This is a genomic window from Burkholderia sp. Bp9090 (assembly GCF_003857985.1).
GTDB lineage: Bacteria > Pseudomonadota > Gammaproteobacteria > Burkholderiales > Burkholderiaceae > Burkholderia.
Genome location: NZ_QTPV01000007.1, coordinates 169,777 through 217,679 on the forward strand (window position 1 = coordinate 169,777; position 47,903 = coordinate 217,679).

At 67.1% G+C, this 47,903-nt stretch carries 35 protein-coding genes and 1 pseudogene (1 of these 36 running past the window's edge); 4 read left to right on the top strand and 32 right to left on the bottom strand.

Translation table 11 applies throughout. The features are described 5' to 3' along the window. Positions 1 to 583 carry the end of a cyclic peptide export ABC transporter gene (locus DIE16_RS09805; RefSeq protein ID WP_124892208.1) on the top strand. The gene continues 1,163 nt to the left of window position 1, outside the view, so only the last 583 of its 1,746 coding nucleotides appear in the window; its start codon lies beyond the left edge, outside the window; the stop codon is at positions 581 to 583. A 221-nt stretch (positions 584 to 804) separates the two neighbouring features. Here the strand turns inward: DIE16_RS09805 and DIE16_RS09810 are convergent, their stop codons facing one another. The 14 genes from DIE16_RS09810 to DIE16_RS09875 form a co-directional block, all read right to left on the bottom strand. Continuing rightward, positions 805 to 1,836 (bottom strand): ABC transporter substrate-binding protein, encoded by a 1,032-nt coding sequence (locus DIE16_RS09810; protein WP_124892209.1) that lies wholly within the window; start codon positions 1,834 to 1,836, stop codon positions 805 to 807. Continuing rightward, positions 1,836 to 2,636: a siderophore-iron reductase FhuF gene (gene fhuF / locus DIE16_RS09815; protein ID WP_124485523.1), complete on the bottom strand. Its 801-nt coding sequence runs from the start codon at positions 2,634 to 2,636 to the stop codon at positions 1,836 to 1,838. The genes DIE16_RS09810 and fhuF overlap by 1 nt, the downstream gene beginning before the upstream one ends. Then, entirely contained in the window at positions 2,633 to 4,735 is a 2,103-nt protein-coding gene (gene fhuB / locus DIE16_RS09820; protein ID WP_124892210.1) for a Fe(3+)-hydroxamate ABC transporter permease FhuB, read from the bottom strand. Before fhuB ends, fhuF begins: the two co-directional genes overlap by 4 nt. Then, a complete protein-coding gene (locus DIE16_RS09825) occupies positions 4,732 to 5,583 on the bottom strand; it encodes an ABC transporter ATP-binding protein (RefSeq protein ID WP_124892211.1) in 852 nt (283 codons plus the stop codon). Before DIE16_RS09825 ends, fhuB begins: the two co-directional genes overlap by 4 nt. Next, on the bottom strand, positions 5,573 to 6,592 hold the full coding sequence (locus tag DIE16_RS09830) for a TauD/TfdA family dioxygenase (protein ID WP_124892212.1): 1,020 nt from the start codon (positions 6,590 to 6,592) through the stop codon (positions 5,573 to 5,575). Before DIE16_RS09830 ends, DIE16_RS09825 begins: the two co-directional genes overlap by 11 nt. A gap of 44 nt (positions 6,593 to 6,636) precedes the next feature. Then, a complete protein-coding gene (locus DIE16_RS09835) occupies positions 6,637 to 6,879 on the bottom strand; it encodes an MbtH family NRPS accessory protein (protein WP_044843583.1) in 243 nt (80 codons plus the stop codon). A gap of 117 nt (positions 6,880 to 6,996) precedes the next feature. Beyond that, entirely contained in the window at positions 6,997 to 7,665 is a 669-nt protein-coding gene (locus DIE16_RS09840; RefSeq protein ID WP_044843584.1) for an RNA polymerase factor sigma-70, read from the bottom strand. Between the two features lie 321 nt (positions 7,666 to 7,986). Further along, positions 7,987 to 9,009, bottom strand: a complete 1,023-nt coding sequence (locus tag DIE16_RS09845; RefSeq protein WP_124892228.1) for a fimbrial protein — start codon at positions 9,007 to 9,009, stop codon at positions 7,987 to 7,989. After that, positions 9,006 to 9,752 carry a molecular chaperone gene (locus DIE16_RS09850; RefSeq protein WP_124485527.1) on the bottom strand — a complete coding sequence of 249 codons (747 nt, stop codon included), beginning with the start codon at positions 9,750 to 9,752 and terminating at the stop codon, positions 9,006 to 9,008. The genes DIE16_RS09845 and DIE16_RS09850 overlap by 4 nt, the downstream gene beginning before the upstream one ends. A 16-nt stretch (positions 9,753 to 9,768) precedes the next feature. Further along, complete coding sequence (locus DIE16_RS09855) at positions 9,769 to 12,222, bottom strand: fimbria/pilus outer membrane usher protein (protein ID WP_124892229.1); 2,454 nt, start codon at positions 12,220 to 12,222, stop codon at positions 9,769 to 9,771. Positions 12,223 to 12,340: 118 nt separating this feature from the next. Next, positions 12,341 to 12,853 carry a fimbrial protein gene (locus tag DIE16_RS09860; protein WP_044843588.1) on the bottom strand — a complete coding sequence of 171 codons (513 nt, stop codon included), beginning with the start codon at positions 12,851 to 12,853 and terminating at the stop codon, positions 12,341 to 12,343. Between the two features lie 864 nt (positions 12,854 to 13,717). Continuing rightward, a complete protein-coding gene (locus tag DIE16_RS09865; RefSeq protein WP_124892213.1) occupies positions 13,718 to 15,181 on the bottom strand; it encodes an efflux transporter outer membrane subunit in 1,464 nt (487 codons plus the stop codon). Continuing rightward, positions 15,178 to 18,315, bottom strand: a complete 3,138-nt coding sequence (locus DIE16_RS09870; RefSeq protein ID WP_124892214.1) for a multidrug efflux RND transporter permease subunit — start codon at positions 18,313 to 18,315, stop codon at positions 15,178 to 15,180. The genes DIE16_RS09865 and DIE16_RS09870 overlap by 4 nt, the downstream gene beginning before the upstream one ends. A gap of 19 nt (positions 18,316 to 18,334) precedes the next feature. Then, complete coding sequence (locus tag DIE16_RS09875) at positions 18,335 to 19,537, bottom strand: MexX/AxyX family multidrug efflux RND transporter periplasmic adaptor subunit (RefSeq protein WP_124570464.1); 1,203 nt, start codon at positions 19,535 to 19,537, stop codon at positions 18,335 to 18,337. A 151-nt stretch (positions 19,538 to 19,688) separates the two neighbouring features. On the opposite strand from DIE16_RS09875, the gene DIE16_RS09880 reads away from it, so the two are divergent. Then, positions 19,689 to 20,336 (top strand): TetR family transcriptional regulator, encoded by a 648-nt coding sequence (locus DIE16_RS09880; RefSeq protein ID WP_124485531.1) that lies wholly within the window; start codon positions 19,689 to 19,691, stop codon positions 20,334 to 20,336. A gap of 330 nt (positions 20,337 to 20,666) precedes the next feature. Continuing rightward, positions 20,667 to 21,944 (top strand): M23 family metallopeptidase, encoded by a 1,278-nt coding sequence (locus DIE16_RS09885; RefSeq protein ID WP_124892215.1) that lies wholly within the window; start codon positions 20,667 to 20,669, stop codon positions 21,942 to 21,944. Between the two features lie 165 nt (positions 21,945 to 22,109). Here the strand turns inward: DIE16_RS09885 and DIE16_RS09890 are convergent, their stop codons facing one another. The 9 genes from DIE16_RS09890 to DIE16_RS09930 all read right to left on the bottom strand — a co-directional run bounded on the left by DIE16_RS09890 (position 22,110) and on the right by DIE16_RS09930 (position 34,004). Then, the gene (locus tag DIE16_RS09890) at positions 22,110 to 22,835 is read right to left on the bottom strand and encodes an amino acid ABC transporter permease (RefSeq protein WP_044843594.1); all 726 of its coding nucleotides are present in this window, start codon (positions 22,833 to 22,835) and stop codon (positions 22,110 to 22,112) included. A 2-nt stretch (positions 22,836 to 22,837) separates the two neighbouring features. Continuing rightward, complete coding sequence (locus DIE16_RS09895; RefSeq protein ID WP_124522206.1) at positions 22,838 to 23,560, bottom strand: amino acid ABC transporter permease; 723 nt, start codon at positions 23,558 to 23,560, stop codon at positions 22,838 to 22,840. Positions 23,561 to 23,663: 103 nt separating this feature from the next. Next, the gene (locus DIE16_RS09900) at positions 23,664 to 24,479 is read right to left on the bottom strand and encodes an ABC transporter substrate-binding protein (protein WP_124892216.1); all 816 of its coding nucleotides are present in this window, start codon (positions 24,477 to 24,479) and stop codon (positions 23,664 to 23,666) included. 207 nt (positions 24,480 to 24,686) lie between these two features. Next, positions 24,687 to 25,868 carry a fimbrial protein gene (locus DIE16_RS09905; RefSeq protein ID WP_124892217.1) on the bottom strand — a complete coding sequence of 394 codons (1,182 nt, stop codon included), beginning with the start codon at positions 25,866 to 25,868 and terminating at the stop codon, positions 24,687 to 24,689. Positions 25,869 to 25,935: 67 nt separating this feature from the next. Further along, complete coding sequence (locus DIE16_RS09910; protein WP_124892218.1) at positions 25,936 to 28,932, bottom strand: GLUG motif-containing protein; 2,997 nt, start codon at positions 28,930 to 28,932, stop codon at positions 25,936 to 25,938. Beyond that, positions 28,929 to 29,810, bottom strand: coding sequence for a molecular chaperone (locus DIE16_RS09915; RefSeq protein WP_124892219.1), 882 nt, complete (start codon positions 29,808 to 29,810; stop codon positions 28,929 to 28,931). Before DIE16_RS09915 ends, DIE16_RS09910 begins: the two co-directional genes overlap by 4 nt. Before the next feature lie 4 nt (positions 29,811 to 29,814). After that, positions 29,815 to 32,427 (bottom strand): fimbria/pilus outer membrane usher protein, encoded by a 2,613-nt coding sequence (locus tag DIE16_RS09920; RefSeq protein ID WP_124892220.1) that lies wholly within the window; start codon positions 32,425 to 32,427, stop codon positions 29,815 to 29,817. Between the two features lie 209 nt (positions 32,428 to 32,636). Next, a complete protein-coding gene (locus DIE16_RS09925) occupies positions 32,637 to 33,416 on the bottom strand; it encodes a molecular chaperone (protein ID WP_260434369.1) in 780 nt (259 codons plus the stop codon). 3 nt (positions 33,417 to 33,419) lie between these two features. Further along, complete coding sequence (locus DIE16_RS09930; RefSeq protein WP_124570458.1) at positions 33,420 to 34,004, bottom strand: fimbrial protein; 585 nt, start codon at positions 34,002 to 34,004, stop codon at positions 33,420 to 33,422. A gap of 106 nt (positions 34,005 to 34,110) precedes the next feature. Here DIE16_RS09930 and DIE16_RS09935 point away from each other — a divergent pair, with 106 nt between their 5' ends. Next, entirely contained in the window at positions 34,111 to 34,422 is a 312-nt protein-coding gene (locus DIE16_RS09935) for a hypothetical protein (RefSeq protein ID WP_124892221.1), read from the top strand. A gap of 1,045 nt (positions 34,423 to 35,467) precedes the next feature. Here the strand turns inward: DIE16_RS09935 and DIE16_RS09940 are convergent. The 9 genes and pseudogenes from DIE16_RS09940 to DIE16_RS09985 all read right to left on the bottom strand — a co-directional run. After that, the gene (locus DIE16_RS09940; RefSeq protein WP_124485536.1) at positions 35,468 to 36,772 is read right to left on the bottom strand and encodes an MFS family transporter; all 1,305 of its coding nucleotides are present in this window, start codon (positions 36,770 to 36,772) and stop codon (positions 35,468 to 35,470) included. Between the two features lie 235 nt (positions 36,773 to 37,007). After that, complete coding sequence (locus DIE16_RS09945) at positions 37,008 to 38,687, bottom strand: SpoVR family protein (RefSeq protein ID WP_044843597.1); 1,680 nt, start codon at positions 38,685 to 38,687, stop codon at positions 37,008 to 37,010. After that, positions 38,684 to 39,952, bottom strand: a complete 1,269-nt coding sequence (locus DIE16_RS09950) for a YeaH/YhbH family protein (protein WP_044843598.1) — start codon at positions 39,950 to 39,952, stop codon at positions 38,684 to 38,686. Before DIE16_RS09950 ends, DIE16_RS09945 begins: the two co-directional genes overlap by 4 nt. A 125-nt stretch (positions 39,953 to 40,077) precedes the next feature. Next, positions 40,078 to 42,000, bottom strand: coding sequence for a PrkA family serine protein kinase (locus DIE16_RS09955; RefSeq protein WP_044843599.1), 1,923 nt, complete (start codon positions 41,998 to 42,000; stop codon positions 40,078 to 40,080). Positions 42,001 to 42,543: 543 nt separating this feature from the next. Beyond that, positions 42,544 to 44,301 carry a methyl-accepting chemotaxis protein gene (locus DIE16_RS09965; protein WP_124892222.1) on the bottom strand — a complete coding sequence of 586 codons (1,758 nt, stop codon included), beginning with the start codon at positions 44,299 to 44,301 and terminating at the stop codon, positions 42,544 to 42,546. A 279-nt stretch (positions 44,302 to 44,580) separates the two neighbouring features. Further along, positions 44,581 to 45,510 carry a ribokinase gene (gene rbsK / locus DIE16_RS09970; protein WP_124892223.1) on the bottom strand — a complete coding sequence of 310 codons (930 nt, stop codon included), beginning with the start codon at positions 45,508 to 45,510 and terminating at the stop codon, positions 44,581 to 44,583. Then, positions 45,507 to 46,538 carry a LacI family DNA-binding transcriptional regulator gene (locus tag DIE16_RS09975; protein WP_044843601.1) on the bottom strand — a complete coding sequence of 344 codons (1,032 nt, stop codon included), beginning with the start codon at positions 46,536 to 46,538 and terminating at the stop codon, positions 45,507 to 45,509. The genes rbsK and DIE16_RS09975 overlap by 4 nt, the downstream gene beginning before the upstream one ends. Before the next feature lie 35 nt (positions 46,539 to 46,573). Next, positions 46,574 to 47,593 (bottom strand): ABC transporter permease, encoded by a 1,020-nt coding sequence (locus DIE16_RS09980; RefSeq protein ID WP_044843602.1) that lies wholly within the window; start codon positions 47,591 to 47,593, stop codon positions 46,574 to 46,576. Beyond that, positions 47,590 to 47,903, bottom strand: a pseudogene (locus DIE16_RS09985) (sugar ABC transporter ATP-binding protein); the annotation flags it as partial. The pseudogene DIE16_RS09985 and the gene DIE16_RS09980, both read right to left, overlap by 4 nt.

Genomic DNA, 47,903 nt, shown 5'->3' on the forward strand with positions numbered 1-47,903 from the left:
CAGCGGCAAGACGACGCTCGCGAAGGTGCTGACGGGGCTCTACGAGCCGGAGGAAGGCACGATCGAGGTCGACGGCCGCCCGATCGGCTGGCGCGAGCGCGCCGCGTACCGGCAGCGTTTCAGCGCGGTGTTCAACGACTTCCACCTGTTCGATGCGCTGCTCGGCATCGTCGATCCCGACGATCCGGCGCGGGCGCAGGCCGATGCGCGCGCGAACGCGCTGGTCGCGAAGCTCGCGCTCGATCACAAGGTGAAGGTCGTCGACGGCGCGTTCTCGAACCGCGCGCTGTCGACCGGGCAGCGCAAGCGGCTCGCGCTCGTCGTCGCGTACCTGGAGGACCGGCCGTTCTACCTGTTCGACGAATGGGCGGCCGACCAGGATCCGTCGTTCAAGGCGGTGTTCTACGAACAGTTGCTGCCCGAGCTGCGCGCGCGCGGCAAGGCCGTGATCGTGATCACGCACGACGACCGCTATTTCGGTCTCGCCGATCGCCTGCTGAAGCTCGACAACGGGCAGATCGTCAGCGATACGACGCCCGCGCGGTCACGCGCACGCGATGGTGCGGATGTGCTGAGCGCGTAAGCATCGTCAAGCACCTGCCGCCTGCGCGCAGCGAATGCGGCACGCAGGCGGTTTCAGGTTGGAAGGATGGTGGGCACCGGAAGCACCGGAAATATATCGTTCGGTATGCGTAGTTGTTTGCGACGTCGACGGAATGCAGCGGAACAGGCATTCGCGCAACACGCGCGAGACAATGCAATTCGCGACCACGCCACCCCACCCGCGCACGACCCGCCGCGCGTTCAGCGCACGGCCGGCAGCGTCAGCATCGTATCGGTCATCACGTCGGCCAGCTTCAGCGCCGACATCGGCCCGCCGAACCCCCAGATGTTCCGCTCGACGAGCGCGATCCTGCGCTCGCGCAGCGCGGGCACGAAACGCCACACCGGCGAATCGAGTTTCGACGACAGCGGCACGTCCATCCCCGTCGCGGTGACGAACAGCACGGCGAGATCGCGTTGCCGGAGCAGATCGGCGGACGTCACGTAGAGCGTGCCTTCCCGCGTCGGCTTCTTCGGCCACGGGTCGAGCCCGAGCGCGCGCGCGAGGCCGGCCGACGTGCTGTTGCCCGTATAGGCCCAGTAGCGGTCGGGCAGCCCGAGATCCTGCAGCAGTGCGATGCGTTCGCCGCCGCGGCCCGCGGCCGCGAGCCGCGCCGCATTGCGCGCGATCCCTGCGTCGAGTTGCGCTTCGACCGCCTGTGCGCGCGCATCACGCCCGGTCACGCGACCGATCGTCCGGAAGATCTGCCGCATCCAGTCGAGCTGCGTGACGGGCACGCCGTCTTCCGACACGTTCGGGCTGAACTGGAACAGGATCGTCGGCGCGATCCGGTCGAGCGCGGCGAAGATCGGCGCATGCCGGAAGCCGACGCCGATGATCAGGTCGGGCTTCACCGCGGCGATCGCCTCGAGCCCCGGCTCCTGCCGCGAACCGATGTCGGTCACGTGCTTGAGCCGGTCGCTCTGGTAGCCGAGCCAGCCCGGATAAAACGCGGTATCGGCCATGCCGACCGGCACGAGGTCGAGCGCGATCACGCTTTCCGCGAACATGAAGTCGAGCGCGACCACGCGCTGCGGCCGCACCGGCATCGTCGCGCTCGCCTGCGACACGACGGGGTTGGCGGCGAGCGAGCGGCCCGGTTGCGACGGCATGCCGCCCTGCCCGCCGCGCGCGCCGTCCGCGATCGCGACGGCCGGCGCACCGCAGCACGCGGCGCCGAGCGCGGCCAGTGCCGCGAGCGCATGGCGGCGGCCGGCATGCGGTACCGGCATCACCGGATCGCATCCTGCCCGGCCAGCGCCGCGTCGTCCATCGTCAATAGCAGCGGGCAGCTTCCACACAGTTGCGTTTCTCCTGGAATTTCATAGCGCAGGCAACACACGCGGCGCGCGCGAAACGGCGTCGGCAGCAGCGGCGAGCGCGGCACGGCGTCGCGCACCGGCATGCGCAGCGGATTCGGCTCGCCGGCGACGCACGACGCGCCGAACAGCCAGTCGGCATCGCGAACGGGATCGGCCGCGCACGGCAGCGCGCGGTACGTGTCGAGCAGATAGTCGAGCAGGTTGCCCGCGTTGCTCCACAGCACGCGCGGCGTGACGCGGCCCATCGCCGCGAGCAGGTCGATCACCGCGCCGAGATGCGCGACGAGCCCCGCATAGCGCGGCGCAGGTTCGTCGCACGGTGCGCCGAGCGCGTCAGGCGAGACATACAGCGCGGCCGGCATCCCGTCGTCGAGCGCGACGAAGGTGCGCTCCGGCGCCATGTCGAGCGGCCGGCCGAGCGTCAGCGCGGCGACCACGCCGGCGGGCGCCGCGCGGCCGAAGTAGTACTTGCTCCATTGCGACACCAGCGCGCGCGCATGCAGCGCCGGATCGCCGCCGTAGTGGCGGACCATCGCGTCGAGCACCGCACCGCGATGCTCGGGCAGCGCGCTGACCGGCACGACGATCCGGCCCGGCGCGTGCGTGTCGTCGGGCATCCCGAGCCACACGGCGTCGAGATGCGCGGCGAACGGTTCGGGCGCGAACGCGGAGAATCGCGTGGCGCGTGCGCCGTCGAGCGCCGGCGTCATCGCCCCGCGCGCCGGGCGCGGCGCCCCTCGAGGATCAGCAACCCGAGCAGGTAAGGCGCGCCGATCAGCGCGGTCAGCACGCCGGCCGGCACTTCGCGCGGCGCGACGACCGTGCGGGCGGCCAGATCAGCGAGGCCGAGAATCAGCGCGCCGCATGCGGCCGCGAGCCACAGCCGCGTGCGATGCCGGCGCGCGCCGAGCATCGTCGCGACGTGCGGCGCCATCAGCCCAATGAAGCCGACCGGGCCGACCGCCGCGACGGCCGCGCAGGCGGCGAGCGTCGCGATCGTCAGCGCGAGCGGCCGCAGCGCGGCGACCGGCAGGCCGAGCGCGGCCGCCTGGTCGTCGCCGAGCGCGAGCATGTCGAGCGGCCGCGCGAGCCACGCGAATACCGGCAGCGCCAGCACGCACCACGGCAGCAGCATCGACACCTCGCCCCAGCTGCGGCCGTAGGTGCCGCCGACGAGCCAGACGACGAAGCGCGCGGGCTGCACGCTTTGCTGCGTGATCAGCCATTGCGCGAGCGTGGTCCACAGCGCGCCGATCACGATGCCGGTCAGCGCGACCGCGAGCGGTGCGTAACGATGCCGGTGATTCAGCACGAGCGTGATCGCGAGCGACGCCGCACCGCCGCTCAACGCGGCCGCCGCGAGCGTCACGTGCCCCATCAGCGGCCACGTCGAGAACGCGAACAGCGTGACGAGCCCCGCGCCCTGCGTGACGCCGAGCACTTCGGGGCCGGCGAGCGGGTTGCGCACGACGCTCTGCATCGCGACCCCGCTCACCGCCAGCAGCGCACCCGCCAGGAGCGCACACAGCAGCCGCGGCATGCGCAGGTCGATCAGCATCCGCGCGACGGGATCGTGACCCGACAGCGCGGCGGACCAGCGTGCCGGCGACAGCCATTCGGGGCCGGCCGACACGCCGACGAACACGACGAGCGCGCCGGCCACGACGAACAGCGCGGTGCGCAGCGGCCAGCCGAGCCCTTCGAGCCAGCCGACCATGCGCGTCGCCCCGGCGCCGGCCGCGCGTTCGGCGTGTGCGTGCAGCACGCCCGACCACGCGGCGCCGCGCCGGATCATCGCGAGCATCAGCGGCGTGCCGACGAGCGCGATCGCGACGCCGGTCGACAGCGTCGCGTCGAGGCCCGACGCGAGCACCGCACTGTCGGTGACGAGCACGAGCGCACCGCCCGCGAGCGCCGACAGCGGCACCAGCACGCCGAGCCGAGCCGCACGTGCGCCGCGCACCTGGCGCAGCAGGTTCGGCGCGACCAGCCCGACATACGACAGCGGGCCCGCGATGCTGACGGCCACGCTGGTGAACGCGACGGCGACGATCGTCGCCGCGAGCCGTGTCGCGTCGACACGCACGCCGGCCGCGGCCGCCGCCTCGTCACCGAGCGCGAGCGGATTCAGCGGCCGGATCACGAACGGCAGTGCCAGCAGCGGCACGACGAGCCAGCGTGCGGCGAGCGCGAGCCCGGTCGCGCCCGGCTGATAGAGACTGCCGTTGGTCCACAGCGCGGCGCCCGCGATGTTCTGCTCGAAAAACGCGAGCACGAGCGTCGACAGCGCCGCGAACAGCAGCATGCAGACGCTGCCCGCGAGCACGAGCCGCAGCGGCGTCGCGCGCCAGCCGCCGGCCGCGACGATCGCGCACGCGGCGGCGACCAGCCCGCAGACGAACAGCAGCGGCACCGATGCGACCCCGGCGAGCGCCGGCACCAGCATCGCCGCGAGCAGGCCGAGCTGGGCGCCGCCCGTCACGCCGAGCAGGTCGGGGGACGCGAGCGGGTTGCGCGTGAGCGACTGGAACAGCGCGCCCGCGATCCCGAGGCAGCCGCCCGCGACGAGCGCGGCCGCGACGCGCGGCAGGTTGAGATCGAACAGGAACACGCCCGCGAGCGCGGCCGCGTCGCTGCCCGGCACGGCGTTCCACCACACGCGCAGGTCGGGTGCGACGCGCAGCACCGCCAGCACCGCGATCAGCGCGACGAGGCCGAGCGCAAGCGCGCCGGCGCGGCGGCCGGCTGCCGCACCGTGGGCGCCCTGCCCGCTCGCGGCGAGCCGTTTGCGCATCGCGAACGTCGTCATACGGCGATATCCCGCTGGACTGTGCGATCGAACGCGTCCGTCGCGCCGGATGCCGGCGGTCCGTAGGCCGGCACGCACATCGGCGCGCCCGTCTGCGGATGCGCGAGCTTCAGCATGTCGACGCCGAACGCCGCGCGCAGCTGCGCAGGCTCCAGCATCGCGTCGGGCGAGCCCTGCGCGACGAGGCGGCCGGCACGCATCAGCACGATCTCGTCGCTGTACGCCGCTGCCTGGTTCAGGTCGTGCAGGACCCACACGATCGTCAGCCCGCGCGCGCGGTTCAGCGCACGCAGCGCGTCGAGGATGTCGAGCTGGTGATGGATGTCGAGATAGGTCGTCGGCTCGTCGAGCAGCACGATCGGCGCCTGCTGCGCGAGCGCCATCGCGATCCACGCGCGCTGCCGCTCGCCGCCCGACAGCGCGCCGACGTCGCGCCCGGCGTCGCCGGCGAGACCGCTCGTGTCGAGCGCCTCGTCGATCGCCGCATGATCGGCGCGCGACAGCCCGCGCAGGAAGCCGCCGTACGCGTAGCGCCCGTACGCGACGAGCTCGCGCACCGTCAGGCCCGACGGAATCTGGTTGAACTGCGCGAGCATCGTGAGCTCGCGCGCGAGCGCGCGACGGCGAAACGACGCGAGCGGCTTGCCGTTCACGTCGACCTGGCCCGCACGCGCGGGCTGCAGGCCCGCGAGCGTGCGCAGCAGCGTGCTCTTGCCGCAGCCGTTCGGGCCGCACAGCGCCGTGACGCGGCCGGCCGCGATCGACAGGTCCAGCCCGTCGATCACGACATGGTCGCGATAACCCACCGTCAGCCCGCGCGCGGCCAGCGCGGCGGTACTACGCGTCATCGGTCCTCCGTTCGGTCGCGCGCGGGACCGTGTAACTCTGCGCCATCGCGACGACCACCTTGCGCGGCCCCTCGAACGGGTCCCGTGCGTGCGCGGTCAGCATGTTGTCGAGCATCAGCACGTCGCCCGTCCGCCACGGGAACACGATGCGCTGGCGGTCGAGCACGCCGCGGATCTCGGCGAGCGCGTCGGCCTCGAGCGGCTCGCCGTCGCCGTAATACACGTTGCGCGGCACGTTCTCGAGCCCGACCGCGTCGACGAGCGCTTCCTGCATGTCGTCGTCGAGCGCGGACAGGTGAAACAGGTTCGCCTGGTTGAACCACACACGGTCGCCCGTGCGCGGATGGCGCGCGACGGCCTGGCAGCGTTCGCGCGTGCGCAGCAGCAATTCGCCGTCGTCGTCGGTACGCCATGCGCATTCGATCCCGCGTGCCGCGCACATCCGCTCGACCTCGGCCGGCTCCTCGGTGCCGAACGATTGCTGCCACGGCAGGTCGAGCCCCTGGCCGAAATTGCGCACGTACAGCAGCTCGCGCTGCTCGAAGCGCGCGATGAGCGCCGGATCGAGCGCACGATAGACGGCGCGGCTGTCCGCGATCGGCGTCGCCCCGCCCGTCGGCGCCGCGAGCGCGCAATGGAACCAGATCCGCAGCGGCCACTCGCGCGTGTACGACTGCTCGTTGTGCAGCGGAATCGCGCGGTGCGGCGGGTATTCGGTCGACGTGTAGACAGCGCCCTCGACCTGGCTGCGCGGCGTCGACGCGTATTCATAGCCGATCAGCGGATCGCCGAACGATGCCGCGAACCGCTGGAACGCATCGATCGACGGCACGTGAAAGCCCGTGAACAGCACACCGCCCGCCCGTTCGAGCGTGTCGGCCGCGATCGCATGCGCGACCGGCGCGATCTCGTCGATCGAAATGCCGTCGGCGCTGCGCGGCGACACGACGGTGGGCAGCCCCGGCTCGATACGCAGGTCGTCGAGCGTCGGCAACGAAAGCAGGGTCATGCAACGTCCTCTTCAGGTGACGCGCCGGATCGCGGCGCGGCGGGTCACGACGTGCGCGTCGCGCGTTCGCCGTCCATCGCGCGGCGCAGGCTCGCGGGGCGCATGTCGGTCCAGACGGTCTCGATGTGCGCGAGGCAGTCGGCTTTCGGGCCGCGCACGCCGACCTCGCGCCAGCCGGCCGGCACGGGCCGGAACGTCGGCCAGATCGAATACTGTTCTTCGTCGTTGATGACGACCGTGTAGACGAGGTCGTCGGTATCGGCGGAAGGCGTCGTGGCTTGCGTCATGATCGAAAAAACGGGAAGCGGTTGAAGGATGCGAAGCGGCAAGTGACCGGACCGTCGGATCGTTGGACCGTTGAATCGGCCGCTCCTGTCTTGAAGACGATTGGCCGGCGCGTTTTTTTACCGTCGCCGCGCGCGGCCGCCGAGAAACACCGGGCACGCGACGCCGCGATGGCATGCGTCGAGGCATTCCGCGCAGTGCCGCTCCGCGTCGCGCACCATGAAATGCACGAGGGTTTGCGACACGTTCAGCGCGCGCGCCGCGGTCTGCAGCGTCTCCTCGCGCAGCCGCACCATCTCGAACGCCGCGCGGCTGCGCGCCGGCAGGTCGTCGAGCGCGGCCCATACGCGACGCAGCGTGTCGCGCGTCAGCAGCGCGGCCTCGGGCGTCGGTTCCGGCGACGGCACGTCGAAGCCGTCGTCCTCTTCCGTGTGATAGACGTTCTCGAGGCTTTGCCGGCGGCACGCGTCGATCGACGCGTTGCGCACCATCCGCGTCACGTACGCGACCGGCTGGCGCACGGCGTCCTGGTTCGGGAATTCGACGAGCTTCACGAACACGTCGTGCACGACGTCCTCGGCCCGGCTCGCACAACCGACGAAGCCGCGCGCGACGTTGACGAGCATCGCGCGATGGGCGATCAGCACGTCGAGCAGCGCGCCCTGCGCACGCGGCTGCGCGCCGCGATGCGCCCGCGGTGCGGGACGTGACGGGAGGTCCGGACAACTGCCGAGGAACGGGTTCGCCGCTGCGGCTGCCGGCCGTTCGAGCACTTCCGCCATTGCCATCGATCTGCTCCGTCAGATTTCGAGATAGCGCAATTTAACGTAAACGCAAATCATTCTCAATACGATTACGAAATGCCCCTGCAGACCGTCAGGATTTGTCTGATTAATTGACGGGATCCGTGTTTTTGTCGGACGGGATGGCTGCCGCGGAGCGGTGGCGTGGGGAAAGCTTTTCGCGGGAAGGAATTGGCATGGCACCGTAAACGGCCCGCGGCGCCTGGTGGGTGTGGCGCGGCGTCGGGAGCGCCGCAAAGAAGCGCCGGCATGCCGGCGCTTCTTTCATGGCGCGCGCGGCGCGTCCGGCCGCGCACGCAGCGCGCGTCAGTAGATGAACAGCCGGATCGTTGCGGTTGCATCGAACCGCCCGATCTTCGGCGGCCCGAACGACTTCAGCACCGCGTCCATCCGCACGCTTTGATTCATCACGTTCGACGGAAACTGCGCGAGCGTGAACTGCTGGTTGAACGGAATCGCGTTGCCCTTGCTGTCCTCGATGCCGATCCCGAAATTGCTGTCCTTCGCCGGCACCAGCAGGCCGTTCTGCAGCGGATAGCTCGTTTCGAAATAGCCGTCGACGCGCACCGCGACGTTGCACTTCTTGGACAACGACAACGAGAACGGCTTGCGCGGCACCGCGGGCAGGAAGCCGTTACCCACCGCCTGCACCTGTCCGAAGTTGACGATGCCCGGTTCGGGCGTCACGAGCACGTCGACGAAGCACGGCGTCGGCTTGAGGTTGCGCAGGCCGCTCAGGCGGTACTGGAAGCTCGTGCCGAATGCATTCAGCCCGAACTCGCCGTCGAACTGGAACACCGTGTAGATATCGCTCGGCGGCTGGACCCAGTTGCCCTTCTTGCGCACGACGACCTGGTAGTCGATGCTGATGCGGGTCTGCTCGCAACGCCTGTGATCGAAGTCTTCCCTGCTGCACGGCGGCACCGCATAGCCGGTAAACACCCCGCCGCCGCGATTGCTCGTCTTGTCGAAGTAGTCGACGCCCTTGTAGCGGATGCCGATCTCCAGCCCCCACGCGGCCGGGTTCGTGCGATTCGGATTCGCGTAGAAATAGATGTTGTCGACGACTTTCAGGCTGTCGGCATCGCCGAGGTCCTTGTAGCAATACCCCGACGTCGTGCGGACTGGCGACACCCAGATCACGTAGCCGTCCGGCGCGTCGGTCGGATACGACGCCACGCCGCCGATCGGCTCGGTCAGCGAGGTCGCGCCGCTGTTCGTCAGGCATCGCAGCGCCCACGCCGGCTGCGCCGCCGCGACCAGCAACGCAAGCACGAGCCAGCGCAGCCATGCTGCCGGCCGTTGCCGTTCGCGCATCCCGCCGCTCATCGCTTCACGCTCTTGCACGCACCGGCATCGCACGCGTATTCGACCGCCACCTGGCCGCCGTAATCGTCGATATGCGTGACGAACAGCGTCGACGGCGTCGCGGCCTTGAACGGCACACCGGCCGTGCTCATCGGGCTCACCATCACCGGCTCGATCGGCACCGGCGTCTTCTGCGCGCCTGCCGTCACCTCCACCACCGTCACGTGGTACGGCGTCGGGTTGTCGAACACGAGCGTGTGCGCGGCCGGGTCCACCCGCAGCGTCATCGGCAGCGTCCAGTCCTCGTCGCGCGCGGGCTGCACGGCCTTCGGCCGGTAGAACAGCTTCATCTGCGTATGCAGCGCGATCTGCAGCGTGTTCGGTATATCGGACTTCGGCGGCACTTCGCGGATGTTCAGGTAGAACACCGATTCGCGATCGGCCGGCAGCGCGGCACCGGGCAGCTTCGCGATCCGCAGCACGTTGCGCTCGTTCGCCTCGATGCGCTGCAGCGGCGGCACGACCATCAGCGGCGACGCGATCTTGTTGCCCTTCGCGTCCTCGAGCCACGACTGCACGAGATACGGATACGTCGTGCTCTTGTTCGTGATCGTGACGATCGCGGCCTGTTCGCCTTCGTTGAAAATCACGCGGGTGCGGTCCGGGACGATCGCCGCGTGCGCGACACCGGCGAGCAGCGCGCTCGCCGCGCTCAGCATGCACGACGCGCGTCGCAGGAAGGAAAGGGAGAAAACGTGGTTCATCGCTGGATCCGTGAAATCATCGTTCGACCCGTGCGGCCGCTGCGTGCGGCTCGCCGGATGCCTGGCACGTCACCGGAATCGGCGTGCCTTCGAGTTGAAGCTGGTTCGGCAGCACGTCCACCGTGCACAGCGTGCGTTCGCCCGCGCGCACCGCGAGCGCGGATTTCGGCTGAACCTGGGTCAGGAACGCCGCGCCGCCCTCGCCGACGATGCCGAGCTCCTTGCCGTTCGCCGCGTCCTGCACCGATGCGCCGAACGGCAGCGGCTTGCCGGCCGCGTCGGTCAGCGTCAGGTACAGGTTGCTGCCGCGCGCCGCCGAAAACCTGACGAAGCCGATCGCGCCGTCGGTCAGCACCATGCGCTGGATCGGGTTCGATACCTGCACCTCGAGCGGCAGCTTCTCGACGTTGACGGTCGCGTCGTACACGTTGTACGGCGAGATCCCGTCGAGCACCGCATAGCCGCGCGAGTCGGTGTGCGTGAGCGTGCCGGACAGCGGCACGTCGCGCACGCCGTCGGTCGAGACCAGGAGGCGCGTATCGCCCGCGTTGCCGTTCGCGTGTGCGGCGAGCCCGTACTGCGTCGCGACGAGCGAGCCGTCGACCTCGAGCGACGCGGCCGCATACGCGTTCGCGACCGTCGACGCCTGTGCGGTCAACTGGTAGGTCGACGTGCGCTGGCGGAAACTCGCGTTCGCCGATGCGCGGCCGTCGGTCGCGCCCGCGTTGACCTGGTAGGTGCGGCCGTCCGGATCGTCGTAGATGTAGCCTGCGTTCGCGCTCGTGCTGCCGTTGCCCGTCGTCAGGTTCGACGTGACCGTGTGACGACCGCCGATCGGCAGCGTCGCGGTCACCGAGAACTGGTTGCCGCTCGTGCCCGCGCTTTGCGTACGAAACGCCGACAGGCTGACGTTCAGGTTGCGCAGCGCACCGATCGAGAACGCACGCGTCAGCGTGAGGCCGATGCGCTGCTCGGACGAGCGCGCCCAGTAAGTCGTCTGGTCGTACGAAAAATAGGTCGACGTATCGCCGAAGCGCTTCGACAGCGTCGCCGAATAGCGCTGCTTGCTGTTGGCGAGGCCGTATGCGGTCGGGTCGCCCGAGAACTGCGCGAAGTTCGTGTATTCGCGCTCGGAAAAGCGATAGCCGAAAAAGCGCACGTCGGCATCGAGCGTGTCGAAATGCTTCGAATAGTTGATCCGGTACGAGTTGCCGTTGCGCGTCGCGCCGTTCCACCACAGGCGCGCACGCGCATGCGTGACGTCGGCCGAGACTGCGCCGAACGTGCCGAAATCGCGGCCGACACCGAGCGCGATCGACGTATAGCCCGACGCGGCGATGAAGCCGCCGTACACGGTGAAATCCAGCGGCAGGCCGTACGCCGCTTCACCGAAACCGAAGAACGGCGTGATGCCGGCACCACCGAACTGCCGCGGCTTGCCGACCGCGGCCTTGTAGCGCAGCTGTCCGGTGCGCGCGAGAAACGGCACGGCGGCCGTCGTCACCTGGAAGCGCTGCACGCTGCCGTCTTCTTCCTCGACCGCGACGTCGAGTGTGCCCTGCACGCTCGTGTTGATGTTCTGCAGCGCGAATGCGCCCGGCGACACGCGCGTCACGTACAGCACGCGGCCCGCCTGCGAGACGGTCACGGTCGCGTTGGTGCGCGCGACGCCCGCGATCAGCGGCGCATAGCCGCGCAGCGAAGGCGGCAGCATGCGGTCGTCGCTGCGGATCGACGCGCCGGTCAGCGCGAACGTGTCGAAAATGTCCGAACTCAGGTAGTCGTCGCCGAACGTCACCGTCGACTGGATCGACGGCAGCGCACGAAATGCGTAAAGCCGGCTGAAGCGGAACGTGCGATCCGCGTACGCGCTGCTGCCCGCGTTCGACTGCGCCTGGTAGTCGCCGCGAAAGCGCCACGCGTCCCAGTTCGCCCCGATCGTTCCGTAGGCCTGGATCGAATTCGTCTGCTCGCCGCCCGAACCGAAGTTGCGGTTCGTGTTCGCGATCACGCGATAGTCGAGCATCGCGCCCGGAATCCCTTCGGACCAGCGCTCCGGCGGCAGGTAGTTCGAATCGGTGAATTCGAGCGCGGCCTGCGGAATCGTGATCTTGAGCCGACCGTCGCTCTTCAGGTAACGCACGGTGGCGCCCTCGATCGCGCCGAGATCGACGCAGCGACCGCCCTGGAAGCGCGGCAGGTCCTTCGCGAGCGACGGCTTCAGCCCGAACTGCGCGACGAGTTCCGGAGGCAGGCACGGCTTGCCTGCACCGGACGGGTCGAGCGCGATGAACTGGATCGCCTGCAGCCCGTAGAACAGGTCGTTGACCTGCACGTCGAGCATGTATTCGCCCGGCAGCGTGAAGTCGGCCTGCGCGAACTGCGACAGGTCGACGTTGTTCGAGCCGTCGATGTCGAGGAACGACGAATTGAATTCCGTCGCATGGCTCTGGCTGCCGACCACCAGCACGGAGACGCAAAGGAAGGAATGTCTGATTCGCACGCGGTGCTACCGGAAGTCCGAGAAAAACTGGGCAGGAAAACAGGCAGGAGAAGGGGTGCGCGCACCCCTCCCCCGTGACGGCCGCTTACTGGTAGCGAACCGTGAAGTTCGCGACGCCGTCGGCCGTACCCGGCGTCACGTCGGCTGCCGTCGCTTCGTAGCGTGCGGCGAAGCGCACGGTGTTGTTGCCGTTCTGCAGCAGGGTTGCAGCGGCCTGTTCGACGCCGTTGTCGAGGTCTTCGCCCGTTGCGCCCTGTACGCGGATGCCGACGTTGGTTGCCGAGCCGATCGTGGCGAGCAGCTTCGGCTGGGCCGCGTTCGACGTACCCGTGAACGTGAAGAATGCGTTCTTCGAGATGCTGGTGTCGCAGTCGGTCAGGACGATGTCGAACTTGACCGGCTCCGACTTGTCGCCGGCCTTCTTGAACGTGTGGGTCGGCACCTTGCCGAGGTTCACGGTCTGGTTGACCGAACCCGAGTCGATACCGCACGCGCCCGCGACGATCTCGCCCGTGAAGTTGATCGTGCCGGTGCCGGCTGCGAAGGCCGAGGTGGACAGGGCTGCGAGTGCGACAGCGGCCAGGAGGGATTTTTTCATGACGTTTTCCGTGAGAATTGCAAAGGGAATGGACGACGTGGCGGATACAAAAGGCAGCGTGTGGTTGGCTTCCGTCCGTCACGAGGCGGCATTATCGAGATATGAATGAAAGAATTCTGTAAAGCATTGTCAAATCGCAAATGACAATCTTCGCCTTGCGTACTTTCAAACCCACTGTTTCCTTGAAATTCTCAATCACGATATTTTCATCCGCAGTCCTTTTTGATTTTCTAGAACAGACTGAAAATTAAAGACATTTCCTTTTTGGGATCGCTTATTCCCCGCCCCTCCTTGCTGGATATGGCTTCGACGGATTACCAATCAAAAATGCCAAAATTCTGTCCGATCCTGCCATCGTTGCCCGACCGCAACGAATGCATTCATCGATTTTCAACTGAGAGGAAATTAACAGCCGATTTTCGGTGCTACGGATTTCTCGCGCAAACGATTGCGCAATCCGCACAAACGTTTTACCGCGACATTTCGTCACCCGTCATTATTCCCGATACAAGAATCAATTGAATCGTCAACCCGGGATTAAAAGCCGCATGTAATGCCGTGCGCCGTCTCGACATTCGGCGTACCTGCGCGACGACGCGCACGCGACGTTTCGGCGCCCTGGATGGAATCGAAAAAGGAGGAAGTCCGGCACGCTCGGGGCCGTGTGACGACGCGATCGGTCGCCAGGATGCGTGACGGGTTGAAGGCGCGCTTCAGCTCGACAGCGGGGAGAAACTACGTGGATGACGACGACGCGCGGATGCGTTCATCGTCGATCGGTGCCGATGGCCGGATGGACGCCACACCGGCCGGGGTGGCGACGACACATCGCAACGCGCGATCGCCACCCGCACGGCTAGCGAATCACGCGGCGGCCTCCCCGGCTGACGCCGGCGTCCAGCCGCCGCCCAGTGCGCGATACAGCGCAATCGCATTCGCGAGCCTCAGTTCCTTGAGCCGGATCAGTTCCTGTCCCGACTCGTACGTGCTGCGCTGCGCGTCGAGCAGTTCGAGATACGTCGCGACGCCGCCCGCATAACGACGCTCGGCGAGCTTCAGCCGCGCGCCGTCGGCCGCGTACACGTCCTGCTGCGCGGCAAGCTGGCGATCGATCCAGTCACGCGCGGCGAACGCGTCGGCCACTTCGCGAAACGCGGTCTGCACGGTCTTCTCGTATTCGGCGACCGCGATGTGCTTGCGCGCGGTCGCGACGTCGAGATTCGCGCGATTGCGGCCGCCCGCGAAGATCGGCAGCGTGATGCGCGGCGCGAACGTCCACACGCTCGTGCCGCCCGCGAACAGGCTCGAGAACGCGTCGCTGACCGAGCCGTAGTCGGTCGTCAGCGCGACGCGCGGGAAGAACGCCGCACGCGCGGCGCCGATCTGCGCGTTCGCGGCCTTGAGCCGCGACTCGGCCTGCCGGATGTCCGGCCGCCGCTCGAGCAGCGCGCTCGGCGCGCCGGGTGCCACCGGCGCGATCGCGAGCGCGTCGAGCGCGGTGCCGTCGGCCGGCACCGTGCGCGCGAAATCGCCGGCAAGCAACTGCAGCGCGCGCACCGACTGCGCGTGTTCGCGCTGCAGCGCGGCCTGCGACGCACGTGCGGACGCGACCAGCATCTCGGCCGAGCGCAGCTCGATCGCATCGCTCGTGCCGGCCGCATAGCGGCGCTGCGTGAGCGCGGCGATGCGCTCGCGTGCGTCGAGGGTGTGCTGCGCCAGCGCCAGTTGCGCGTGCAACGACCGTTCGGAAACGTACGCGCCGGCGACTTCGGCAATCACGCCGATGCGCACCGTGCGCTGCGCGTCGGCCGTCGCGAAATACTCGGCGAGCGCCGCATCCGACAGATTGCGCACGCGGCCGAACAGGTCGAGCTCGTACGCGCTGATACCCACGCCGGCGCGATACAGCCCGCTCACCGCGCTCTCGCGCACGACCGGGTCGTACTGGCGCGTGCGCTCGTAGCCGAGGTTCGCGTCGAGCGACGGCATCCGGTCCGCGCGCTGCACGCCGTATAGCGCGCGCGCTTCGTCGAGCCGGCCGGCCGCGATCCGCAGGTCGCGATTGTTCGCGAGCGCCGCGTCGATCCAGGCCTGCAGCGCCGGGTCGGTGAAATATGCGCGCCAGTCGTCGAGCCGCGCGGCATCGACAGGCGCCGCGACCGACGCCGGCTGCGTGCCGCCGTCGACCGGCGCATAGCTGGCCGGCACCGGCGCCGCCGGCCGCTCGTAGCGCGGCGCGAGCGAGCAGCCGGCGAGCGCGAACGCGAGTGCAGCGGCCAGCGCGACCGGGGCCCGCGGCGTCGCGCGCGCCTTCAGGTGAAACGTCATTGCGCACCCTCCATCGTCGCCGGCCGCGACCCGCCGCGCCGGCGCGGGCCGACGTCGAACAGGCGGCCGACGATCACGAAAAACAGCGGGACGAGGAATACCGCGAGCACCGTCGCCGTGATCACGCCGCCGAGCACGCCGGTGCCGATCGCCATCTGCGCGCCGGACGCGGCGCCCGATGCGAACGCGAGCGGCAGCACGCCGACGCCGAATGCGAGCGACGTCATCACGATCGGCCGCAGCCGCAGGCGCGCGGCCTCGAGCGCCGCGTCGACGAGCGACATGCGCTGCGCGACCAGGTCCTTCGCGACTTCGACGATCAGGATCGCGTTCTTCGCGGACAACCCGATCGTCGCGATCAGCCCCACCTTGAAATAGATGTCGTTCGGCATCGCGCGCAGCGTGACGCCGAGCACCGCGCCGATCACGCCGAGCGGCACGACCAGCATCACCGCGAACGGGATCGACCAGCTCTCGTACAGCGCCGCGAGCGCGAGAAACACGACGAGCACCGACAGCGCGAACAGCATCGGCGCCTGTGCGCCCGACAGCCGCTCCTCGAACGACTGCCCCGACCACGCGTAGCCGATGCCGGCCGGCAGTTTCGCGGCGAGCCGCTCGATCGCGGCCATCGCTTCGCCGCTGCTGTGGCCCGGCGCGGCCGAGCCGTTGATCGTGAACGACGGATAGCCGTTGTAGCGCGTGAGCTGCGGCGGCCCGAGCGTCCAGTGCAGTGTCGCGAACGCCGCGAGCGGCACCATCTCGCCGCGCGCGTTGCGCACGCGCAGCTTCTGCACATCGTCCGGATCGAGCCGGTGCCGCCCGTCGGCCTGCACGATCACGCGGCGCACCTGCGTGCCGTGCATGAAGTCGCCGATATAGTCGGAGCCGAACATCACCGCGAGCGTCGTGTTGATCTCGTCCATCGACACGCCGAGCGCCGACGCCTTGGCACGATCGATGTCGAGCTTGAGCTGCGGCGCGTCCTGCGTGCCGGCGAACATCAGGTCGGTGAGCGCCGCATCCTTGCCGCCCGCTGCGAGCAGTTGCTCGCGCGCGGCGCTGAACGCCGCATGGTCGAGCCCGCCGCGGTTCTGCAGCCGGAAGTCGAAGCCGCCCGTCGAACCGAGATCGGGCAGCGCCGGCGAGTTCATCGCGAACACCGTGGTGTTCGCCGTGCCCGCGAAGCGCGCGTTGATGCGCGCGACGATCGCCTGCACGTGATCGCGCCCGGCCTTGCGCTCCTTCCAGTTCTTCAGCGTGACGAAGATCATCCCGCCGTTCGGCCCCTCGCCGTACAGGTTGAAGCCGCCGAGCGCGAACGTGTACGCGGCCGGCTCGTCGCGACGAATGTACGATTCGACCTCGCGCACGCTCTGCATCGTTTCCGCTAGCGGCGTGCCCTGCGGCCGGATCACCATCACCATGAAGTTGCCCTGGTCCTCGTCGGGCAGGAACGCGCTCGGCAGTTGCGTGAGCATCAGCGCGGCCGCCGCGGTCAGCGCACCGTACACGACCAGCCAGCGCAGCGGCTTGTTCAGCATCGCGCCGACGCGCGTCGCATAGCGCTGCGTCGAGCGCGCGACGAAGCGGTTGAAACCGCCGAAGAAACCGCGCTTCTCGTGATGGTCGCCGGACACCGGCTTGAGCAGCGTCGCGCACAACGCGGGCGTCAGCGACAGCGCGAGAAACGCCGAGAAGCCGATCGAGACCGCGAGCGCCAGCGCGAACTGCCGGTAGATGTTGCCCACCGCGCCGCCGAAGAACGCCATCGGCACGAACACCGACGTCAGCACGACCGTGATGCCGACGATCGCGCCGCTGATCTGCTGCATCGCCTTGACGGTCGCGTCGTAGGGCCCGAGCCCTTCCTCGACCATCAGTCGCTCGACGTTCTCGACGACGACGATCGCATCGTCGACGAGGATGCCGATCGCGAGCACCATCCCGAACATCGTCAGCACGTTGATCGAGAAGCCGGCCGCATGCATCACGCCGAACGTGCCCGCGAGCGCGACCGGCACGACGAGCGTGGGGATCAGCGTCGCGCGCAGGTTCTGCATGAACAGGAACATCACGAGGAACACCAGCACGCCGGCCTCGACGAGCGTCGTGACGACCTTGTTCATCGACACGCGCACGAACGACGACGTCTCGTACGGGATCTGGTATTTCACGCCCGGCGGGAAGTAGGCGGACAGCGCGTCCATCGCCGCGCGCACGCGCTGCTCGGTGGCCACCGCGTTCGAGCCGGGCGCGAGCTTGATGCCCATGCCCGTGGCGACCTTGCCGTTCACGTACGACGGATAGTTGTAGTCGTTGCCGCCGAACTCGATGCGCGCGACGTCGCGCAGATAGAGCGCGGCGCCGTCCGGCTGCGTGCGCAGCGCGATCGCGCCGAAGTCGGCCGGCGTCTTCAGCGGCGCGTCGGCGAACACCGTCGCCGCGATCGGCGCGCTGTCCGGCACCGCGCTGCGGCCGATGTCGCCGACCGTCACGCGCGCGTTGTGCGCACGCACGGCCGACGCGATGTCCGACGCGGTGAGGCCGTGCCCGGCCATCTTCACCGGGTCGGGCCAGATCCGCATCGCGTATTCGGCGCCCCAGAACTGCACCCGGCCGACGCCGTCGACGCGGCGCAGCGCCTGCACGACGTTCGCCGACGCGTATTCGCCGAGCTGCACGTCGCTCATCCGGCCGTCGTCGGACGTCAGCGACACGACGAGCTGGATGTTGTCCGCGGCCTTCTCGACCTGGATGCCGTCGCGCCGCACGGGTTCGGGCAGCCGCGCCTCGACCGTCTTCAGCCGGTTCTGCACTTCGACGGCCGCGAGATCGGCGTTGACGCCCTGCTTGAACGTCAGGTAGAGCGACGCCATCCCGGCGCTGCTCGTCGCGGACGTATACAGCAGCCCCGGCGCGCCGTTCATCTCGCGCTCGATCAGCGCGGTCACCGATTCCTCGACGACCTGCGCGGACGCACCCGGATACGTCGCATAGATGCTAACGACGGGCGGCGCGATGTCCGGATACTGCGCGACGGGCAGCGCGCGAATCGCGAACACGCCGCCGAGCATGATGAAGAGTGCGATCACCCACGCGAAGACGGGGCGATCGATGAAGAAACGTGCCATGTTGGTCTATGTGAACCGGTCAGGTTTGACGGGCGGCCGCCGGTGATGCGGACTTCGCCGACGAGGCCTTCGTCGGCGAGGCCTGCTCGACGGGCTTGACGGTGGTATCCGGCGCGAACTGCGCGGCGTTGTCGACGATCACGCGCTCGCCGCCCGCGAGACCGCGCGTGATGCGCCAGTCGCGGCCGCTCATCCGGTCGGCGGCGACTTCGACGTCCTTCACCTTGCCGTTCTCGCCGACCACGCGCACCGACGTGCGATCGGCCGTGCGCAGCAGCGCATCGCGCGGCACGAGGATCGCGCGCTGGTCGACGGCCGCGTCGAGCGCGATCCGCACATACGCGCCCGGCAGCAGTTCGCGCTCGGGATTCGGGAACAGCGCGCGCATCGCGACGGTATCGGTGGTCGGATCGACCGCGAGATCGCTGAACAGCAGCTTGCCCTTCAGCGGATACGCGGTGCCGTCGGCGCGCAGCAGCGTCACCGTGACGTCGTGCTGCGCGATGCCCGTCGCGCGCCCGCTCTTCACCGCGCGGCGCAGTGCGTCGACGTCGGCCGCCGGCTGCGAGAAATTCACGTAGATCGGGTCGAGCTGCTCGACGGTCGTGAGCGGCGTCGCCTGGTCCTGGCCGACGAGCGCGCCTTCGGTCACGAGCGCGCGCCGGGCGCGGCCGGAAATCGGCGCGGTGACGGTCGCATAGTCGAGCTGCAGTTGCGCGCGGGCGAGCTCGGCCTGCGCGGACGCGACGTCGGCCTTCGCCTGCGTGTCGCCCGCGACGGCCTCGGTGTGATCGCGCTCGCTGACTGCGCGGTCGCGCACCAGGTCGTCGTAACGGCGGCGCTTGTCGCTCGCCGCGAGCGCGGCGGCCTGCGCCTTCGCGAGCGCCCCTCTCGCTGCGTCGCGCGCGGCCTTCAGCGGTGCGGGGTCGATGCGGAACAGCACCGCGCCCTGCTTCACTTCCTGGCCTTCCTCGTAAGTCCGCGCGGTGACGATGCCCGCGACCCGCGCGCGCACTTCCGCCTGCCGATATGCGTCGAGCCGGCCCGGCAATTCGACGGTCATCGGCACGGCCGTCGGACGCACCGTCACGACCGTCGCGTCCTGGATGGCCTCCGGCGCCTTGTCCGGTTCGCCCTTTCCGCAGCCGGTCGCGGCCAGCACGGCCGCGAGCGCGAACGACGCCAGCCGCAGGCGGCGCCCCAGGGAGCGTTTGTTATTCATGTGCTGACCTCGGATCGTTCGCCGCCGATACAATGCGGCGGCTCAGGGTGGCCGATTATAATCAGTCACGACTGATTAAATACAGGCGGTCGTCATCCGGCCTCCATACTGTCTCAATAAAACGACAGCGAACTGTAAGGAAATTCACGACATGGCCCGCAAGACCCGGGAAGAATCGCTCGCCATCAAGCACCGGATCCTCGACGCCGCCGAGCTCGTGCTGCTCGAAAAAGGCGTCGCGCAAACCGCGATGGCGGACCTCGCCGAGGCCGCCGGAATGTCGCGGGGCGCCGTGTACGGCCATTACCGCAACAAGATGGAAGTGTGTCTCGCGATGTGCGACCGCGCATTCGCGCGTACGTCGGAAGGGTTCGACGCGGTCGACAGCCTGCCCGCGTTCGCCACGCTGCGCCGCGCGGCATCGCATTACCTGCGGCAATGCGGCGAGCCGGGCGCGATGCAGCGCGTGCTCGTGATCCTCTATACGAAATGCGAGCAGAGCGAGGAGAACGGCGCGTTGCAGCGCCGCCGCATGCTGCTCGAGCTGCAGATGCTGCGCATCACCAAGGCGCTGCTGCGCCGCGCGATCGCGGCCGGCGAACTGGCCGCCGATCTCGACGTGCATCTCGCGGCCGTCCATCTCGTGTCGCTGCTCGAAGGCGTGTTCGCATCGATGATCTGGACCAACCGCTTGCGCGGCAATCTGTGGAACGACGCGGAAGCGATGCTCGACGCCGGCTTCGACGCGGTCAGGACATCCGCCGCGCTGCGCGTGCGCGCGCAAAAATTTCCTGTCTGACGAAAAGCCGCGCAATAAATGCTGATTTAACCCGATTTACCGCAGTGCGAAACGAATGAGCCGACCCTCTTTAAAATTTTTAACGTTTCGCGGAACATCGGTAGACTGACGCTGTCATCTTTCTTTAGCGTCTTCGTGATAAACCGGGTTCGACCCGGAAACGTCACGCCGCCGTTCGAAGCGGGCCTGCCCGCGAGTTGGGTCGAACGGAAACGACACAGGCCCCTGGCGGGGCCTGTTTTGTTGCACGCCCGTCGCCCGCCCCGTCGTCACCCGACGGATCTGCCGCCGATGGTTCCCGCCCACACCTCTTTGAACCGCTTTTCCTGGATGTGGACACCTTTGGTCAAGCCTGCCGCAATTCCTGATGCTTTCGCGCCCGGGCGCGCGCAGCGCCTCGTGCGCGCGCTCGTGCCGGCCGCCGTGCTCGGCGCCCTCGCCGCCTTCGGTCTCGCCGCCGCGCTGCCGGCCGTCTCGCAACTGCCGGGCGCCGTCGACTCGGGCACGGCCGCGCTGCCGCAGCGCGTGCTGTCCGACACGCCGTTTCCCACCGCGCAGCATTTCGTGACGAGCGAACTCGCGCGCACGATCGGCGAGCGCAACGAACGCGACGAACGCCCCGACCGCAACCTGCAGCCGGGCCTGTTCGCGCCGCTCAGCGCGCACCGCAACGACATGCTCGGCTATACGAGCCTGTTCCAGCTCGCGCCGCCCGAGCAGCAGCACGGGATGCGCGCGGGCGACATCGAACTCACGCTGTCCGATACGCTGAACCGTCTCGACGTGCCGCCCGAAGTGCGCATCCAGCTCGGCGATCTCGTCACCGGCAAGGTCGCGCTGCGCGCCGGCGCGCAGCGCGGCGACTACTACCGCATCGCGTACGACACCAACAACGGCACGCCACACCTCACCGCGCTCGAGCTGCGCGTCGCGGGCCGCACGTTCGGTGCGATCTGGTTCCGCGCGCCGGGCGCCGACCACGGCGCGTACTACACGCTCGACGGTGCGCCGCTCGAAGCGGCCGCGTTCACGATGCCGGTCAAGTGGACGCGGATCAGCTCGTTCTTCGGCGAACGCGTCCACCCGCTGTCGCAGGCGATGGCATTCCATACCGGCGTCGATCTCGCCGCACCGTCAGGCACGCCCGTCAATGCGGCGGCCGACGGCGTCGTGTCGTTCGTCGGCACCGATCCGGGCGGTTACGGCCACTACGTGATCGTCGATCACGCGGACGGTTATTCGACCTACTACGCGCATTTGTCCGCGTTCGCGCGCGGGCTGAAGACCGGCGAAACCGTCAGGCAGGGCCAGCGCATCGGCTCGGTCGGGATGACCGGCGCGGCCACCGGTCCGCACCTGCATTTCGAAGTGCGCGTCGCGAACGACCCGGTCGATCCGCTCGTCACGCTCGCGAGCGCGCAGACGGGGCTGTCCGACATGCAGCTCACCGCGTTCCGCCAGGAAGCGGCGCAATGGCGCTTCCGCCTCGCGTCGATCAGTACGACGCCGTTTGCATTCGCGCAGAGCGACGGCCCGCTGTGGGGCGATTTCGCGACCGGTCCGTCGACGCTGCGTTCGGTGTTCGATACGCACTACAGCGCGTCCTGACGCTGACGCGCTGAAGTGCTGAAGTTCTCAAGCACCGAAGTTCTGAAGGACCTTCACGCCCGTCGCCGCTCGCTCGGAGACGACGCGGCCCGCTGCGGATAGCCGCACGCTCTCACCTTCATCACCGGAAACGCGCCGCATGCATCGCACGCGGCGCGCACGCCGTCACCGCACCGGTTCCGTGCGTTCAGCCGCAGCCCGCGCGATGCGCTCCGCGCGAGGACGACGCGACAGCAACCAGCGCGCCGCACCGTCGAGCGACGTGCACAGCACCAGATAAATCGCCGCGACGAACAGGAAGATCGGCGCCGGATACACCATCAGCCGGTTGTTCACCTGCGTCGCGACGAACGACAGTTCCGGCACGCCGACGATATACGCGAGCGACGTGTCCTTCACGAGCGCGACCCACTGGTTGACGAACGACGGCGTCATGATCCGGATCGCCTGCGGCAGCAGCACGTAGCGCACGGTCTGCCAGCGCGTGAGCCCGAGCGACAGCCCCGCCTGCCACTGCCCGTCGCCGGCCGCGACGATGCCCGCATGCACCGCATGCGCGAGATACGCGCCGCCGATCAGCGCCAGCGCGCACACGACCGTCGCGAGCCCCGGCACGTCCATGTGCAGCAGCATCGGCATCAGGAAGTACGTCCAGAAGATCAGCATCAGCACCGGAATCGCGCGAAAGAAGCCGATGAACGCGAGCAGCAGCACGCGCAGCGGGCCGCGCGCGAGCGCCATCGCGACACCGAGCGCCACGCCCAGCACCGCCGATGCGATGGCCGACGCGATCGCCAGCACGAGCGACAGCGCGGCGCCGCCGAGCGGGCCATCCGGGAATGCGCCGACGAGCAGGTACGGCAGGTTGTCGAGCAGCAGCGAGAGATCCATCGTCAACGCCCCGCCCCGAGCCGGTCGCGCCATTGCGTGGCCGCGTAGGCACCGGCCTCGATCGCGGCCACCGCGGCGACGTACAGCACGGTCGCGACACCGAAGGCGGCAAAGGTCTTGAACGTCTCCGTCTCGACCTGCCGCGACGCGTACGACAGCTCGGCGACACCGATCGCCATCGCGAGCGACGAGTTCTTCACGAGATTCATGTATTGGCCGAACAACGGCGGCAGCGCGATGCGCACGGCCTGCGGCAGCACGACGTAGCGCAGCGACTGCATCGGCGTGAGGCCGAGCGCCGCGGCCGCATCATGCTGCGCACGGCGCACGCCGCGCAGCCCGGCTTCGCATTCCTCGGCGACGAACGCGGCCGTGTACGCGCTCAACCCGAACCAGCCCGCGACGAACTCGAACGACGGCCATGCGAGCGTGAACGGGCCCGCGCTCAGCTGATGGCGCGCGTTCAGCCATGCGACCCATGTGTCGGGCAGCAACGACGCGACGCCGAAATACCAGAACAGCAACTGCACGAGCAACGGCGTGTTGCGGAACGCGACGACATAGCCGGCCGCGAGCGTGCGCGGCGCCGTTCCGCGCGCATGCCGCATGACGGCGAGCAGCAGTCCGCCGACCGTCGCGGCGAGCGCCGACGCGGCCGCAAGGCCGAGCGTCAGCAGGAAGCCCTGCCAGAGCCAGGACAGATATTTGGGAGCCAAGCCGAGCATGGTGGTGCGGGCGCGAAGCAAGCGATCAAGAGAAACGAAAAACGCCGCGATCCCCGCGCACCGGCACGACCGGTGGCGGAGCGCGGCGCGTCCTGCATGCGACTCAGGTCTTGTCGCCGATGCGGAAGATGCGCGTGAGCGGCGTCTTCGTCGTCGGACCGAACCACGCGTCGTAGATCTGGCCCGCGCGGCCATTCGCCTCGAGCCCCTTGAGCGTGTCGTTGACGAAGCCGAGCAGGCGCGTCTCGCCCTTCGGCACGCCGACGCCCATGTAGTCGTTGGAGATCGTGAATGCCGGGATCTCGTAGTTCTGCCTGTCGGGCACGTTCGCGAGCAGGCCGATCAGCTTCGGCCCATCCTGCGTGATCGCCTGCACGTTGCCGGCGCGCAGCGCGGCGAATGCGAACGGCGTGTCGTCGTACGCGACGATCGTCGCCTTCGGGAATTTCTCGCGCAGCGTGATCTCGTTCGTCGTGCCCTTGTCCGCGCCGACGCGCAAGCCGTTCAGCTGGTCGGCCGATTTCAGCACGCCCTTCTTCGCGAGAAACTGCTGGCCCGACGAGAAATACGGGATGCTGAAGTCGACCTGCTTCGCGCGCTCGTCGGTGATCGTGAAGTTCGCGAGCACCAGGTCGACCTTGCCGGAGGTCAGGAACGGAATGCGGTTCGCGGGATTGGTCGGCTGCAGCTGCAGCTTCACGCCGAGCTTGTCGGCCAGCGCCTTCGCATAGTCGACGTCGAGGCCGACGATGTGGTTGTTCTTCGCATCGACATAGCCGAACGGCGGGTTGCTGTCGAACGTCGCGACGCGCAGCACGCCGGCCTTCTTGATGTCTTCGAGCCGGTCCGCATGCGCGACGGTGCCTGCGGTGATGAGCGCGACCCCGACGAGCCACGTAGCGAGAGTGTGGAATTTCATGAGCACGACCTGAATTTGTTATGAAGGCCGCCGCGGATCGCGCGGCGGCCCGGTTCGAAGAACATCGAGACGAAGTGTGCCGTCGCGAAGCCGCTAACGTATCAGCGCGTGCGGCGAATCCGAACCAACAAATGGTGCTTTGCTCTGCGGGTTTCGTGATGAGGCATGGTTCGCGCATCACCGCGATGCGTCATGCCATATGCGCTTTCATGGAAACGTAAACGAAAACTCCGCACCGCCGCCGGCGTAACCGGGCGCCAGTTCGCCATCCGTGCCGGTGCGGATGTACTGGGCGCGCAGCGGCATCACCGCGATATCTCCGGTGCGCCGCATCGGATACTCGGTGGCCGCGCCCGGTTCGCCGTAGGCTATCCGCTCACCGGTCAGCGCGTTCGTCATCACGATGTTGAAACCTCGTGCGACCCTCTGACTGGCCGGTGCGCTCAACTGCAGCAGCGTGCGGTCCGCGTTAGGCTTGGCCGCCTTGTCGCGGAAGCTGATCGACGGTTTCGCCGCGGCAGCGCACTGACTGAGCGTGATATCGAAATCGACGGGCTTCGACGTCGCGTGCAGGCTGGGGAAATTGCTGATCGAGAAATTGCCGAGCGTCACCGGCACGATCATGTTCGACTGGATCTCGCAGCGATTCGGCACCGTGATCTGGCATTCACTGCCGATGCAGATGTTGCCGACGCCGACAAAGGTGCGCCTCTGCTTGCATCGATTGGGGGGGATGGTCTGTTCCGGCACCGTCACGTCGCCGCCGATCGATACGGCGCCTTTCGGGAGATCGACCGCATAGATCGCGACGGTCGGGTTGCCCGGCAAATTCCGGACGACCAGCTTGCCTTCCGGCAACTGTGACGCAGGCTTGCCGAGTACCAGGAACTGCCGGTAACGCATGATCTGGACATCGCCCTTGGTTCCACCACCCGCCGGATCGATGACTTCGGTTTTCCCGACGGCCATCGGAGAACCACTCTGCTGCAACGTTCGTTCGACGCCATCACCGGATACGCCAGCCCACTTGAAGCCGATACCGTCGACATTCGTTTGCGCGACACCGTCTGCAATCATGGTGCCCGGCATCCAGTGCCCGGCGTTCACCAGTTCGTGCGCGCCGTCGGCGCCCGGGCCGCCGTGGTTGAACGAAACGAACAACGAAACGGTACGCTGGTACAGGACCGAGCCGACCGGCGTCGCGCTCGTCAACGGCGTGACGAGTCGCCACGGCGTCGCCTCGACGTTGCTGAATGTGCAATCGAGCGCCGTTGAGGCGCCGGGCGCCGCGGCATGCGCTACCCAGGCAGACGCCGCGCACCCGGCCACCGCCAACCGAAGTATCCGCCGAGCAGTTCGCCCGAGCCCGCGCCACTGAATCCTTGTCATGATGTCTCTCACTGACTGGGCGGCGAGCGCCGCACGCCGGCAGCGTGCGTGCCCGCCGCCGGCTGCATTACTCGATCACGCCGAGGTTGAGCCCCGCGATCTTTTGCAGCGCCGCGTCGCCCGACGTCCCGCTGTTGCGGAACGTGCCCCGGTTGATGCCCACCAGACCGCCGAAGGTCTGACCCGACGATCCGTTGATCCGGCCGCTGGCGGCCGAACGCTCGACCAGCCCCGTGTTCAGGCCCACGAGACCGCCGAGCGTCGCATAGCAGCCAGCCCAGATCGCGCCCGACGCGGACACGTCGATCATCGTGCCCAGGTTTTCACCCGCGAACCCGCCGACCGTGCTCGACGAGCCGCCCTGGACCTTGCCGGTCGCCTGCGCCGTCGCAATCGTGCCCGACGACAGGTTGGTGCCGGCGAAGCCGCCCACCGACGCCCAGCTTCCGGCCGACACGTCGCCGCTCGCGTCGACGTCCATCAGTTCGGCCCCGTTGCTGCCGACAAAACCGCCCGTCTTGCTGTAATTGCCGCCGGTCGTCTTGCCGCGCGCAACCGCGTGGGAAATCCGGCCGCCGAAGTGACTGCCGACGAAACCGCCGTTGGTGCCTTGCCCGCCCGAGACCGCGCCATGCGCTTCCGCCATGTCGATGAGCGAGTCGATGCCCACGTTGATGCCGACGAAACCGCCCGTCGCACCGGTCGACGCGCTCGACACCGCGCCCAGCGCCTTGCTGTTGCGCACGATGCCCTGGTTCAGCCCGACGAAGCCGCCGGTTCCCTGTGCGTATCGGCCGTCGACGACGCCGGAGGCGATCGAATCGGTAACGGTGCCGGTATTGATCCCGACGAGCCCGCCCGCCATGCCGCTCGATCCCCCGGTCACGCGTCCCGACGCCGATCCGCCGTCGATCTCGCCGAGCAGGTTCGCACCCACGAGCCCGCCGACGTTCACGCCGGCAAGATTCGCTCCCGACGTGGAACCGAGGCTCGATGAGCGGAGAATCCTGCCGCCCCGGTTGACGCCGACGAGCCCGCCGATCGATGCCTGGTTCGACGCGCCGCCGGATACGGTCGCGTTCGCCGTGCTGTCGGCCAGCACGCTGTCAGGTCCATTCGTGCCGTTCTCGCCAACCAGTCCGCCCACCGCATACGACATGCCGTTACCTGTCACCGACCCGGCAAACGAGGTATCGCGGATCTCTCCGAGGTTGATGCCGGCCAACCCGCCCAGCGCATTGCTGCGATTGGCACCCGCGCTCACCTGCATGCCTGTCGCCGTCACGTTCGAGATCTTGCCGACGTTTTCGCCGACCAACCCGCCGATGGCGACCGGCCCGACCCCCGATGCCGCGCTGACGCGCAGCGACTTGAGCTTGAGATTGGCGATGGTGCCGGTGTTGCGGCCGAACAGGCCCGCATACGGGCCGCTGCTCGAGATGGTCAGGTTGCTGATCGTGTTGCCGAGGCCATCGAACGTACCGTAGAACGCCGTGCCGGAGCCGATGGTCTGGAACGCGCTGCCGTAGTACGAGCCGGCAATGTCGTTGCCGAGCACATACAGCCCGCCGAGATTCGAGCCGGCCGCCTGCAACTGGCCGAGCGTCTGGATCACGGTATAGCGCTGGCCATTCGACTCGAAGCCCGCGCCGAGCCCCGACAACGTCACGGCCGCGCCGTTGGCGAGCGAATACCCGCCGACATGGTCCAGCGTGAACAGCGCATTCGCGCCCGTCAGCGAAATCGGCGCCGCGATCTGCACGCCCTGCCCGGATGCGATGTCGAGGCGCGCGTTCGCGCCCGTGGCTCGCAACGCGCCGTTGATCGCGACGTTGCCCTGCTTGCTGGCAAGGCCCAGCCGGTTGCCGCTGGCCCAGGTCACCGGCCCGTCGACCGACAGCGCGCCGCGTTCGGCGACGAGTTCGACATGGGTGGTCGCAAGGTTGCGGGCCAACGTGTCGGCCACGATCGTACCCGGCTGGTTCGCGCCGGCCTTGACCTTCAGCTCGGACGACGCGATGCGCCAGGTACCGCCATACCCGTTGGTCGCACGGGTATCGACCATCGCTCCGAGCGCCACCTTCACGTCGGCGCCTCGCGTCTCGATCGTGCCGCCGTTGCCCGGCGTCGCCGCGCTGGCGTTCAGCATGCCTGCGACGTTGACGGTGCCTGCATCGTAACCGTCCAGCGTGATCCGGCCGGCCTTGTTCCTGAGCGTCTTCGCCTCGATGGTGCCCTGGTTGTTGACCACCGTGCGCAGCACCGCATCGGCCGCCTTCGCGCTCATCAGCACCTGCCCGCCGTCGGCCTTCAGTAGCTGCTCGTTGCTCACCAGCGCCTCGAGTATGCCCTTGTCGATCTGCACGCCGAGCAGCTTGCCACCGTCGAAATTCAACGTGACGTCGCTGCCCGCACCCAGCGCGACGGTGCCCATCTGCGCCTGGACGATACCGCGGTTCGTCACTTTCGCGCCGAGCAACGCGATCGCGCCGCCTTCGCCCGCGACGAGATTGCCGACGTTCAGCACTTCGCTCGGCGACGAGCCGGCAAACCGGTAGCGGCCGGCCTCGAAGTCGTCGTCCTTGATGTCCAGCGTCGTCGCAACCAGCCCGCCCACGTTGACCTGCGCCCCCTTGCCGAACAGGATGCCGTTCGGATTGACGAGGAACACGCGGCCGTTCGCGTCGATGTTGCCCAGGATCGCGCTGGCGTCCTGCCCGACGACCCGGTTCAGCGCGATCGACGTCACGGACGGCTGGTTGAACGTGACGCGCTGCCCTTTGTCGATGTTGAACGACTGCCAGTTCGTCACCAGTTTGTCGCTATGCTGGTTGACCGACATCTGCTGACCGTTGTCGTAGCGAAGAAAGTCCGCCTTCCCGGACAAGATCGTCTCGCCCACCGGCAGCGCGTACACGGGCGCCAGCGTGCCGCCTGCGAGCAGTGCCAGCAACGCGACGACGTGCCTGCGCACCGCGGACTTGCCGCGCCGGCGTGCCCGCTCGCCGGCCACCTGCCAAGCGCCCTGCCCGGCGCTCCATACCAAAGCGTATGTCCTGTTCACTTTCGTTTTCCTTGTAGTAGTTGAATCCCTGCCGATGCCCCCGGCAGGACGGGTACTGCAAGCGTTGACGTACCGGCGCCCACTGCGGCGGCGAGCCGCGCCCGGTACTCGTGCGATGCGCCGCTGTCGTCGACGGCGTCGAACACGACCTCGCCCGGATGCGCGGCGGCCTGCGCACCGACCGGGATCTCGGCGCGACCGAACGGCGCGACATCCACCGCGCCGTTCGCAAGCCCGATGGATTCGCCATCCAACGTCACGCGCGTGAGGGTCACGTAATACGGGGTGGGGTTGATCGCGACGATCGACGAGGCCGCCTTCGTGCCGCCCTGCGTCCAGGCGAGCCGGTTCGGTGCGTGTTCGGAGTCCCCCTCGAGACCCGCCGGCCGATACAGCAGCTTCATCCTGAGCCGGTACGCGATGCGCAGCATGTGATCGCCCGCCGACGCGGCCGGCGGTACTTCGAGCAGGTTGATCCAGAAGCACGATTCCCGATCCGGGGCGAGATCGCTGCCGATGGACTGCACGCGGATCGACAACGGCTGCGCCGGATCGAGTCTTGCGAGCGGCGGCGCGACGACGAACGGCACACGCAGGCGGCTCGGGTCGGCGTTCGCGTCGCCATCGTCCAGCCAGGCCTGCACGAGGATGGGTGCCGGCCCGCCGTTGCGCGCGAGTATCGCGAGCGAACGCGCGTCGCCCGGATAAACGAAGCGGGTTCCGATCACGGAAAGCGCCGCCTCGCACCGAACCGTCGCGATGCTCGCCACGCATGCCAACACCGCCACGCACACGAAGCGAACGGTGCCGGCCCGCCCGCGTGAGCGGCATCGCGCGATGCGGATGACAGCGTCGACAGGAAAGACGGCGCGCTGCATCGGACTAACGCTCCCCGACACGGCCGGCGGACGATGCGGCGGCCAGTGGAGACGCCGTCGACACACGGCAGGTGCCGGTCATCGGCACGTAACCACTGCCCGTGCGCTGTGCTGCCGGCACCGAATAATCGATCACGCACTGCTGGTCGGGACGCGCCCCCCATTCGACGCGGATCCGACCGTCGTTCTCGGCACCGCGCACGAACAGGCGGCTGCCCTGGCCGACCACGCCGAGCGCGGCGCCAGTGCGCGCGTCGAGCGCGTGTGCCGCGAACGGGAGCGGCCGACCGTCGGTCTGCGCATCGATCAGCAACGCACGCGCCTTCAGCGTGTCGTACGACAGCATGACGACGGAGCCCGCGCGCGGGGCAACGCTGCGCGAAACGGTCTTCAGTTCGACATCATCCGGGACGTCCTTGGGATCGATGTCGACCTTGTTGAGCTGATACGGGATGAGGCTCGGTACGATCGCGTAGCCGAACCGGTCGACGCGTGCGCTCGTATTGGCGACCAGCGCACCGCGCGCGTGCGGCGCGTGCACGACGCCGATCGTCTCGCTCAGCGTGGGCGCCGCCGTCAGACCGCCCGGGTGCAGCACCAGGCCGCCCGTCGCGTTCGCCGATGCCTGCTGGTATTCGCGCCCGAGCCCGAAATTCGCCGACAGCGACATCGACGGCAATTGATAGCCGATGCCGACGCCGCCTGACGCCCCGCGGTTGTTGCCGTCGTAGCTCGACGACAACGAATACGACCCGTCGCTCCGCTCGCCGAATCGGCCGGCCACGCTCGCCGTGGCGCTCGTGCCGGCGCTGCTGTCGTGTGTAACGAGCGTGCTGAAGATCGGCGCGCGCCGCGTGTTGTGCCCCAGCGGGATCGATACGTTCACGCTCACGAGCGTGCTGCCCGCCTCGCCGCCGGACGACGGGCCGCGTGCGGACAGGTTGCGCACACGCTGCACCGACGCGGTCAGCGTGGCGTCGCGCCATTGCGTGCTGTAGCCGAGCGTGAAACTGAGCGACTGCCCTCCCCCCGCCCAGTAGCTGAGCGCCGATCCGTTCGCGTAAACGTTGCCCGATCGCCCGATCTGTTGACTCACGTTGAGGTCGACTCGATTGCGCAGCCGCGGAAACGCTTCGGCGCCGGCGCCCTGGTCGCCCCTGCCGTTCAGCAGCAACGCGTCGCGCAGGCCGAGATAGCCTTTCGTCGAGTAGCGATAGGCGAGCAGCGAAAAGTTCGTGCCGCTGTTCGGCAGGTTCTTGCTGTACGACACGCGGATACTCGACCCGGTCAGACGGTCACCGCCCGGCGGCTGGGTCCGCGCGATCGTGACGTCCGCCGCGAAGCCGCCAATCGACGTGTTGAGCGCGGCACCCATCAGTACCGACTGGTAGCGATTCGCAAACGCGGCGCCTCCGTAGGCCGTCACCGTATTGCTGACGCCACGCTGCACCGTGAACTGGCCGACGTATTGCGTGCCGATATCGCCGCCGAGTTCGATTGCCCGTCCCGCCATCGCGCTGAACCGCGTGCTGCCGGGACGCAACAACTGGACCGTCGTTGCGAACGGCACCACAAAACTGCGCGTTTCGCCGTTCGCTTCGGTCACCGTCACGTTCAGGTCGCCGCCGTAGCTCATCGCCTGAAGGTTCTCGATCGCGAACGGCCCGGGGGCGACGGTCGTCTCGTGAACGAGGTAGCCGCGCTGATAGATCGACACCTTTGCGTTCGTCTGTGCAATGCCTCGCACGATCGGTGCGTAGTAGCGCTGCTCGTCGGGCAGCATCCGGTCATCGCTGGCCAGTTGCACGCCTCGAAACGATATGGCGTCGAACAGTGCACCGCTGGTCGAACTCTCGCCCGCCAGCAACTGCGCACGCCATTCGGGCAGATCGGTTTGTGCATAGACGTAACCGCGCTGGTAGCGCGCGCCACCGCGCTGCGACCAGGTCAGGTTGCCGTTGTGGCGAATCCGGAAGCGCCCTGCGCTCGCCGCCATCGAAAGGCCGGTGTAGAGCTGCGAGAACTCGTCGCCGCCGGAGCGCGTCGTGAACGCGCTGACGTTGTAGTTCAGCAACGCAGCCGGCACGCCATTCGTCCAGTTTGCCGGGTCGACATAGGTGCTGTGGCTGGCCCGCCGCATATAGAACTGCGGCACCGTCAGATACAGTTTCTGCTCCGCCGGATCGAACGACAGCACAGCACCGGGCACGTACCGGGAAGGCGCGTCGCAGAACAGCGCGTCGGGCATCGGATTCGTCGGCTGGCTGCCGTCCTGGCCTCGCTCGCTCCGGTCGAGGTCGACGCCGGCCCGCTGCAGCAGCAGGCGGTCGTAGCACGGCCGCACGTCGCCGTGCTCGTCACGCCGGAACGTGATCTCCTCGACACCGCGCCACTGCCCGTTGACGATCAGATCCGCACGATGCTGGCCCGGTACGATGCCGTTCGGCCGCTCGAACGGCGTCGTATCGATCGGCTCACTGCCCGGGCCACGCATCAGCATCGAATCGTCGAAATGCGTCGCGCCAGCAGGCGGGAGAATCGGCGATGCGCCCGCGCCTGCATGGCGTGCGTTGTCCGGCTCGATCGCGTCCGCGACAGCGTTTGCGCTCGCCGACATCGCTACCGAAGCAAATACCGAAGCGACTGCCAGCAGGCAAGGACGCCGCGCGGGTCGCGGGACGGGTCCGGATGTGAATGACGAACGTGAACCTTCTAAACTCCGCATGTCGATACAGTTATTTCGCATACCGAATCTCTCGCATCTCATTGCCACCTCGGATTCGACATGCAGGATCATGCCTCTGGCGCGTTGCGTGGACCGACTGCTCAGTCGGTTAGTTTTTTGGTTATCGTGCTGCGCCCGCCGTAGTCGTCGATGACCATGTATCGCACGGCCACGGGGCGATGCGATCGTGCGGCGACACCCGGCAACGGGAAACGCTGGGTGCCAAATGGCACGACCATCCCGCCGCCGGCCGGGATGAAGGTTCCGCCGACATCGCCTTCAACCATCCCGAACGAGACGTAATAGGGTGTCGGATTTGAAACGTCGAGCGACACCTGTCGCTCGTTCGCATGCGACGTACTGGCTGATACCTTCCAGACCAGTTTGGCCGGCGCGGTCTCGACGTCGTTCGCAAGCGCCGCGGGCCGGTAGAACAATTTGATGCGAGTCCGGAAAGCGAAGCGCAGCAGGTTGTCCGTGTCCTGCTCCGCCGCAGGCACCTCGAGCACATTGAGCCAGAACACCGACTCACGGTCGGCGGGCAGCGGCTCCTGCATGTTCGTGATGCGCAGCACCGCGCCCCGCCCCGCTTCGACGCGTACCAGCGTCGGCGCGACGATGAACGGCGTGCGCATCTGCTCCGGAGGCACGTTGGCGCGACCGTCGTCGATCCAGCTCTGTGCGAGCACCGGAGCGGTGCCGGAATTTTGCATCCGGACGGTCACGTCGCGGGCATGCTCAGGGAAAATCACGCGGGTGCCGTCCAGCAGAAGCGCTGCCTGCGCCATCGCGGCGCAGGCAGCCCACGCCACGAAGCCGGCCACGGATGCTAAATAAGGATTACGAATTGACAAGGCCATGACGTGGAACGGGAAATGCACCGATCAGTGGTAAGCGAGCGTGTACCGAATGAACGAGTTGCCCGAGCCGGTCTTGATCGCGGCCGGTTCGGCGGTCGATACGTAAGCCGCCGAGTACGTCAGGGTCGCCGTGTTTTTGTCGATGGTCGCGACCTGCGCGTCCGCCAGATTCTGCGGCTTGCCAAGCACGATCTTGCCGGTCTTGCCGTTGCCTGCATCGCTGATCTGGATCTCGACGCCCTCCGCCGGCTTGGTCCCGATGAGCTTCAGGTTGCCGGTTTCCGGGTTGACGTTGACCGAAACCGGATCGAAATCGATCACGACCTTGGTGCCGTCCGCACAACCCGCGTTGCCGCCAAGTACCAGGCTGAACGGGACAGGCTCCGACGTCGCGCCGATCTTGTCGAACTTGCTCGGGCTGATGCGGTCGCCGAGTTGCACTTCCTTCCGGTTGCCGGCGCCGGGCGCTGCGCCGTTGATGTTGCAGGTGACGTCGGAGATGCTGCCGTAGAAGGCGAGCTCGCCGTCGAACGCGTGGGAAACCGACGGTACCAGCGCGGCGCTCGCGATGCCGGCTGCAACGCAACCCCGAAGCAGATTCATTTTCATCGTTGAATTCCTCTAAAAGCAGACGTTTTTCTCGAAACAACTCGATCGCCATGCAGGCACCTCACTACCCGCAACCGGATCGAATCGCCCTATTCCGAATAAGCGAATGATTCCATCCGGAAAAATGACGACCGAGTCATTCTATTTTCGAATGCAGATTCCCGATATCGTACAAGTAAGAATTATTGGATTGATTTTCACTCACCCGGAATTCAAATGCAGGCATATGCCGACGTCCGTCGCTCCCGTCTGTTTGAAGCGCTTGTCGCGGATCGTCTCGCCGGATCTCCAAATTGACCGCCCGCCAGAAGCAATGGCCAGCGATGCGGCACGATGCGCCGCGGACAGCCAAAGAAACCTACACCAATCGTCAGGATTATTGAAAGCCAATAATCCCTCGCGCTTCCGCGTGAAGTAATTTGAAATTTATTTTTATAGCCGATCGGATGTAGGACAAGTCAAATGCCCGAACGCTCCAAGGATTTTCGTTTCGCCGCGGAATTGGCCATACGGAATAGCCATTGCGTCCAAATTCGACTTTCGATCGCGATTCGCCATGGCGATCCGGAATTTTCCGCATAATCACATCGACGAACGCTCCGTCACGGACGCGTCTCATTCCGCAACCGCCCAGTCGTCGTCTGGCGAGCGATGCATGGTTTGTTTCGAGGGTGATGTCCGGCGCGCGTTCGTCCGCACCGACATCCGCTGCCGGTCGGTGTTTTCGCCGGTGTTCGGCGCAAGTGCCGCGAGGTACACGAGACGCGTGACATTCGCAAGTCGTCCGCTTCACTGGTCGCTGCGCCATCGTGCAAGCGACCGACCGGCCGCACCGATCCGCCCTGCTGCGCGAGCATCTGGCGCGGCACTCGGCGTCGCCGTCGAGCAACGTCGGCGACAGTTCGACCGCGTGCATAGACGCATGTCGTCTGGATACCGGCACGACGAGCGTGTTGCCCCCTCCTGGCGTCGCCCCGGAAGCCCTGAGCAAGGCGACCGCAAGTTTGCTCATCGTGTCTTTGACTCGGCACGGGCATGACGTGCATCGCATCGCCATCCACTCGGTCGGCCGCAGGCGGCCCCGTCACCGCGGACCGGGACCGTCGCGATGACATGCAGCAAGCGCCCATGGGCAAGCAAGCCGCCACGCGGCACCGGCCCTGCCTCGGCTTGCGAACCGCGCGGCGCGCAAAAAAGACGCCCGCTGCACGCAGCGGGCGCGAATCCCAGTCAAGGAGGTGTCACACGAACTACGAGTTCAGATTAAGGAAATCGCCTGCAACAAACAACGAATCGATTTCAATATCGATATGACGGGATGCACGCATGCCGGCACGCCCCGCGTCGAGCAGTGGATGCCACCGCCGTGACGGCTCCGCCCGTGAAATCGCACGCCGCAAAAAAACGTCCCGCCGGCTGGCGGGACGTTCGTCATGATGCGGATGCGCGCGCCGCGCAATCGATCACGGTTCGTGACGCAGGTACCCTTCCTTGCTCGGATCGCGCATCCGCCACGACACGATCAGCGAGATCGCGCACAGCACCGTCACGTACCAGTAGAAGGTTTCCTCGCTGCCGATCGACTTGAACCACAGCGCGACGTACTCGGCCGAACCGCCGAAGATCGCGTTCGCGACCGCATACGACAGGCCGACGCCCATCGCGCGCACTTCCGGCGGGAACATCTCGGCCTTGATGAGGCCGCTGATCGACGTGTAGAAGCTGACGATCGCCAGCGCGATCGTGATCAGCACGAACGCGGCCGTCGGGCTCGTGACGGTCTTCAGCGCGTGCATCAGCGGCACCGTGCCGATCACCGCGAACGTGCCGAACAGGATCATCGACGTGCGGCGGCCGATCTTGTCGGACAGCGCGCCGAACACCGGCTGGATCAGCATGTACACGAGCAGCGCGACGGTCATCACGTTGCTGGCCGTCTTCGCATGCATCCCGGCCGTATTCACGAGGTACTTCTGCATGTACGTCGTGAAGGTGTAGAAGATCAGCGAGCCGCCGGCCGTGAAGCCGACCACCGTGAAGAAGGCGCCCTTGTGCTGCCACACCCCGCGGATCGTGCCCGCGTCCTTCTTGTCACGCGATGCGCTCGTCGACGTCTCGTCGAGCGATTTGCGCAGGTACAGCGAGATCAGCGCGGCCGCCGCCCCGCAAACGAACGGAATACGCCAGCCCCACGCCTTCAGCTCGTCGTTCGACAGCGCCTGCTGCAGGATCACGAGTACCAGCAGCGCGCACAGCTGGCCGCCGATCAGCGTCACGTACTGGAACGACGCGAAGAAACCGCGCCGCCCCTTCAGCGCGACTTCGCTCATGTAGGTTGCGCTCGTCCCGTATTCGCCGCCCACCGACAGCCCCTGGAACAGGCGCGCGACCAGCAGCAGCGCTGGCGCCAGCGCGCCGATCTGCGCATAGGTCGGCAGCACCGCGATCACGAGCGAGCCGCCGCACATCATCAGCACCGAGATCATCATCGCCGTGCGACGGCCGTGACGGTCGGCGATGCGGCCGAACAGCCAGCCGCCGATCGGACGCATCAGGAAGCCGGCCGCGAACACGCCGGCCGTGTTCAGCAGCTGCGTGGTCGTGTTGCCGCTCGGGAAGAACGCCGGTGCGAAGTACAGCGCGCAGAACGAGTAGATGTAGAAGTCGAACCACTCGACGAGGTTGCCCGACGAGGCGCCGACGATGGCGAACACGCGCCGCCGGGTGTCATGCGCGGACAGCGCGGCTTGGTCGGTCTGGACGTCCATGGGTTGGTCTGTTCCTTTTAGTGCTTTCTGGGCGAGACGGCTCGCGGGCCGTCGCGTACGGTCGCACGTGGCACCGGTTCCGGCGGCACGGCGCTACGGGATTTTAGCGAAATGTAAAGTAACGGGCTTTCCGGGTTCGTCCGGATGTAGAAAATTTTTCTCCCGGTACGCGTTCGTCATATGAAAACGCCAGCCCTCAGGCTGGCGTCCGATGCAAACTGCTCTCGGGCGATCGTCAGACGCGCACCTCCGGCGGCACGTAGCGGCACTCGTAGCGCTTGCGCACGGTCCCGGCCTCGTCGACGCTTTCCAGGAACACGTCGAACTGCCAGAGCCGCGCCATGTGCTTGAGCACTTCCTCGCTGTCGTTCGACAGATGGCGGTTGTCGGTCATGAAATGGCGCAGCGTGAGGCTGCGGTCGCCGCGCGTGTTCACGGCCCACACCTGGATGTTCGGCTCGCGGTGATGGATGTCGTACTGCCGCGACAACGCCTGCCGCACGTACTGGTAGCCGGACTCGTCGTGGATCGCCGACACCTCGAGCGAATCGCGCATGTCGTCGTCGAGCACCGAGAACAGCCGCATCTCGCGGATCAGGTTCGGCGACAGGTACTGCGCGATGAAGCTCTCGTCCTTGAAGTTGCGCATCGCGTAGTGCATCGCCGGCAGCCACGGGGTGCCCGCGATCTCCGGAAACCACTTGTAGTCCTCTTCCGTCGGCGCCTCGCAGATCCGGCGGATGTCGCTCATCATCGAGAAGCCGAGCGCATACGGGTTGATCCCGCTGTAGTACGGCTTCGTGACGGGCGGCTGGTAGACCACGTTGCTGTGCGAGTGCAGGAACTCCATCATGAAGCCGTCTTCCAGCTTGCCCTGGTTGTACAGCGTATTCAGCAGCGTGTAGTGCCAGAACGTCGCCCAGCCTTCGTTCATCACCTGCGTCTGCCGCTGCGGATAGAAGTACTGGCCGATCTTGCGCACGATGCGGATCACTTCCCGCTCCCACGGCTCGAGCAGCGGCGCGTTCTTCTCCGCGAAATACAGCAGGTTCTCCTGCGGCTCCGGCGGATAGCGTCCTTCCTGCTCCTCCATCTGCTCGGGCTTCTTGCCCGGCAGCGTGCGCCACAGCTCGTTGACCTGCGACTGCAGATACGCCTCGCGCTCGCGCCGCAGCGCGGCCTCCTTCGACAACGACGGCTTCTGCGGCCGCTTGTAGCGGTCGACGCCGTAGTTCATCAGCGCATGGCACGAATCGAGCAGTTCCTCGACGCGATCGAGGCCGTAGCGCTCCTCGCATTCGGCGACGTAGTTCTTCGCGTACACGAGATAGTCGATGATCGCGTGCGCGTCGGTCCACAGCCGGAACAGGTAGTTGCCCTTGAAGAACGAGTTGTGCCCGTACGCCGCGTGCGCGATGACGAGCGCCTGCATCGTCATCGTGTTCTCTTCCATCAGATACGCGATGCAGGGATTCGAGTTGATGACGATTTCGTACGCGAGGCCCATCTGGCCGCGGCGATAGCTTTTCTCGGTCGCGAGGAAGTGCTTGCCGAACGACCAGTGGCGATAGTTGACCGGCATCCCGACCGACGCGTACGCATCCATCATCTGCTCGGCGCTGATCAGCTCGAGCTGGATCGGATAGATGTCGAGCTCGTACTGCTCGGCGACCTGCGAGATGTGCGTGTCGTATTCCTCGAGCAGCTCGAACGTCCAGTCGGACGGGCACGGCAGCGGCTTGCGTTCGGCAACGTTCATACGCGCTTCCTTCTGCCCGGCACCGGGCAAGTCGGCGGCCGGCGCCGCCGGTTCGGTCCGGCCGCTTTGCTGCGATGCGGCAGGGCCGGCCGTGTCGTCGCCGGAAGGGCGCGGCGCATAGCCGCGCGACTCGTTGTGCAGATGGCGGGTCGTCATGACATTTCCACCTGCTTTTCGAACAATTCGCGAAACACCGGGTAAATATCGGCAGCCGATTCGACTTTCTTCATCGCGAGGTGCGGTTGCGACAGCGCCAGCTGTGCGTACTCCAGCCACAGGTTCTGCTCTTCCGGGGCGACCTGGATATACGCGAAGTAACGCGTCTTGGTGAGGATATCCTCTTCCAGGATTTTGCGACACTTCGGCGAATCGTCAGTCCAGTTGTCGCCGTCGGACGCCTGCGCGCCGTAGATGTTCCACTCGGTCGGCGAGTAGCGCTCGTTCATCACCTTGCGCATCAGTTCGAGCGCGCTCGACACGACGGTGCCGCCGCTTTCGGTCGAATGGAAGAAGGTGTCCTCGTCGACCTCCTCGGCGCGCGTGTGGTGACGGATGAACACGACCTCGATGCGCTCATAGTTGCGCTTCAGGAACAGGTACAGCAGGATGAAGAAGCGTTTCGCGAGATCCTTGCGCTGCTCGTCCATCGAGCCCGACACGTCCATCAGGCAGAACATCACGGCCTGGCTCGACGGTTGCGGCTGCTTCACGCGGTTGATGTAGCGCAGGTCGAACGGATCGATGAACGGGATCCGCCAGATGCGCCCCTTCAGATGATGGATCTCGGCCTCGAGCGTCGCGATATCCTCGCGACGGTCTTCCGGATCGAGCTTCATCACCTCGAGCCGCGCCTCGAGTTCGCGCAGCTCGTTGACGAGCGGCGAACCGAGCGCGATGCGTCGCCCGAGCGCGCTGCGCAGCGAGCGCACGACGTCGATGTTGTTCGGCGTGCCTTCCGCCGACCAGCCCGCGCGCACGTTCTTCCAGCTCGGCACCGTCAGCAGGTGCGTCTTCACGAGGCGCGGCAGTTCGAGGTCGTCGAAGAAGTACTGCATGAATTCGTCGCGGGACAGCTCGAACACGAAGTCGTCCTGCCCTTCGCCTTCGTTGCTCGCCTGACTGCCGCCGCCGCCCGAGCCGCCCTGCGGACGCGGAATCTTGTCGCCGCGCACGTAGTCCTCGTTGCCCGGGTGCACGTATTCGCGACGCCCGCCCGGCGCGTGCCGGAAATTCGGCTCGGCGATGTCCTTGCGCGGAATCGTGATGCTTTGCGTGCTCTGGATATCCTTGATGCTACGGTCGCGCACCGCGTCGGACACGGCACGACGAATGTAGTTCTTGACGCGACGCAGAAAGCGTTCGCGGTTGGCGATGCTCTTGTTCTTGCCGGCCAGCCTGCGGTCGATGATTTGATGAAGCACTCCCGGTCTCCCGCTCGAAAGTCGATCTGCCGGGGCACTCGCCGCGCATGCCGTCTGCCGTCATGCGGGCGGCGCCTCTGAAAGCGCCCGTACGGACTCGCCGCACGGGCGCGGTACCGCGCGCGTCATGACGACTTGCGCACGCGCAGGTACCAGTCGCAAAGCAGCCTCACCTGCTTCGGCGTATAGCCCTTCGCGACCATCCGGTTCACAAAGTCCTCATGCTTGCGCTGCTCCTCCGCCGAACCCTTGGCGTTGAACGAAATCACCGGCAACAGTTCCTCGGTATTCGAGAACATCTTCTTCTCGATCACGACGCGCAACTTCTCGTAGCTCGTCCACACGGGGTTCTTCCCGGCGTTCGCCGCCCGTGCACGCAACACGAAGTTCACGATCTCGTTGCGGAAATCCTTCGGATTGCTGATCCCGGCCGGCTTCTCGATCTTCTCCAGCTCCGCATTCAGCGCGGCGCGGTCGAAGCTCTCGCCCGTGTCGTGATCGCGGAATTCCTGGTCCTGGATCCAGAAGTCCGCATACGTGACGTAGCGGTCGAAGATGTTCTGCCCGTACTCCGAATACGACTCGAGGTAAGCCGTCTGGATCTCCTTGCCGATGAACTCCGCGTAGCGCGACGCGAGTACGTCCTTCACGAACGACAGGTACTTCTGCTCGGTCTCCGGCGGGAACTGCTCGCGTTCGATCTGCTGTTCGAGCACGTACATCAGGTGCACGGGGTTGGCCGCGACCTCACTCGAGTCGAAGTTGAACACGCGCGACAGGATCTTGAACGCGAAGCGCGTCGACACGCCGGTCATCCCTTCGTCCACGCCCGCGTAGTCGCGATACTCCTGGTACGACTTCGCTTTCGGATCGGTGTCCTTCAGGTTTTCGCCGTCGTACACCTGCATCTTCGAGAACAGGCTCGAATTCTCCGGCTCATGCAGGCGCGACAGCACCGAGAACTGCGACATCATCTTCAGCGTGCCCGGCGCGCACACGGCCTCGGCCAGCGACGAGTTGCGGATCAGCTTCTCGTAGATCTTGATCTCTTCCGACACGCGCAGGCAGTACGGCACCTTCACGACGAAGATCCGGTCGAGCAGTGCCTCGTTGTTGCGGTTGTTACGGAAGGCCTTCCACTCCGACTCGTTCGAGTGCGCGAGGATCACCCCGTCGAACGGAATCGCGCCGAATCCTTCGGTGCCCTTGAAGTTGCCTTCCTGCGTCGCGGTCAGCAACGGGTGCAGCACCTTGATCGGCGCCTTGAACATTTCGACGAATTCGAGCAGGCCCTGGTTCGCCAGGCACAGGCCGCCCGAGTAGCTGTACGCATCGGCGTCGTCCTGCGCATACTGTTCGAGCTTGCGGATGTCGACCTTGCCGACGAGCGACGAAATGTCCTGGTTGTTCTCGTCGCCAGGTTCCGTCTTCGCGATGCCGATCTGCCGCAGGATCGACGGAAAGCGGCGTACCACGCGGAACTGGCGGATATCGCCGTTGTATTCGTGCAGGCGCTTGACGGCCCAGGGACTCAGGATGCTCTTCAGGTAGCGGCGCGGAATGCCGTACTGCTCTTCGAGGATCGGGCCGTCTTCGTCGTAGTCGAACAGCCCGAGCGGCGATTCGTTGACGGGGGAACCCTTCAGCGCATAGAACGGCACACGCTCCATCAGCTGCTTCAGGCGCTCGGCGATCGACGACTTGCCGCCGCCCACCGGGCCGAGCAGGTAGAGAATCTGCTTCTTCTCTTCGAGCCCTTGCGCAGCGTGGCGGAAGTACGCGACCACCTGCTCGATCACTTCCTCCATTCCGTAGAATTCACGGAACGCGGGATAGACCTTGATAACCTTGTTCGCGAAGATCCGCGACAGGCGCGGGTCGATGCGGGTATCGATTTGTTCGGGTTCCCCGATTGCAGCCAGCATGCGTTCGCCAGCCGTGGCGTACGCTGACGGATCGTTCTTGCAGAGCGCGAGGTACTCCTCCAGCGAGAACTCTTCCTCTCGCGTTTTTTCGAAGCGGTTCGCGAAGCTGCTGTAAATATCCATGCTACCTCCCTCGCCTGAGTCTGAAGACGTGCCTGCCTTCTATGACTGCGCAGAAGCAAGCGCGTTCGAATTCATCCTAAACCCTTTCTTATTTTTTTTCACGACATCTTCGTATGAAGTTCGTCATTCTCGACAACACCGCTTGGACAACGCATTTCGACGCTTTACAATCGATCTCCCGTGTCGCAGAAACGGCATCCGCGACGTCTCGTCGAGCATCGGAACGTCTCGTGCGTTGGACACCTCCGTCGTCGTCGCGGCACCCTTCACTCCCCCTTCATCCCTAGACGTTCGAGCGGACGTTTACGACGACACGCTGCGCGCGCCGTTACAAATTTTTTTCGCATCGTCCGGAGATACCCGTAGTGCGGATGCGAACACGCAGCGCACGGCGACGCACGAACTTTCACGTGCGCTGTCACATTCCATCGGTCGAAACGACGACGCCCGCATGTCGCGGGCGTCGTGTGCTGCCAAATGGGGAGAGATACGGGGAAAGATACCGGGGAGCGTTACCGCGAAAAGATGCGCGTCACGCGCGAATCAGAACGTTTCCCAGTCGTCGGCGCCGGCAGCCACCGGAGCGGGCGCGGCGGCCGCGGCAGCCGGCTTGCGCGCCGGCGCGGCGCGCTTCGGCGCTGCATCACGATCATTGCGCGCCACGGCCGGCGCGGGAGGCGAAACCGGCACCGCAGCCGCTGCGGGCACCGCGCGCGGCGCCTGACGTGCGGCGGCAGCGGTCGCCGGCTGCGCCGCGTCGTCGTCGATCCGGAACACCGACGCCGTCTCGCGCAGGCGCGCGGCCTGTTCGTCGAGCGATTGCGCGGCGGCCGCCGCTTCCTCGACGAGCGCGGCGTTCTGCTGGGTGACCTCGTCCATCTGCGCGACCGCGCGCGCGACCTGGTCGATGCCGCCGCTCTGTTCCTCGGACGCCGCCGCGATCTCGCCCATGATGTCGGTCACGCGCTGCACCGCACCGATCACGTCGCTCATCGTGCGGCCGGCTTCGTCGACCAGCGTCGACCCCGTCCGGATGCGCTCCACCGACGCGTCGATCAGCATCTTGATCTCCTTGGCCGCGCTCGACGAACGCTGCGCGAGACTGCGCACCTCGCCCGCCACGACCGCGAAGCCGCGGCCTTCCTCGCCGGCGCGCGCGGCCTCGACCGCCGCGTTCAGCGCCAGGATGTTGGTCTGGAACGCGATTCCCTCGATGATCGCGATGATGTCCGCGATCTTCGCGGAGCTGTCGTTGATCTCGCCCATCGTGCCGACCACCTGGCCGACTACCGTATTGCCCTTGTTTGCAATCTCCGACGCGTTCGCTGCCAGCGAGCTTGCCTGCCGCGCATTGTCCGCGTTCTGCTTCACGGTGCCGGTCAGCTGTTCCATGCTCGATGCGGTTTCCTGCAGCGCGGACGCCTGCTCTTCCGTGCGCGACGACAGGTCGATGTTGCCCGCGGCGATCTGGCGCGCCGCGGTCGCGATCGACTCGCTGCCGCCGCGCACGGTGCGCACCGTGTCGACGAGGCCGCGCTGCATCCTCGCGAGACCGTCCAGGAGCTGGCCCATTTCGTCGCGCCGATGCACGACGATCGAGCGGCGCAGGTCGCCCGCGGCGATCGCGTCGAAATGCGCGAGTGCGTCCGCGAGCGGACGGCCGATCGCGCGGCTGAGCGTCAGCCAGGAAAACGCGGCGGCAACCAGACCGGCCGCCAGCAGGACGATCGACAGCACGCGCAGCGTCTCGTACAACGATTCCGCGCGGTCGAAGCCCGCCTGCCCGTCGGTGAACTGGAAATTGCGCAGTGCTTCGCCCGCAACCGAGAGCTCGTTATAAAGCGTCGCGAGCTGCTTGGCACCCTCGCCGATCCGGTCGTGGTCGCCCGCCGCGACCAGCCCTCCGAACGCGTCGCAACTGCGCTGCAGCGCCTGCCGCTTCGCGGCGACGTCCTGCGCGAGCCGGTCTTCCTCCGGGCCGCGCGGCAGTGCAAGGTATTTTTGCCACCACGCGTCGGACTGCGTGCGCATCGCGCGGCTGCGTTCCACGGCCGCAGCCGAGTCGGGCGTGCCCGCCAGCAGCGCGGCGCGATCGAGCGCCAGGCGCTCGCGCGCCGCGTACATTTCGGCAACGGCCACGTCGACCGCGCTCGGCATCTGGTTCGTGAAAATCTCGCGCGTCGCATCGTTCGAGCGCGTCATCCCGTACACGCCGAGTACGCCAATCACGCCCAGCAGTACCGCGAGAAACGCCATCGTCAAACCGATGCGCGCACGTATCGTCAGGTTTCCGATCACCATCATTCTTCCTGTATTGCGTCGTCGTGAACGGGCAAGGCCCGTTTTTCGAAACAGTGTTACGCCCAGGTGTATTTACGACCGGATGTTGCGCAGCTTGATGGTATTCACATCAATTTTTTCAGCAATTCACCAGTTCATTACAGATTCCAGAATAATAGGGGCGAAGCATCGCCGGCCCGCTTCGCGAACGCCCGCGGCAAGCAATCGAGGTCAGGCAAGTGGGGAAGGATGGCCGGCCGCCTGCTGTCGCACGCGCCGGCCGGGATGCGCGATCGGGCCCTATTCGGCCAGTTCGGCGAGCGTGGGAATCGACGGCTGCGCGCCTGCGCGCGTGACCGACAGCGCCGCCGCGCGTTGCGCGAAGCGGATGGCGGCATCGACGTCCGCGCCGGCCGCAAGCCGTGCGGCGAAACCGCCGATGAAGGTGTCACCCGCCGCGGTCGTGTCGACCGCCTTGACGACGGGGGCCGGATAGTGGCGCGCCGCGCCATCGGCCGTCACCGCGAACACGCCGCGCGCGCCGAGCGTGATCAGCACATTGCGCGCGCCGGCTGCCCGCAACGCACGCGCCGCGGCTTCCGCCTCGGCCGGATTGCGCACCGGCAGCCCGGTCAGCGCGGCCGCCTCGACTTCGTTCGGGATCAGGTAATCGACCAGCGGCAACCAGCCGTCCGGCAGCGGCGCGACGGCAGGCGCCGGATTGAGCACCACGGTGCGGCCGAGCCGCCGCCCGGCCGACAGCGCAGCGAACACGGCGTCCGGCGGCGTCTCGAGCTGGCAGATCAGCACGTCGGTCGCGGCCAGCGCCGCCTCGTGCCGCGCCACCGTATCCGTCGTGACTTCGCCGTTGCCGCCCGCGACGATCACGATCGTGTTCTGGCTGGCGTCGTCGACGACGATCAATGCGACGCCGGTCGACGCCGTCTTGCTCGTCGCGAGCCGCGAACAGTCGATGCCTTCGGTCTCGAGGCCGGCCCGCAGCGTGCTGCCGTGCGCATCCGCGCCGACGCAGCCGATCATCGCGACCTGCGCGCCGAGCCGTGCGGCCGCGACGGCCTGGTTGCCGCCCTTGCCCCCTGCGGCCTGCGCATACGCGTGACCGGCGAGCGTTTCGCCCGGCAATGGCAGCCGCGACGCCCGTACGACGAGATCCATGTTGAGGCTGCCGACCACCGTCACGCGGCCGGCGCCTGCCGCACGCGCCGTCATGGGCGAGCACCCGGCGCGGCCGGCTCGCGGTAGACCGCCGTCGATTCGCGCAGCACCAGGCGCGGCGACACGACACGACGACGGCTCGGCGCGGCCGTCGAGCCGCCGCCGATCCGCTCGATCAGCGTCTGCGCGGCCATTTCGCCGAGGGCGCGCACCGACTGGCCGACCGTCGACAGCGCCGGATAGGTATAACGGGAGAATTCGATGTCGTCGAAGCCGATGATCGAGCAGTCGTCCGGCACGCGCATGCCGCGCTCGGCCGCCGCGCGCAGCGCGCCGACGCCCATCAGGTCGTTGCCCGCGAAAATCGCGCTCGGGTGCACCGACTCGAACAGCCGCGATGCCGCGTGATAGCCGCCCAGGCACGAAAAATCGCTTTCCGCGATCGCGCCCGGCACGATGTCGATCCCGCGCTCGGCCATCGCGCGGATGAAGCCGTGCACGCGCATCGCGCTGACGGCCGTGTCGGTCGGCCCGGTGATGCAGCCGATCTTCGCGTGCCCGAGTTCGAGCAGATGACGCGTCGCCAGGTAGGCGCCGCGTTCGTGGTCGATCTGCACGAGATCGGCCGCGAGCCCCTCGATGTTGCGGTCGACGACGACGAGCGGCGCATGCGCGTCGGCGAGCGTCTGCGCGAGCACCGCGTCCTCGCCGGCCGACGCGACGATCAGCCCGTCGATGCGCTTTTCCTGCAGCACGCGCAGGTAGTTGCGCTGCTTCACGGGATCGTCGTCCGAGTTGCAGAAGAACACGCAATAGCCGTTGGCCGCGCACTGGTCCTCGATGCCGCGCGCAAGCTCCGCGAAGTACGGATTCGTGCTGTTCGGCACGACGAGGCCGATGGTCGCCGTCGAGCGCGCCTTCAGCGAGCGCGCCACGGCCGATGGCACGTAGTTCAGCTCGCGGATCGCGCCTTCGACCTTCGCACGCACATCCGCGGACACCGGCCGCGAATTGTTCACCACGTGCGAGACGGTCGTAAACGACACGCCCGCCATGGCCGCCACATCCTTGATCGTCGCCATTTCCCGTTTCTCTCTGGTCTGCTTTCTGTGTAGTTTTACCGGGCGCGCGCGCGCCGGCTGCGATACGTATCGAGCACGACCGCCACCACGATCACCGCCCCGGTGATGATCCGTTTGGTCGGCTCGTTCGCGCCGATCTGCGCCAGCCCCGCGGCCAGCACGGAGATGATCAACACGCCGAAGAACGTGCTGATCACCGAGCCGCGCCCGCCCATCAGGCTCGTGCCGCCGATCACGACGGCTGCGATCACCTGCAGTTCGAGGCCCACGCCCGCGTTCGGGTCGGCGGCCTCGAGCCGCGAGATCTGGAACAGCGACGCGAGCCCCGCGAGCGCGCCCATCAGTGCGAATACGAGGATTTTATACGGCCGCGGGTTAACCCCGGCAAGCCGGACGGCTTCTTCATTCGTGCCGATACCGACAAGATAGCGCCCGAACACGGTGCGCGTGAGCACGAACTGCGCCGCGATCATCACCGCGACCGCGATCAGGAACGCCGGCGAGATGCCGAGCGCGATCGGGTTCGAGAGGAAATCGAACGCGTCGCCGATGTAGGCCGTGCGCGAATTCGTCAGCTGGTACGCGACACCGCGCGCGGCCTCGAGCACGCCGAGCGACACGATGAACGACGGAATCCGCCAGCCCACCGTGATCGCGCCCGTCAGCGAGCCGGTCACGGTCGCGACCGCGATCCCGATCAGCGCGGCGGGCAGCGGCCCCCAATGCCATTTCAGCGCGGCCACGCTGACCATCGACGCGGCCAGCGCGAGCACCGAGCCGACCGACAGGTCGATGCCGGCGATGATCAGCACGAACGTCATCCCGACCGACATCACGACGAGATCGGGGATCTGGTTTGCGATCGTGCTGAACGTATCGTAGGTCAGGAAATGCGAGCTGAGCGTCGAGAACAGCGCGATCATCGCGGCGAGCGCGCCGGCGAGCCCGAGATAGTTCGACACGCCGAGCCGCGTGCCGGACAGCGTGCGCGCGCGGCGCCCGGTCACGTCCTGCTGCGCGCCGGCGTCGCTCGGGGATACGGGAGGCTGGGTCATTGCTGTCGTCCTGTCGTCGAAGAGGCGGAAGCCGCGCGCGGCGCGCTTTCCGCATCCGGATGGCGTGCGCCGTCCGGCAGCGCTGCGCGGCCGAAGCCGGCGAACGCCGCGGCCAGCAGCGCATCCTGGGTCCAGTTGCCGCGTTCGAACACGGCGGTCATGCGGCCGGCCGACATCACGCCGATCCGGTCGCAGATCAGCATCAGCTCGCGCAGGTCGCTCGAGACGACCACCAGCGCCCGGCCCTCGCGCGCGAGCGCGCCCATCAGCGTGTAGATCTCGAATTTGGCGCCGACGTCGATCCCGCGGG

Bases quoted from the DNA above. Each gene is read 5' to 3' on its own strand.
- DIE16_RS09900 (WP_124892216.1), bottom strand. From the start codon at position 24,479: ATGAAATTCCACACTCTCGCTACGTGGCTCGTCGGGGTCGCGCTCATC.
- fhuB (WP_124892210.1), bottom strand. From the start codon at position 4,735: ATGACGACGTTCGCGATGCGCAAACGGCTCGCCGCGAGCGGGCAGGGC.
- DIE16_RS09935 (WP_124892221.1), top strand. From the start codon at position 34,111: ATGATTCCATCCGGAAAAATGACGACCGAGTCATTCTATTTTCGAATG.
- DIE16_RS09810 (WP_124892209.1), bottom strand. From the start codon at position 1,836: ATGCCGGTACCGCATGCCGGCCGCCGCCATGCGCTCGCGGCACTGGCC.
- DIE16_RS09880 (WP_124485531.1), top strand. From the start codon at position 19,689: ATGGCCCGCAAGACCCGGGAAGAATCGCTCGCCATCAAGCACCGGATC.
- DIE16_RS09915 (WP_124892219.1), bottom strand. From the start codon at position 29,810: ATGCAGCGCGCCGTCTTTCCTGTCGACGCTGTCATCCGCATCGCGCGA.
- DIE16_RS09890 (WP_044843594.1), bottom strand. From the start codon at position 22,835: ATGGATCTCTCGCTGCTGCTCGACAACCTGCCGTACCTGCTCGTCGGC.
- DIE16_RS09945 (WP_044843597.1), bottom strand. From the start codon at position 38,687: ATGACGACCCGCCATCTGCACAACGAGTCGCGCGGCTATGCGCCGCGC.
- DIE16_RS09930 (WP_124570458.1), bottom strand. From the start codon at position 34,004: ATGAAAATGAATCTGCTTCGGGGTTGCGTTGCAGCCGGCATCGCGAGC.
- DIE16_RS09975 (WP_044843601.1), bottom strand. From the start codon at position 46,538: ATGGCGACGATCAAGGATGTGGCGGCCATGGCGGGCGTGTCGTTTACG.
- DIE16_RS09860 (WP_044843588.1), bottom strand. From the start codon at position 12,853: ATGAAAAAATCCCTCCTGGCCGCTGTCGCACTCGCAGCCCTGTCCACC.
- DIE16_RS09830 (WP_124892212.1), bottom strand. From the start codon at position 6,592: ATGACCCTGCTTTCGTTGCCGACGCTCGACGACCTGCGTATCGAGCCG.
- rbsK (WP_124892223.1), bottom strand. From the start codon at position 45,510: ATGACGGCGCGTGCGGCAGGCGCCGGCCGCGTGACGGTGGTCGGCAGC.
- DIE16_RS09825 (WP_124892211.1), bottom strand. From the start codon at position 5,583: ATGACGCGTAGTACCGCCGCGCTGGCCGCGCGCGGGCTGACGGTGGGT.
- DIE16_RS09905 (WP_124892217.1), bottom strand. From the start codon at position 25,868: ATGACAAGGATTCAGTGGCGCGGGCTCGGGCGAACTGCTCGGCGGATA.
- DIE16_RS09920 (WP_124892220.1), bottom strand. From the start codon at position 32,427: ATGTCGGCGAGCGCAAACGCTGTCGCGGACGCGATCGAGCCGGACAAC.
- DIE16_RS09845 (WP_124892228.1), bottom strand. From the start codon at position 9,009: ATGAGCGGCGGGATGCGCGAACGGCAACGGCCGGCAGCATGGCTGCGC.
- fhuF (WP_124485523.1), bottom strand. From the start codon at position 2,636: ATGACGCCGGCGCTCGACGGCGCACGCGCCACGCGATTCTCCGCGTTC.
- DIE16_RS09870 (WP_124892214.1), bottom strand. From the start codon at position 18,315: ATGGCACGTTTCTTCATCGATCGCCCCGTCTTCGCGTGGGTGATCGCA.
- DIE16_RS09895 (WP_124522206.1), bottom strand. From the start codon at position 23,560: ATGCTCGGCTTGGCTCCCAAATATCTGTCCTGGCTCTGGCAGGGCTTC.
- DIE16_RS09980 (WP_044843602.1), bottom strand. From the start codon at position 47,593: ATGACCCAGCCTCCCGTATCCCCGAGCGACGCCGGCGCGCAGCAGGAC.
- DIE16_RS09835 (WP_044843583.1), bottom strand. From the start codon at position 6,879: ATGACGCAAGCCACGACGCCTTCCGCCGATACCGACGACCTCGTCTAC.
- DIE16_RS09865 (WP_124892213.1), bottom strand. From the start codon at position 15,181: ATGACGTTTCACCTGAAGGCGCGCGCGACGCCGCGGGCCCCGGTCGCG.
- DIE16_RS09875 (WP_124570464.1), bottom strand. From the start codon at position 19,537: ATGAATAACAAACGCTCCCTGGGGCGCCGCCTGCGGCTGGCGTCGTTC.
- DIE16_RS09965 (WP_124892222.1), bottom strand. From the start codon at position 44,301: ATGGTGATCGGAAACCTGACGATACGTGCGCGCATCGGTTTGACGATG.
- DIE16_RS09885 (WP_124892215.1), top strand. From the start codon at position 20,667: ATGTGGACACCTTTGGTCAAGCCTGCCGCAATTCCTGATGCTTTCGCG.
- DIE16_RS09955 (WP_044843599.1), bottom strand. From the start codon at position 42,000: ATGGATATTTACAGCAGCTTCGCGAACCGCTTCGAAAAAACGCGAGAG.
- DIE16_RS09840 (WP_044843584.1), bottom strand. From the start codon at position 7,665: ATGGCAATGGCGGAAGTGCTCGAACGGCCGGCAGCCGCAGCGGCGAAC.
- DIE16_RS09940 (WP_124485536.1), bottom strand. From the start codon at position 36,772: ATGGACGTCCAGACCGACCAAGCCGCGCTGTCCGCGCATGACACCCGG.
- DIE16_RS09850 (WP_124485527.1), bottom strand. From the start codon at position 9,752: ATGAACCACGTTTTCTCCCTTTCCTTCCTGCGACGCGCGTCGTGCATG.